This is a genomic window from Gemmatimonas sp. UBA7669 (assembly GCF_002483225.1).
GTDB lineage: Bacteria > Gemmatimonadota > Gemmatimonadetes > Gemmatimonadales > Gemmatimonadaceae > Gemmatimonas.
The window spans coordinates 1-57,671 of sequence record NZ_DLHL01000048.1 but is presented as its reverse complement, the minus strand read 5'-3'; the positions used below and the strand labels follow the sequence as shown (position 1 = coordinate 57,671).

The window sequence follows — 57,671 nt, the reverse complement described above, 5'->3', positions numbered from 1 at the left end:
CGGCAGATTGACCAGCACCGGAATGGGTCCGATGCGCGGCGCCGTATCAAGCAATTGCCGAACGGCCGGGTCACCACTGGCCTTCACGTTCCAATAGCCATGGGTGAGCCAGCCAGGCAGGTCGAGGCCAAATCCCGACAGCAGCGAATTGAAGTAGCCAGCCCAACCGATGGCCACGGCGACATTGCCGACGGCGTATTCGAGTATGAGGGCCCAGCCCACGATCCAGGCCACCACTTCACCGAGGGTGGCGTAGGAATACGCGTAAGCGCTGCCGGCCTGCGGAATCATGGAGGCCAGCTCGGCATAACACAGCGCCGCCAGACCGCACACGGCTCCAAGCAGCACAAAGGACAGCACGAGCGCGGGACCGGCGCCGTAGCGCACGATGGTGCCGTCAGCGAGCGTCTCGCCGGCAGCGGCGGTGCCCAGGGAGGAGAAGATACCGGCACCGATGACAGCACCGATGGCCAGCATGATGAGGTCACCGGCGCCAAGCGTGCGGCGCATGCCGTGCTCACTGTCCGTGACAGCGGCAATCGGCTTTCGAGCGAACAGCCCCATGTTGTCTACTGTGGGTGGGAGGAGGGGTAGGCGCAGCGGAAGCTACACTCGTGTACCCGCACTGCACCACTCACAGCGAGTAGGTAATCTCGGTCTTGGCGCGAATGGGGACGCCCTGCGCGTTGACCGCGGGGCGAAAGCGAATGGCGGCCAGCGCCTCGCGCAACTTGCGATTGTAATTGCCGTCTTTGGTGGGCGGGAATGAGAGGTCTATGACCTTGCCCGTGGAATCGACATCAAACACTACCACGATCGTGCCCTTGGCCTTGTTGGGCACGGGGAGCGGCGGCAAAAAGAGCTCAGTAGGAGCCGGCGGATAGACGGAACCCGTCCCGCCGCCGGTCCCCGGCCCAACGGCACTGCCACGGCCCGTGCCGATGCCGGAACCCACACCACCGCCACTGCCCGGGCCACTGCCCGAACTGCCGTCATTTCCGGAGCCGCCGCCGGTGCCCACGGTTTCGCTCTTCACCTCACCCGACGTGGCGGCAGCCGGCTGAGTGACCGCCGGCTGCGGGGTGGGCTGGGGCTCCGGCTTGGGCTGCGGCGGCGGGACCAGCGGCGGAATGACGGGCTTGACCTCGGGAGGCCGTTGGACCGGTGGCGGCGTGGGAGCCGGCGCTACGCGTACAAACTGCAGTCGCTCCTGCTTGACCTGTCCACCCGTGCCGCGATTGCCGCCTCCCCCACCACCTGCGGGCCCTGGTCCACCAGCACCCAGCACCGTGGCCAGCAGCTCAGGGGACGTGAAGGGCACAATGAGCAGCAGAATGATGAGCGCGTGCAGTACGGCGGCAAGCAGAAAGTTGGCCGCGCGTCGCTGACGGGAGAGTGGCAATCCGATCGGCGGACGATACCGGGGTCGGCCCTGTGCCTGCGTATCGTCGCCAGGTGGGCCACCAACCGGCAGCGGCAGGCCGCCTGGATCGGGAGTAAGTGAAGCCATGTCGTTCGAGCGGGGAGAAGGCGTCAGGTCCTGTCGAAACGGTGTACGGCAAAGTAATACGGCGGGCGCGCCCGAATGGGTTCGCCCGCCGTATCAAACACCGTTCGATGGCTCAGAGTGCCGTGTTTCGTGCACTTGGGCCGAAATGGTGTGCGTGGATCGCCTTACTTGGGCGCGACACCGATGACCTTGACGCCGGCACCGCGCGCCTGGTCCATGGCCCACACGACGTTCGCGTACGTCGTCATGGTGTCACCCTTGACGAAGATGATCTTCTCGGGGCGCGGGTCGTAGATGGACTTGAGGCGGTTGAAGAGCTGCGCCTTTTCCACCGGCTCCTTGTTGATGGCGTATTCGCCATCGGCCGTGATCTCGAGAACGATCTGATCCGGCGCCACGTTCGGCTGAGCCGGCTGCGGGTTCGGATCCGGCAACTGCGTGTCAATGGCCTTGCGGCTCATCGGCACGATGATCATGAAGATCACCAGCAGCACCAGGAGCACGTCGATCATGGGCGTCACGTTGATCTCGTTATTGAGACCGCCGCCGCCGCCACCTGCGGACATACCCATGGTCAGTTGCCTCCCGGACGGATACGATCGCTCTCGACGAGCGATTCGGTACCCGGTGCCTGTTCCGTGATGAGGGCCGCCACGCGCACACCGCCGCGCGACAACACATCCATCGCGTTGATGACCTTGAGGTACTGAAGGTCCTTGTGGGCCTTCACGTACATGATGTAGTCATCGCGTCCTTCCACGCCGTAGATCTCACGCACCGCGGCTTCGAGATCTTCGTTGCGGATGGGCTTCTTGTTCAGGTAGTACTGGCCCTGATCGTCAATGCCGAGTACCTGGTCCCCATCTTCTTCCGGATGCGGCTTGAGGTTCTGCCCTTCGGGCGGAACCGCCGTGAAGCCCGCGTTGATCTGCGGGATCGTGATCATGAAGATGATGAGGAGCACCAGCATCACGTCGATCATGGGCGTGACGTTGGGATCGGCCTTTACGCCGCCCCCGCCGCCTGCGCTCATACCCATGGCGTAACTCCTTGACTCTCGCCCGGCGTCCGCGCGCCCGGATGTGGGCGCGCGTCGCTGGACCGACGTTGGTTACTTCGAGATCGGCGTCTGGCCGGCCGTGTTGAACTCACGCGTGAAGCGCGAGCGACCGAACTCACCCGACACACCCTTGATGAGGTAGTCGATCATTTCCTTCGACGTGTACGTCATCTCGGCCGTGAGGTTGTCGATCTTCGTCTGGAAGAAGTTGAACGCCCACACCGCGGGAATGGCGACGCCGATACCGATGGCCGTCGTGATGAGGGCTTCGGCGATACCGGCCGCCATCGAGGAGATACCACCAGCGCCCGACGTGGACATGGCCGTGAAGGAGTTCACGATACCCATCGTCGTACCGACGAGACCGACGAACGGCGCCGTGGCACCAACCGTCGCGAGCACGCCGAGGCCGCGCTTGAGGTCGACGATCGTCATGAGCATCTCGCGCTCAACGGCACGCTCGGCCGAGTTGATGTCGGCCACCGTGACCGAGCCGTCCTGGATGAGCGGACGGATTTCGCCGAGCGCGCCACCGAGCACGCGGGCGACATGCGACTTCTTGTAGCCTTCGGCGAGCTTGATGGCTTCCGTGAGGTTGTCTTCCTCGAGGAACTGCGAGAACTCCGGGGCGAACTTGCGCGTCTCGCCCTGCGCCTTCCGCATCTGCCACCACTTCTGGATGATGATACCGGTCGAGTAGGCCGACATGATCAGCAGCGTCCAAACGATACCCTTGGCAAACCAACCCATCTCGTGCCAAAGGTCCATGATATCCATGCCCATCTGCCTATCTCCTGATGTGTGTTTGGTGACGGAACCGCTTAGCGGTTGAGCGAGAACTGGAACGGCTGCTGCACGAGCTGCTTCACCTTGCGACCACCCACTTCAGCGGGGAGGAAGCGCATGCGCTGCAGCGCATTCTTCACGGCGTTGGTGAACAAATCGTTGTCCGACTTGAGGGCCTTGAACGTGTTCATCTCGGCCCGACCCGTCGTGTCGACGACGAACTGCGCGAGTACGGTGCCCTCGATGCCCGCCGTGCGGAGCATGTCGGGATAGGCCGGACCCTGCGAGCCAGGCGCCATGACCACCGGCTTTTCCACCTGGAAGTCGAAGTAGGGCTGGTCCGCATTCTGAATGACGGGACCCTTGCCACCTTCGACACCCTTGGCGATACCACCAGCCACACCCTTGCCGGAGAAGTCCGCCTCATCCGTCACCTTCTTGGAGAGGTCGATTTCCGGGATAACGTTGGGAATTTCGATGGGCGCAGAAAGCACCTGGAAACCCTTCGGCGGCGGCGGGGCGGCCACAGCGTCAGGCGGCGGCGGGGCCTTCTCAGGCTCGGGCGGCTTCGGTTCGTCTTTCTTCACCTCGACGAACTCCACCTTCTCGACCTTCTCTTCCTCCATCACGGCGCCCGCGCCCTTCGTAACCGCGATGAGCGCGGCAACGACGGCGGTGTGCACCACGATGGACATGAAGGACCCGCCGGCGCGCTTCTGCTTCTTGGCCTGAGACTCGATCAGGTTGTTGAACATCTCGCTGGTCCGGGGTACGGGCTACGAACGTCGCGACCGGACGGGCTATCCGGAGCTGACAGGCCGAACCTACGTTCCGGACATGAGCGGGCAATGGAAGAAAGATTAGGATCGGATTAATCCGAGGTTAGTGTTCCGTGGAGATCAATCGGCTCATCCCGCAGGTTGACCACCGACTGATACTCGCCCGTCATTCCCGATCCCGGCGAACCGGCCAGAGGCAGCGTCAGCGTGAACGTGCTGCCCCGCCCCAGACGCGACTGGACTTCCAGGCGTCCGCTGTGCGCCTGGGCAATCCACTGCGAAATGGCGAGCCCCAGGCCGAATCCGCCACGTTCGCTGGCCCGCGAGCGCACCCGGTCCGCGCGCCAGAAGCGCTCGAACACATACGGCAGGTCGGCCGCGGCAATACCGATACCCGAGTCCCGCACGGACAGCGTCACCTCGGCCTCGCCACGCACGAGTGCGATCTCCACTTCCCCGCCCTTCGGCGTGTACTTGATGGCGTTCGAAACGAGATTGAGGAACAACTGCCGGAGCCGCACCACATCGCCGAGCACCTCGGCGTTGTCGAGCTGGGTGGCAATGATGCGCAGCTCGTTCTCCTCGCCCAGCAGACGTGCGGTCTCCACAACCTCCCGCACCAGCGGTGCGAGTTCGATGGGCTCGCGATAGACCTCGAAGCGCCCTTCGTCCGCGCGCGCGAGTGTGAGCAGCGAGTCCACCAGATCCGCCATGCGCGTGACCTGCTGCAGCGCCTCCTCGAGCGCCACGGCCCGCTCCTCCTCGCTTACCGTCGGCATCATGGACCGCTCCACGTCGGCCCGCATGACCGCCAACGGCGTCTTGAGTTCGTGGCTGGCATCAGCGGTGAAGCGACGCAGCGCGCCGAACGACAGGTCAATGCGCTCGATGAAGGCGTTGAGCGTGACCGACAGGCGCGCGAGTTCCTCGCCGGCCGCACCGATGACGAGGCGGCGATGCAGCGAGCGGCCGTCGGTGATGGCTTCCACCTGATCGATGATGCGATCGATGGGCCGGAAGGCACGACCGGCAATGACGTACGCAAAGCCCACGGAGAGCATGAGCAGGAAGGGCGCGATGGTGAGCATCGGCCCCACGAGTTCGGGCGGCGTGAGGTTGATGTCGCGCGTGGTCAGCGCGGCGTACACACGATAGCGGTCCTTGTCGCTCAGGCGGACATCGCGCGTGGCGAGCATGAGATCATCGCTGAACAACGCGACCCGCGGGCTGCCCGGCCCGGGACGCGAGGCGCGCGCCGCCGTGGAAAACCGATCACGGTCCGACGTGGACAGCGCGCGCACCGACGGCGAGGCGTAGATGTCGTAACCTGAGCTGTCCTGCACCAGCACATAGCCTTCAATGAGCGACAGGAAGGCGCTCATGCGCTGGCCGATGCTGGGACCGGCCAGCGGGTCGTTCTGCGCGAAGAGGGGCTCGGTTCCCGTGCGACGCGCCACATCAATGGCCAGTACCACCTGATCCGCACGCCGCTGCACGCGCAGCTCATGCTCCTCGAGCAGCAACTGGCGGCGCACCACCAGCAGCGTGCCGGCAAACACGACCAGCGTGGCCACCATGGCGGCGGTCCACGCGAGGGTGAGCTGCGCACGGATGGACGGCGTGCCGATGCGCAGCGTGGCCATTTACGCGCGAATCATGTAGCCCACCCCACGCACCGTGGTGATGAGCTTCTTTTCGTGTGGCGCATCGATCTTCTTGCGCAGGTGGTTGATGACCACGTCCACGATGTTGGTGCCGGGATCGAAGTGATAGCCCCAGGCGTACTCCGTGATGAGCGTGCGGCTCATGACCCGTCCGGCGTGACGCATGAGATACTCGAGCACCGCAAACTCCTTGGGCGTGAGCTCGATCTGCGTGCCGGCCCGATGCACCTCGCGCGTCCCAAGGTCCACCTCGAGGTCGCCGACCTTGAGCTGGGGACTGGCCATGGCACGCGGACGCCGCAGCAGGGCTTCGGCGCGCGCCAGCAGCTCCTCGAAGGCGAAGGGCTTGGTGACGTAGTCGTCGGCGCCGGCACGCAGGGTTTCCACCTTGGCGTCCACGGCGTCCTGCGCGGTGAGCACCAGCACCGGACGCTCGAAGCCACGCGTGCGCAGGGTGCGCAGCACGTCGAGTCCGTTGCGCCCGGGCAACCGCATGTCGAGGATGATGAGATCATAGGGCTGGCTCAAGGCCAGCCGTTCACCCTCGAGCCCGTTGTTGCACAGGTCCGCGTGCCAGCGCTGCTCTTCGAGCCCGCGGCGCACGAACTCGCCGACGGTCGGATCGTCCTCGATGACGAGAATCTTCATGATGTGGGAGGCACGCGATCAGATGCTGCGCCCACCCGGGCGCGCAAAGCCGTACTCGCGAATCTTGCGATAGAGGGTCTTGGGCGAAATGCCCAGCAGGTCCGCCGCGCGGCCCTGATGCCAGTTGGTGCGTTCGAGCACGTCGTGAATGTGGCGCTTTTCGAGCTCGCCCAGTGAAAGCACCTCGCCGGCGTTCGGCGCGGATGCCGTCATCGTACTCGTCATCGTGGTCGTCATCGTGGCCGCCATCGGCGCCGGCTCGGGAATACGGGCGGTCCCCTGCACCGGCGTGGGGCGCGCGGCCGCGCCCACATCGGTGCCAAGCGGCAGGTCGCCGGCCTGCACGGTGTCGTGCGTGGCCAGCAGCGCAGCCCGCTCCATCACGTTGCGCAGCTCGCGCACGTTGCCCGGCCAGCGGTAGCGCTCGAGCGCGGCCACCGCGTCGTCGGAGAGCCGCAGCGCCGGTCGGCCCTGTTCGGCGCGTGGAGCGAGGAGCTCGAGGAAGTGGCGAGCCAGGGGCGCGATGTCGGTGGCCCGATCGCGTAGCGGCGGCAGCGCAATGCGAATGGTGTTGATGCGATGCAGCAGGTCATCACGAAACGTCTCGGCCTGCACCATGCGACTGAGATCGCGCGTGGTGGAGGCGACCACGCGCACATCAACGGCCACCTGCTGGGTGCCCCCGACGCGGAAGAAGCTTCCGGTCTCGAGCGCCCGCAGCAGCTTGCCCTGCAGCTTGAGATCGAGGTCGCCGACGTTATCGAGGTAGAGCGTGCCGCCGGCCGCGAGTTCGAAGAGTCCGAGCTTGCGCTGCTCTGCGCCCGGATAGGCTCCCTTCTCCACACCAAAGAGTTCGAGCTCGAGTCGCGATTCCTCAAGGCCGGCGCAATTGATGGCAATGAACGGCCCCGACGGCCGGCCTCCCTCGGCGTGCAGGAGCCGCGCCACCAGGTCCTTGCCGGTGCCGGACTCGCCGGTGATGAGCACGGGTGAGGTACTGGCCGCCACCTTGGTGAGCATGTGTCGCACGGCCAGCAGGGGCGCAAACTGCGTGAGGAACACCGGCGCAGGCGCCTGGCGATCGAGCTGCGAGCGCAGCACCACATTGTCGCGCGCCAGCATGCGCTTTTCCCAGGCGCGCCGCACCAGCACTTCGATTTCCGCCATGCGATAGGGCTTGGACAGAAAATCGTAGGCCCCCAGCTTGAGCGCGGCGATGGCCGTTTCGATGGTGCCGTTGCCGGTAATGACAATGATCTCCGGCGGGAGCGGCTCCTCGCGCACCTGACGCAGCACCTCGAGCCCGTCGAGTTCCGGCATGACCACGTCGAGCAGCGCGACGTCAAAGGCTTCGGTGCGCAAACGCTCCAGCGCGGTGCGGCCATCACGCACGATGCTCACCTGAAAACCGCGCGCCAGAAGGAACTGCTCGAGAATGGTGCCGAGGTGTGTTTCGTCTTCGGCAATGAGCACGCGCACCGGCGACCCCAGCGCAGCGGGGGTCGGTTCAGGCGATGACGTGCTTGCGGACGGTGTGATCATGGTCATGCACGCAGTTCCCCCGCATCGGCCGAACGCAGCGGCAGGGACACACGGAACGTGGCCCCCTGCCCCTCGGGAGAGACCAGCGCCAGCGTCCCCCCATGGTCGGAAACGATGCCATAGCAGATGGCGAGACCCAGCCCAGTCCCCTGTCCCGGCGGCTTGGTCGTAAAGAATGGTTCGAACACCTTGGCCTGCAGCGCACGCGGCACCCCCGGCCCCTCGTCTTCGACGTCGAGCTGCGCCATGCGGCGCCCGGCGTCATCGTGGTCGGCGCGTGTGCGAATGGTGACGTGCCCCTGCTCGGGCGTGGCATCGAGCGCGTTCATGGCCAGTGCAATAAGCACCTGCACCAGCTGATCGCTGTCACCTTCCACCAGGAGCGGGACACTGGTCTCGAGGTCGGTGACCAGCTTGATGCGCTTGAAGCGCGGGTGATGCTGCAACAGGAAGAGCCCCTGCTGCACCACCGCATTGAGATCGAAGAGCTCCCGCCCAACCGCCTTGGGGCGCGAGAAATCGAGCAGGCCGTTCACGATTTTCTTGCAGCGCTGCACCTCGAGATCGATGATGCGCAGCAACTCGCCCGACGGCGGCGCCGCATCCCCCAGCTCCCCGGACAGCGACAGCGACTCGGCGCAGGCCGCAATGGTGGCCAAAGGGTTGTTGATCTCGTGCATGACGCCCGCTGCCAGTTGCCCCAGTGCTGCCAGCTTCTCGGCCTGGGCCGTGCGATCGAGCGCCGCCTTCCAATCGGTGATGTCCTCACCAATGGTGATGACGTGCGTCACCGCGCCGCCGCCCAGCCGCATGGGGATCTTGGAAATGCGGTAGGTGCGCATGTCGCCGAAAGCGTTGCTTTCCATCTGGAATTGCTGCAACTGGCCGTTGGCAAAGACCTCGTCGAACTCCCGCTTGAGCAGGCCGGCCGGCTGGCGGTGCAGAATCTCGAAAATGGAGCGACCCACGGCATCAATGCGCGAGACACCCTGCATGCCGGTCTCACGCTTGCGGTTCCAGGCGTGGATGCGGTAGTCGCGGTCTACCACATACAGCCCGTGCGGCAGCGAGTCCACGATGCACTCGATGAAGGCGCGCTGCTGCGCGACCTCGCGCATGCGATCGGACACCTGAGCCTCGAGATCACGGCGATGCGCCTCGCGGGCGAGGGCCACGGCGCACAAGTCGGCAACCGATTGCAGCAGCGTCTGCTCGTCGCTGTCGAACGGCCGCTCGCGATGGACCAGCAGGCTGGCCAAACCCTGGCCGGCGGCGGTCACCGCCAACTGCAGGGGTTGCGCGAGCGGCAGCGCCGCTGCGCCGGCGGCTGTCCTGGCACCGGCGCTGGCACCTGCGCTGGCACCTACGCTGGCACCTGCGCCCTCGGCACGCCACGCAATGTTCCGCGTACGTCCGTCGGCGAACTCCAACGCCACCCGTTCCGCCTCGAGGTCGCGCCCGAGCTGCGCCAGCATCTGCGCCAACCCTTCACTGACCTCGGTGGCATCGGCGAGGTGACGCAGGAGCTGGGGAACGGTCGCGGCGAGCAGCATGATGGCAAGCTACGCATCGGTATTGGACCGGACAAGCTGACCGAAAGTGATTGCGCCCTATCCATCACTATTTCCGGGAGTCCGAACCAAAGCAATTCGCCGCTCCGCCGATTCGACAGGCCAGGCGCCTGATTGGCAGCCGACACAAAACCTCGCTTGCCAATCCGACCCAGCAACGGTGGCACAGTGCCTGCCCCTCCTGACCATTGGCGACGCCGCCCAGGCGTCCAATCTCCAATCACAAATCTCCACGATCCACAACCATCAGAGGATCCCATGACCTACTACCGCATTCCCGCTGTGTCTCCCGCCCCGGTAACCGCCATCCGCCGCGAAATGGATCGCCTGTTCGAGGAGGTCTTTGCCGGCCGCCCGGCCGCGTCGTGGCAGCCAGCCGTACAGGCCCGCGAGGATCAACAGGGCTTTACGATCGCGCTCGATGTCCCCGGCATTCCCGCCGACCGCCTTGAGGTGCTGGCGGAAGACGGCGTGCTGACGGTGCGCGGTGAGCGAGCCGGCCGCGAGCGGGCGGAAGGTGAGCGTATGCTGATCAGCGAGACAACGCAGGGGCAGTTCGTCCGGCAGTTCCGCCTGCCCAAGACCGCCGACCTGCAGAGCATTCAGGCCGAGTATGACCTCGGCGTGCTGACCGTGCGGGTGGCCAAGCTGGCGCCCGCTCAGCCCCGCCGTGTACCGGTGAGTGTGCAGTCGCCCGCTGTGACAAGCGAGGCCAGCACCGAGACCGCGACGGCCTGATCGACGCGTTACCTCTCGGCAGTTGCAGCAACAGGAACGGGGTGTCGTGTTTATCCACGACACCCCGCTTTGTTCAGAAACGTGACTCACGGACGCGACGCACAGCTGCGTCCGTGGGATGTGGAAATCAACCGATCACGTTTTGAATTGCCGCGAGAATTTCCGCATTCTCTCGGCGCTGTCCCAGGGCCTCCTCGACATGCATCCAGCGAATGATGCCCTGCGCATCGATCAGGAAGTAGGCGCGCTCGGAGAAGAAGGTGTCCGGCCGCAGCACACCAAAGGCACGCGACGCCTCACGCTTGAAGTCCGACAGCAGCTCGACCTTCATCCCGTACTTGTTACGGAATTCCTTGAGACTCGGAACCGCATCTACCGAAATGGGAAGCACTTCCACGTTGGCGCCGACGAAGGCGTCGAAATCATCACCAAAGGCACACAGCTCGGTCGTGCAGGTGCTGGTGAAGGCCAGCGGGAAGAAGGCGAGCAGCACCGCCTTCTGGCCGCGGAAATTCGACAGGCTCACCGTCTGGCCCGAGGTGGACGACAACGCGAAGTCGGGGGCTTCGGTACCGACAGCCAGTGGGGTCGTAACGGGAGTGGGGGTGGCGGTAGACATCCGGTTCTGGGCTGAAAGATGAAAAATACGGGGTGGTCACAATTCATCGGGGGACTGGCGAATGTGGAAACAGAGCGTATCGTGGAGACGACGGCCCGATTCCCTGCTTCCTCCGCCCACCGCACCGTGCCTGACCACATCACGGCTGCACCGTCCGATCCTAGCAGACTGCACGTCCTGCTGGTAGACAACGACGCCGCCGACGCGCGCAGTTCCGTCAGCGCGCTGACCGAGCGGCTTGGTGCGCATGTGACCTGTCAGGTGGTCCACACGCTCGCCGAGGCCATTCGGCAGTTGCTGCAGGACCGTCCCGATGCGGTGTTGCTCGATCTCGCACTCAGCGACGCCAGTGGCATTGCCAGCCTGGCCGGCGTGCGTGGCGCGGCCCCCGGCGTGCCCGTGGTGGTGTTCAGCCGGCATCTGGACGATGCGCTCGCGCTGCGCGCCCTTCGGGCCGGCGCGCACGAATGCCTCGACAAGACCGACGCGGCGCCGGCCGCACTGGCCCGCGCGGTGGCCTTTGCCATCGAGCGCCAGCGCAAGCTCACTGCGCTGGAAGCGGCGCGCATCGAGGCGGCGCACCGCGCGACCCACGACCCGCTCACCGGGTTGGCCAATCGCGAGCTCTTCCTGGATCAACTCGAGCGCGCCCTGGCCTTCGGCGACCGCTACGTGCGCAAGACCGGCCTTCTCTTCGTGGACCTCGACGGCTTCAAGGCCATCAACGACACGCGTGGTCACGCCCTGGGCGACGCCTTGCTTCGTGCCGTGGCGGTGCGTCTGCAGGAGTGTGTACGCCGCTCCGACGCGGTGGCCCGCCTTGGCGGTGACGAGTTTGTCGTGCTCCTGCCGGATGTCACCAGCCGCCGCGACGTGGCCTTTGTGAAGGAGGCCATTCTCGACCGTCTTCGCGAGCCTGTGGAAACTTCCGTTGGCGACCCGCTTGTGATCCAGGCGAGTGTGGGCAGCGCCATGTCCCCACTCGACGGGTCCACGGCCAAGGAGCTGTTGGATGCCGCCGACTCGGACATGTACCGCGAGAAGTACCGCACCCGACGCGCCCGGGCGGCCCTCCTGCCCGGCGATTCGCTCATGGCAGCGCACGAGGTCGACCCGCCACCCGTTGTCGCGGCCTCGGTGACGCACAAGCGCGAGGCCCGCCTGCGGAACGCCATGCAGATAGGCGAACTGGAGGTGTACTACCAGCCCATCCACGATGTCGTGGCCGACCGCATCATTGCCGTGGAAGCCCTGCTGCGCTGGCGCGACCCCGAACATGGTCTGCAGGGACCACATGGTTTCCTGAGCCTCGCCGAGGACACCGGTCTCATCGTGCCCATCGGTGAACAGGTGCTGCGTGAGGCCTGCCGCGCCATCGTGCAGTGGCGCGCCCTCGGCACCAGCCATGACCTGCGCGTCGCCGTCAACCTCTCGGCCGTGCAGCTGCGCGAACACGGCTTTGACCGGCGCGTGGCGCAGATCATGTCGGAAACCGGCTGCCCGGCTCCGGCGCTCACCCTCGAACTCACCGAGAACAGCACGCTGATCGACGGCGAGACAGCCATGGGCACCCTGCGCGCGCTCAAGTCGCTGGGGCTTCGGCTGGTGGTGGACGACTTCGGTGTGGGTCACGCCTCGCTCACGTTCCTGCGCGAGGCGCCGGTGGACGGCATCAAGATCGACCGCCGGTTTGTATCCCAATTGCTGGCCGATGCACGCGACCAGGCCATTGTCTCCAGCATGGTTCGGCTGGCTCGCGGGCTGGGACTCGAGGTCGTGGCCGAGGGCGTGGAGAGTGCGGAGCAGGCCCGTCGCCTCGCGCGGCTGCAGTGCTTTGCGCAACAGGGTCGACACTACGGCGATGCACTACCGCTGGCCGCCATGAGTGCCCTGCTGGAGCAGCGGCATCGCATCGGGCCGCGGGACAACAGTTGGGGCACACGAGGGACCAGACTGCGATTTGGTTCAGATGTCAGTTGAAGTGCTGACACGTAAAAACCAATCGGCCAACATCTTGGTGATGTTGGCCGATTGCTTTTTCACTTGCCGTCTTCGCTTGCTGACGAGCCCATGAGCTTGCCGGCCAGCCCCTGAAGCAAGGCATCAGGCTTGATGCCGTACTGCGCCGAGGCCGCCTCGAGCAACTTGGTCATGGCCCCGAGCCGCTGCTGTGTAGCGGTCGCGGTGCCCTGCCCGTCTCCGCCATCCAGCACGACCAGGCGGTCGATCTTGATGTCGGTGGCGGCGCTGGCGAGCGTCTCGATCATGGCCGGGAGCTGCTGGAGATACAGCAGCATGAGGCCGGATTCGCCAGCCGCCATGATCTGCTGCTGCACCGCCTGCAGGGCCTTGGCCTGGGCCTCACCTTGCGCGATGACCGGTGCGGCTGCGGCCTCGGCCTCGGCACGCGCCGCTTCGGCACGGGCCCGGGCCGGCTCAACCTGCTCCACCTGCAGACGCACCCGCGTCACTTCCACGCGGGCCTCTTCCACTGCCTTTTCGGCCTTGGCCTGGGCCTCGTCGGCCGCGGCGCGCGCCGTGCGTTCGGCAATCTGCGCCAGGCGATCAAGCTCGGCCTGCTTCACGCGCAGCTCGTTCTGCGCTGCAGCGACCTGCATCTGCGACTGCGCCCGGGCCACGTCGGCCTCCTGCGTGGAGCGCGCCTGCTCCCGCTCGGTCTCGGCCTTGGTGCGGGCCTCGGCGATCTGCGCGTCACGCAGCACCTCGGCCGTGCGGATACGACCGTAGGCGCGCAGGTAGCCCGCGTCGTCGCTGATGTTCTGGATTTTCAGCATGTCGAGCTGGAGTCCGAGCTTCTGCAGGTCACGCGTGACCTCCTTCATGAGCTCCGTCTCGAACTTGACGCGATCCTCGTTGGCTTCTTCGGGCGTGAGCGTGGAGAGCACGCCACGCAGGTTGGCGGCGAGGGTCTCCTGCGCGAGGTCCGCCACCTGCTTTTCACTCCCCAGGATGCGTTCGACGGCATTGTTGAACACCTCCTCGGGCATGGAGGCGATCTTCACGTTGGCCACCGCCTGCACGTCGATGGGGATACCGCCACGCGCAATGGCGTTCCGCACACTGATGGTGAGCGGAATGGTATTGAGCGTCATCCACTGCGCCTGTTCGAGAATGGGAATGCGGATGGTGCGCCCGCCTCGAACCACGCGATAGCCGACCGAGGTGCCGTCGGTAAGCATGCGCCGCCGGCCGGTAATGACCGCCACCATGTTGGGCGGCACGATGATGAGCAGCTGCTTCACGGTGGCCACGAGCAACAGCAACATGACCACCACAAAGGCCACGCCGCCCAACGAAAACAGCGCCGTGCCGAACCCACCGTCGAGCAATTCGTTCATGCGTTCACTCCGAGGAAGAATGGATACGGTCCCATGACGTTCAGGCCGCTGGCGGCCTGCTCGCTATGGTGCCGTGGGTTGCACGATGGCCACGCCGTTCTCGATCCACCCGATGCGGCAGGTGGCGAAATGAGCGCTGGGGACGTCCTGCACATCGCTGGCCCGCCGGGCGGGCAGCTCGTGCACTTGGCCATGGGCGCGGAAACTGATCACGCCCAGTCCCTCGTCGTTGAATGGCAGCACCAGCTCCGCCACGGTGCCCACGGCCAGTGCGTCGAGCGCCTCCGAGGAGGCCTCACCGCGCTTGAGCATGCGGAAGAGCAGATGCACACCGAACAGCGTGCCAAAACCGGCCAGCAGGGCCGAGGCCCAGGTGGTGACGGGCCCGCGATGAGTGAGTTGCGCGAGGACGCCGATGCCACCGAAGGCGAAGCTGGCCCAGGTGAGATTGCGCAGCGAAAACACGGCAAACAGCCCGGCATCACCCATATGGTGATGCCCATCGGCGCCCAGGTCGCCACTCACGTCGTCGACGTCCGAGCCAAAAAGGCTCATGCCGATCATGATGCCGCCAAAGGCCAGCGCGGCCACGAACCACCAGATCATGCGCTCTGCACTCCCATCGTCGGTCCGGAAAAGGGGCCTCGGGAAGTTGACGCCGTGCATAGGAATGGAACAGCGCCAACTGTGTGATCCTACGCACTTTGTTGGTGATTAGTGACAAGCGGCGATGCATCCGGCCCCAATCGTACGGCGTAGCCGAGGTGTTCTATGCGCCCGGCGGCGTTGGCCGCAGCGCGCGTGCACTTCTTACCGTGCGGGCCACGGAGGGCTCATGCCGTTTTCATTGTCACCGATCGTTGTTCCCCAGGCGTTCGACCGGGGACTCTCGAGTGTTCGTCGGCTTTTGTTGCTGACCGGATGTGGCCTGTCTCTGGCCGCCTGCCAGGGCGACGTGGGCCCCACCGGCCCGGCCGGTGCGCCGGGTGCCCAGGGTCCGGCCGGCCCCGCAGGCCCAACGGGACCACAGGGACCCGCCGGCCCTCAGGGGCCAGTCGGTTCGGCCAACGGGCGCAGCATTTACGGTGTGGATGGCGCCAACTCGCTCATCGTGTTTGGCGCCATCCGTCCGGATATCGTGCTGCGCCGCGTGACGGTGAGCGGCCTGCAGAGCGGTGAGACCGTGCTGGGCATCGACTTCGGTCCGGTGGACGGCCGTCTCTATGCATTGGGCAGTTCGAGCCGCATTTACACACTCGACACCCTGAGCGGTGCGGCCACGGCGGTGAGCAGCACGGCCTTCACGCCTGCGCTGTCGGGCACGAGCTTTGGTTTTGATTTCAACCCCGTGCCCAATCGCATTCGTGTGCACAGCAGCGCGGCGCAGAATCTGCGATTGGTGCCACGTCTCGGTGGGGCCACCGATGGCACGGTGGCTGTCGTGGACGGCACCTTGAACTATCCGCTGGGCGATGCGGGCATGTTGCAGATGCCCATGATCGGCGGCACGGCGTACACCAACAGTGTGAGCGGCGCCGCATCGACGGTCATTTATGCCATCGATTTTGCTCGCGACGTGCTGGTCACCATGGCCGATCCGAACAACGGCGTCATGACCACGGTCGGCCCGCTGGGTGTGAACACGACGGCGGATGTGGGCTTCGACATTGCCGGCAACAACGGCTCGGCCTACGCCACCCTGACCGTGGGCGGCGGCTTCAGCGGCTCCACCCTCTATCAGATCAACCTGCTGACGGGCGCCGCCTTCCCGGTGGGTGGCGTGGCCAACCCGACGCCGCTGCGCGGCATTGCCATCGCGCCGTAACGGGCAAGCCGTAACGGCGGCGGCGCGTCGCCAGCCTGACGTACCTCAAGTGGTCCACAGTACGCCCGGCTGTGGACCACATATTTTTGTGACACCAGGCTTCACGTCTGGCGGCCAGCAGCCGACACTCGTTTGCATGCAGCGCCTCTCCACGCCCTCCAACCCCTGGCAGGACCTGCGTCCCCGGGACGTGGTGTCGTTTTGTTTTGAGGGAGCCACGGTGAAAGCCGAAGTGCTTCGTCTGGACGAAAAGGCCCACGTGGAATCGCCGTTGGGCGCGCCGTATCGCGTGTATGTGGTGTCGGCGGAACCGGGCAGCGGGTACGTCGAGGGGCGCGAGTATACCGTGCGCGCGGCCTGTCTGGTGCCCGATGGCGACGTGAGTGAACGGCCACTTCGCGATCCGAAGCCGGGGCCAACGGTGTCAGCTGGTCGGTCGATTGCTGGCGGTGGATCGGGTACCATCGCGGGCGCGTCGGCCGTGTCGGCGTCGCCGATGTTTCTGGTGGGATATCTGCGGGAAGGCGGGCAATTCCCGGTGCAAGGCGTGCTGCTGGTGCAGGCCGCCGGTCTGAATGAAGCCAATGCCCTGGCGACGCAAACCCTGCAGGCCGAGCTGGAGGCGGACCTTGCCGCCGGCCGCGAGCAGGAGGGGGCCATGGTGATGCTGGTGAATGCGGCGGAGGTGGACGCCACCGCTGCCGGGAGAGTGATTGGTCAGGTCAGTTGGTAGGAGTGGACTGGTAGCATTGCCGTGGTGGGTTTGCATTCGATGCAATGACGAACGCCGCCCGTGACCTGCTGATGGTCACGGGCGGCGTTTGTGTGTTGTACACCGGACACGCAGTCCCATGGATCGACTGGATCGCTGCTGGGTACCCCGAGCGACATGACCCTTTGTCTGAATTCCTCGCAGCGCGCGACGCGCGTAGTGGCGGCATTCCTGCTTCTCGCAGTGCCTTCCATTCCGGCCGAGTCGCAGCAGTCGTTGCCATCGCCAGCGCCGACCGACATGGGCCTTGCCGCCCGCGTCGATTCCATCGCCAGACACTTCCTGCGGGTCGAAGCGGTGTCGGGATTCACGCTTGGCGTACTGCGTGGGCGCGACACCATCGTTCTGCGCGGCTATGGGATGGCCGATCGTGAAGCGAATCGGGCAGCCAGTCCGAGTACGTCCTATCAGCTCGGATCCATAACGAAACAGTTTACCGCCGCGGCGGTGCTGCAACTGGTGGAGCAGAAGCGACTGTCCATCGATGACAGCGTGGGCGCCATTCTGCCGCAGTACCCCACATGGCGCGGCATCACCATTCGGCAGCTACTCAATCACACGTCTGGTATCGTGCCATTCAATACCAGCCCGCAGTGGCTCCCACGACGAATGGAGTCATTGCCGACAGACTCGGTGCTCGGCCTGGTGGCTGCACTTCCGCTGGCGTTCCCCTCGGGCACGCGATCTGCATACAGCAATACGGGCTACCTGCTGCTCGGCCGCGTGGTGCAGGAGCGATCAGGTCTGACGCTCGACGAGTACTATCGCACGCATTTCTTTGGTCCGCTCGGCATGTTGTCGGGGCGCTACTGTGGTAACACTCCGGTCAGTGTGCACGACGCACGCGGGTACACTCACTCGCCTGCCGGCTTTGTTGAACCCGAGCTGCTGGACATGGGGAGCTTTGGTGGCTCGGGGGCGCTGTGCATGTCGGTCCCGGATTTTCTGCGCTGGCAAGTCGCTCTCACGAGCGGACGGATTGTGTCGTCCTCGTGGTACTGGGAAATGCGCGGCGCGGATACTCTTTCCAATGGACGTACGACGCGCTACGGCTGGGGGCTGATCCCCTCAACAATCGAGGGGCACGACGTGGTGAGCCACGGTGGCGATACCTATGGGTTCGGCGCCGAGCAGCTCTGGTTTCCGGATGACTCGCTTCGTGTCGTCGTCTTCGCCAACACCTACGGCGTAGGATTGTCGAGTCAGCTCGCAGGAGACGTGGCGCGGACCGTTCTGGGCTTGAGTGCCCGTCCACCTGCCGCTGAGGTGGAGCCTTCCTTGCGGCAAGCCCTGGCAGGGCGTTATGCGCTGCAAATGCCGGGGGGCAGCACCGTCCACCTGGACATCTGGGAGGGCGGCGCGCGGCTCATGGCGAGACTGGAGGGACAGCAGCCCTTCGCACTCTCGCCACGGGAGAACGGCGAGTTCGGCAGCCCGATTGTCCCGTCCCTTCGCATCCGGGTTAACGTGGAAAACGGTCCTGGTCGTTCGGTGGAGCTTCGTCAAAACGGACTGACGTTGCGCGGGGCGAAGGTGGGGGCATCGCCTCCGTCTGCTCCCGACGTGCAGGCGCACCATCGGCAGCAGACGCCTGGTTTGGTCAGCGTCGAGTTGGCGAATTGAGTTTGACCTCGAGCTCGTTGCGCTGAGACTCGCGCAGCCGCTCGGCAAGGGCGAGCGCCTCATCGGTCGCTCCAGTCCAGATTGGGAGCGGCCCGCCGAGTTCCGACGTGGCCGTCGCGACACTAATCACGACGCCTTCCACCACAACAGCCACCTCTGATCCAGCACGTTGCCGCGTGGTCGCGCGCAACTTGTCGCGCGCGTCGGCGCGCACCACGGCACCAGCAACGGCCTCACCGTAATCGGTCTCGCTCACAAAGATTGAGTCCACATCGGCTAGCGTCAGGAAGGGCTCGGTAACGGTCACAGTCGAACTGTCGCCTTCTGTGCGGCGCGGAAGCACCAGCACGCCGTCTGCAGCTCCCTGAGGAGTGACCCAACGATACTCCAGTGGTGAGCCCGCCCTGTACACGGCCTTGGTTCGCGGTGTGGGTACTGCCGCGATCAAGATACATGCACCAACCATTCCCGCCGTCAGAGCGGCGATCATCGAACGTTTGTGTGGAGTCGGTCGTGTTGTCATTGCGTCAATCCTCTGTTTGAGTTGTGAAGCCCACGGGGAGAGTGGGGCGGCCAGCGACATCGTGACGCGTTGGCCACGAGGGATGCGTGACCGGTGATGCGACACGAGCAACAGGAGCTGCCCGTACACCTTGGGGTTCGGCTGAAAGCGCAGTACGCGTGCATCACAATCGATCTCGATGGCCAGCCGCAATCTGCGCCAGCTCCACCAAAGCACAGGGTGCCACGGCATCAGGACCAGAAGGCACAGCACGATAGTCAAGAGCGTCGGGTCGCGACTGGTCAAATGCTCTTGTTCATGCCGGATCACAAGAGACCGCAGCGATTCGTCAAGCGCCATGGCCCAGCGGGGCATCACGATGGCGGCTGGATTGCCGCCTACCGCAGAAGGGCCGATGTCTTCGGACACCAGGACAGCGGTTCCGCCAACCACCGCAGACTGAAGCCCGGTTCGCATCCGTCGCACCTCGGACATGGCATGCAGCAGTACGCCGAGGAAGAACGCAGAAGCAACAGCCCATATGGCCAGCAGGACTCCGTCGTATGGCGCTGTGTTGTCCCGTATACGGTCGAGACGCTCCCGCAAACGATTGGCTAGACTCTCTGACGCAGAACTGGCGGCAATCGCACCGCTATCCTTCGTAGGGATCTCGTTTGCCATGTCTTCGGGTGCTCTCACAGCATTGAGGGTCGCCACAGCCTGAGCCGCAGGTGTCGACGGTGCGCGCGGCACAAGCGCCGTCGCCGGCAGAAACACCATGGCCACCATGGCAGCCGCCCATACGAATCGGGTTGGTCCCTGCAACGCGCGCACTCCACGCTCGAACAGGACCGAGAAGACGCCCACTACGAGTCCAAGCACAACGGCGTACACCGCCACGGCTGCAATCATCGGTCGTCCTTCTCCAGCTCCGCCAAGCGGCCATTCAAGTGGGCGTGCAACGCCCGCAGCTCATCGGCGTTAAGCCCGTCGCTCTCGAGCAGATGGGCCACCACACTAACGGGCGAACCACCAAAGAACTTGGCGACCAGTCTGGAGACGGCGCTGTCCTTAACCACCTCTTGTGTGACAACGGGGAAGTATCGGAACAACCGCCCTTCCGCCTCGTGGTCCACGAGTCCCTTGGCTTCGAGATTCCGCAGGATGGTGAGCACGGTGTTGTAGGCCAGAGTGGCGGGCAGCCGCTCCTTTACCTCAGCGACCGTGCCCGGACCGGCCGTCCAGAGCACCGTCATCACGTCCAATTCCCGCTCGCCAAGCGACACCTGCTCCATATCAGCCTCAACTAAGTGGATAGTTGAGACTACAACCTAAACCAGACTCTGTCAACTATCAGGATAGTTTGGATCTCCGTAGTCCGCTGGGACTTCGTCAGCCAGCGTCGAAGTTACGGGCCGAGATTGCGCGATGGTGTTTGATGAGGAGGGTTGGCGCGCGATATGGCACAAAAACACGAACGCCGCCCGTGACCTGCTGATGGTCACGGGCGGCGTTTGTGTTGTGTAGCAGATGACAATGGAGCGTATCGGGTTCGAACCGATGACCCCCTGCTTGCAAAGCAGGTGCTCTCCCAGCTGAGCTAACGCCCCGTAAGCCCGCAATATGCGCAAACGGCGCCGGCAGGTGAAGGGCGCAACCAGCTCCGCCAGCCGGAATCGGCCTCCCTGGCCGGGAAGTCCCTGACTGCGCCAACCGCCGCTCCGGCCCAGTGTTACAGAGTCCCTACTGCGGAGACCTGCAATGCTTCAGCCACGACTGGCGGACCGGCTCGACGCCTTTGGCCGGGAGGACCTGGCCGAGGTCGGCGGAAAGAACGCCTCGCTCGGCGAAATGCGACAACACCTCGTGCCATTGGGCATCGCGGTCCCTGACGGCTTCGCGCTCACCACGTCGGCCTACCGGCGTTTCCTCGCGCATAACGCGCTGGACGAGGTGCTGGCCCGCGAGATCGCACGCCTGAACACCGGCACACCGTTGGCCGAAGTGGGGGAGGCCATTCGCACCGCCATGCTGCGGGGTGGCCTGCCGCGGGACGTCACGGAGGTCGTGCTCGGCGAATACGCGGCGCTGTCCCGCCGTCTCGAGCTCGCCGCGCCGCCGGTGGCCGTGCGGAGTTCAGCCACGGCGGAAGACCTGCCCGACGCCAGTTTTGCCGGGCAGCAGGAGTCGTTTCTCAATGTGCAGGGGGAGGCCGCGCTGCTCGAGGCCGTGCCCCGCTGCTTTGCCTCGCTCTACACCGACCGCGCCATTGCCTATCGCGCGCACCACGGTATTGCCCATGAGAGCGTGGCCCTGTCGGTGGGCGTGCAGCACATGGTGCGCAGCGACATCGGCGCGGCCGGGGTGGCGTTCACGCTCGACACCGAGACCGGCTTCCCGCATGTCATCATGATCACGGGGGCCTTCGGTTTGGGCGAGCCCGTGGTGAAGGGCTCGGTCAACCCCGATGAGTGGCGGGTGTTCACGCCGCTGCTTGCGAGCCCCGGATACATCCCCGTACTCGACGCGCAGACCGGCCTCAAGCAGATCAAGATGGTGCTCGATGACGAGGGCACGCCGCAGGTGGTGGAGACCACCGTCGAGGAAAGACTGCGTCGCTGTCTGGGCGAGGAAGAGGTGCTGCAGCTCGCGCGCTGGTGTGCACGCATTGCCGAGCACTACGGACGACCCATGGATATCGAATGGGCCAGGGATGGCGGCACGGGCGCGATGTACATCGTGCAGGCGCGGCCGGAAACGGTTCGTGCGCGCGAGACGGCGGGCGCCGTGAGTTCCTTCACACTTGAAGGATCTGGTCCGGTGCTGGTTTCCGGCGTCGCGGTGGGCAATCGCATTGCGAGCGGGCGCGCCATCGTGCTCTCGGGCATGCATGAGGCGCATGTGTTTGAAGACGGCGCCATTCTGGTGGCGCGACAAACCGACCCCGACTGGGTGCCGGTGATGAAGCGGGCATCGGCCATCGTGACCGACACCGGTGGACGCACCAGTCACGCCGCCATCGTGAGCCGCGAGTTGGGCATTGCCGCCATCGTGGGCGCAACGGGGGCGACGGCGCTGCTCAACGGGCGGCTGGTTACGGTGAGCTGCGCCGAGGGGCCGACGGGCACGGTGTATGACGGCGCCCTGCCCTACCGCGAGGATTCGCTCGATCTCAGCAATCTGCCCGAGACGCGCACGGCCATCATGCTGAATGTGGCCGACCCGGCCATGGCAATGCGCTGGTGGCGTCTGCCGGTGCGTGGCATCGGGCTTGCCCGACTGGAGTTCGTGATCGAGCACATGTGCCGCGCGCATCCCATGGCGCTGCTGCATCCGGCGCGTGTCCCCGAGAGCGAACGCGACGCCATTGCGCGGCTGACGGCCGGCCACGCCTCCCCGGCCGATTTCTTCGTGGACCGCCTTGCGTCGGGCATTGCGCAGATCGCCGCGTCGCAATGGCCTCATCCGGTCATCGTGCGCTTCAGCGACTTCAAGACCAACGAGTACGCCGGGCTGCTGGGTGGCGCGGCGTTCGAACCGCACGAAGAGAATCCGATGATCGGCTTTCGCGGAGCGTCGCGCTACTATGATCCGCGATACCGGGAGGGGTTCGCCCTCGAGTGCCGCGCCGTTCGCCGTGTGCGTGAGCAGATCGGACTCGGCAACGTGGTGGTGATGATCCCGTTCTGCCGCACCCTCGAGGAAGCCGATCGTGTGCTGAACGAAATGCAGGGTCAGGGACTCGTACGCGCCGAGCACGGACTTGCGGTGTACGTGATGGCGGAGATCCCGAGCAACGTGCTGCTGGCGCGTGAGTTTGGTGCCCGCTTTGACGGCTTCAGCATTGGCAGCAACGACCTCACGCAGCTCACACTGGGCGTGGACCGCGACAATGCCTTGCTGGCGTCGCTGTTCGACGAGCGCAACCCGGCCGTGCAGCGCTCCATCGAACGTCTCATTGTCGACGCGCACGCGGTGGGCTGCAAGGTGGGCATCTGCGGACAGGCCCCCAGTGATCACCCCGACTTCGCGGAGTTCCTCGTGGAGGCCGGCATTGACTCGATCTCACTCAACCCCGACAGCGTCGTGCCGGTGCTGATGCGCGTTGCGGAACTCGAGGCGCGACGCAGAGACGGCACGTAGCACGGTGTCAGAACGTGGCGCGCACACCGAACAGCAGTTGTCCATCGCGGTTGCTGAGCGCGCCGCGATCGCGCGCTTCGCTGTCGAGGCGTTCGCGGTGCGTCACGGTGAGCTCCAGGGCGGAGCGCAGCGGGACAGCGAGCGTGCTGGTGCTCTCCATGGTGTACCGCGCAGCGCGATCGATGGTGGGCTGATACAGCGTCAGATGACTGAAGCGCAGCGCCTCGCCTAGCCGTGTGCGATAACGCAGGCGCACCGACCAGCGATGGCGTGTGCCGCTTCCGGCAACCGGTGTGGTGTCATTGAGGCGCAGTCCGCGCGTCTGCTCACTGAGCAGCGCCAGACTGAGACTGGCATCCTCCTGAAAGCCGCCTCGCACCGAGTCGGGCCGCCATGCCGTGAACTTTGCGCCCGCACCAGCGGACACACGGGAGGCGAGGCGCTGCTGCAGACTGGTCTCGGCCAGCCCAAACGCAAATGGACTCCAGGTGGCGCGCGGCGTGAGATCGAGGCCAAAGGTCCCGCGTGTGTTGCGCACAATGACTCGGCGCTCACCGGTCACGAGATCAATGGCGTCGCCGTATCCGGTTTGCAGGTCGGCGCGAAGCTGTCGTGCTGCCGTTTCGCTGGACAGCGACATGAGGCCGTTGAGCACGCGCTGGCTGGCCGCGCCATAGAGGACCGTCCCGCTGGCCTCGACACTGCGACGCCAGGTGGACGGCGCCGATTGGGCGCCCGCCGCATGGCTCAACGACAGGGACAAGCCAAGCAGGAGCGCGGACGGTGTGGTCAGGAAAGAGCGGCGCATAGGCATGTTCGTGAACCGTACCCCACGGATGACGCCGTGAGCCCCCACATAGGTCCCGGTTGTACTCCACGATTCGTCCCGAGCGCACAGATTGATGAAGGACCCCTTTCTCGACGAGCCTCGCCATGACCGCGATAACTCCTGTTGGACGTTGGCTGCTTCCGGCCTCACTCCTGCTCCCCGGTCTGCTGTCCGCACAGGCCAGTCTCTCTGGCCGAGTGATGACGCCGGACAAGCGGCCCCTGTCCGGCGTGGAGGTAAGCATCGCGGCGCTCTCCCGCCGCACCCTCACCGATTCTGCCGGCATGTTTCGCCTCGACAGCCTGGCGCCCGGACGCTACCTGATCGCCGCGCGACGCCTGGGCTTCCGATCTTTCAGCTCCATGACGTCGGTGTTTGCCGGCGAAGGCCCCGAGTACGAGCTCACGCTGCAGCCCACCGTCAATGAACTGGCCAAGGTGGACGTGACGGCGAATCCGATGGAGACCCAGTTCGCGGACTTCGAAAAGCGGCGCCAGCTCAAGTTGGGGCGCTATCTCACCGCCGACGACTTTGCGAAGAACGACGGGCGGCCGGTGGCCGATGTAGTGGCCGGCATACCCGGAGTGGACATCGTGCGCGGTCGCCTCAACGAAGCCTGGTTCGGCAGTCGCCGTGGCGCAGAAACCATTCTGATGGATCGAAAGATTCGGGAAGACGACAAGCAGCGTGGAGCCAATCCGGGCAAGGGCATGTGCTACGCCACCGTCGTCCTGAATGGCCTGGTGGTGTACCGCGGAGATTCCGGCGAAGGACTTTTCGATCTCAACTCACTCAATGCGCGCGACATCAAGGGGGTCGAGGTGTACACCACCACCGCCAACGCGCCGCAGCAGTGGTTGACGGGCAACGGCAGCTGCGGTGTGATTGCGATCTGGACCAAGTAGACCGCGCAACGAAGGCTCGAAACACAACGGGCGGGAAGATCGCGATGATCTTCCCGCCCGTCTTGCTACTGTCGCCCTCGCGCTTACTCGTGCGCGGGCAGCGGTTCCATGGTCTTCACATCCACCGGCACCTGCACCTCGTCCTTGAACGGCGTGGTCATCATGAACACGCGCATGACGGGGAAGGCATCCATGAACTTGAAGTACGTGAACGCCCAGAGGCCGATGAAGCCGATCGTCGTGCCGATCTCCTGCAGACCGTACGGCAGCGACGTGGCCTCGCCGTAGATGCTGGGGTAGATCTCGATGTAGCGGTGCAGATACACACCGATGAGGCTGCACACCGCGAAGAGCACGAACGTGGGCAGGTACATCTTGGCGGCCTTGGAGATCAGGCCGAAGAACGGCAGCACGAAGCCGAAGATCGGAATCAGCGTCGTGAAGGTCTTCCACACGCCCGACAGACGCAGACGGTAGAAGTGTGTCTCTTCCGGCATGTTGCCGTACCAGATGACCAGGTACTGCGAGAAGCTGATGTAGCCCACGAAGGCCGTGAAGGCGAAGGCCAGCTTGCCGAGGTCCCACAGCTGGTCCATCGTGACGATGTCCTTGGCCTCGAGGTGGTTGCGCCACCACATGGTCAGCAGCGAGAGCAGCATGATCATGTTGACCCAGCCGGTCATGAACACGATCCACGCGTACATGGTCTGCTGGAAGTGCAGCGAGATGGTCATGGAGTAGTCCCACGCCATGAAGCACCAGCCCACCACGAAGGCGATGCAGACCGCCACGCCCAGCTTGCCCTGCGTGCTGTGCTGCGTGTGCAGCTCGCGACGCTCGTCACCGCTCCAGGCCGCACGCATCTTGGCCCGCAGACCCGCCGCCCACGACGCGCCCGACTCGGGGAGCACGGCCACATCCATCTTGACCGAGTTCCACACGAACAGGCCCTGCAGCACCGTGATGGCGCCGAAGAACAGCACACCGCGCAGCACGAAGTACGTGTTGTCGAGGTAGGCCGCCTTCTCGGCAATCGACACGGCCTCACGGCCGCGGAAGGTGAAGATGTGTTCGCCGCTGAAGAACAGAATGGCCAGCAAGATGACGAAGGCCACCGGCACGAAAGCGTAGAAGCCCTCGGCGAAGCGCACGATGGGGCGCGACCAGCGCGCCGTCACGATGCGCTGCACCGCAGCGAACGCCGTCCCAGCGGTGGAGATGACCGCGAAGTACAGCCAGTTGAAATGCACCGCCTGCCAGGCGCGATCGGCGTGCGTGAAGAGCCCGTAGGCGAACACGGCCACGCCGAGCAGGGTGGCAGCCAGCGCCGCGGTCTTCAGCGAGCCCGGAACGGACTTGCCGGAGAGGCGACGGGCGAACTCTTCCCGCGTCGGGTAGTGATAGTGCTGGCTCACTCGTGCTTCTCCTTGGCCTCACCGTGGGCCGCCGGCGGACCGACGTGCAACTTCCGCATGGTGTCGTGTTCGTTGTTGCCCTTGAACGTGGCCGCGTTGACGTTGGGCGACCCCGGGGTGGGCGTCTGCGTGGGCTTGACGAACGGCGCCGGGCGCGTGGGGGCCGTGAGAGACGGACCGGGCACCGTGGTGCCGTTCTGTCCCGGGTAGCCCGCCAGCGTGGTGTCCGCCGAGCCCGCCTGCAGCGCGCGCACGTAGTTCACCACGTCCCAGCGATCCTGCTCTTCGATGCGGTTGTAGTTGGGCATGGCACCGCGACCGTTGCGGATGATGCCGTACAGGTAACCGTCCGAGCGACCCTTGGCCGACTCCGTGAGGAGCGAGGGGCTGTAGCCATAGGCCGGGTTCACCTTCTTGAGACCACCGTTGCCGTCACCCGCCAGACCGTGGCACACCGAACAGTTGATCTGGTAGTTCAGGCGACCGTTGGCCAGCGAGGCCGGGGACACCGGCGTCGGGTTCGACAGCGAGGCCATGGAATCCGGCAGCGCCTTGTACGACACCTGGAAGGCCGACACCGCGGTGCCCTGCACCGGCACGCTGAACTGCGGCTGTCCACGCGGCGGCGTGAGCGAGTCGGCCGGATTCTGCGACGGCGACTCCCAGGGCTCGATGCGGGGCTGGTCCTTGAAGTCAGTGAACCAGGAGCACGCGCCGAAGGACAGCGGGAGCACCAGGGCCACCGACGAGCGCAACGCACGCTTCACGGAAGGAACCTGAAGGGAAAGGGGCTCACGCTTCACGCCGCACCTCCTCGGCGCCGGCATGGCGCAGGAGTTCTTCGGCTGCCGACGCCTTGGCGGCGTCACAGGCCACGAACACACCGAAGTGGCCCGCGGAGAAGCGATCGTCGTAGCCGACCGTGGTGGTCAGGCGGGGAATGCGCGAGTTGATGAACATGCCGGCCACCGTGGACAGCGCACCGACCAACACCATGACTTCGAAACCGATGATGGTGTAGGGAATCCACGACGCGATGGCCTTGCCGCCCGTGACGAGCGGCCAGTAGTCCGACGACCAAATGGCGATCCAGTAGCCGAAGCTCACGCCGAGCAGACCACCGATGAGCGTGAAGCGCCGCACCACGCTGTTGGGACCCGCGATGGCGTCATCCAGCTCATGCCGGATGGTGGGCGAGTACACCGTCACATCGCCCAGGCGCTTCTTCTTGAGTTCCTCGATGGCCGAGACGGTGGTATCGAGGTGATGGAAGACTCCAAGCACGCCCTGCATCAGTGATGCCCTCCACCGTGGCTGTTCTTGAACCGCGGCGTCACGATTTCCTTGAGCTCCATGATGGCCATGACCGGCATCTGCTTCACGAAGAGCAGGAACCACATGAAAAACCAGCCGAAGGAACCGACGAGGAACGCCATGTCGATCCAGCTGGGGGTGTAGCTACCCCACTGCCAGGGCTCGAACTCGTGGGAGAGCGACGGCACCACGATGACGAAGCGCTCGAACCACATGCCGAGGTTGATGAACAGCGAGAGAATGAACAGCCACGACGGATTGCGGCGGAGCTTCTGCGACCAGAGCGACATGGGCAGCGCCATGTTGCAGAGGAGCATGATCCAGGCCGCCCACCACCACTGACCGAACACGCGGTTCCAGAAGAACTCCTGCTCCGGACGCACGCCGCTGTACCAGGCGATGAAGAACTCGATCAGGTACGCGCAACCCACCACCATGGAGGTGAAGAGCACGACCTTGGCCGTGGCATCGAGGTGGTTGAGCGTGATGTAGTGCTCGAGCTTGAACCACTTGCGCATCGGGATGGCAATCGTCCACACCATCGCGAAGCCGGAGAAGATGGCACCGGCGACGAAGTACGGCGGGAAGATGGAGGCGTGCCAGCCCGGCGTGAGCGCCATGGCGAAGTCGAAAGAAACGACCGAGTGCACGGAGAGCACGAGCGGCGTCGAGAAGGCGGCCAGGAACAGGTAGGCCTTCGCGAAGTGACGCCATTCGCGATCGCTGTTGCGCCAGCCGAGCGAGAGGATCGAGTAGATCCGCTTGCGCAGCGGGTTGGTTTCCTTGTCGCGGAGCACCGCGAAGTCAGGAATGAGACCGATGAAAAGGAACGTGGTCGAGATGGTGAGGTACGTCGAGATGGCGAAGACGTCCCACACCAGCGGCGACTTGAAGTTCGGCCACAACAGGCGCCAGTTCGGATACGGAATGAGCCAGAAGAACTTCCACGGCCGGCCGATGTGAATGATCGGGAACAGACCGGCCGTCATGACGGCGAACACCGTCATGGCTTCGGCCGCTCGATAAATCGAGGTGCGGAAGCCGGCGCGGAAGAGGTACAGAATGGCGGAGATGAGCGTACCGGCGTGACCGATACCGACCCAGAAAACGAAGGTGATGATGTAGTTGCCCCACATCACCGGCGGTTCGTAGCCCGCCTGCCCCAGTCCCCAGTAGATCTGGTAGAGCCAGGCCGACGCGCCACAGAGCATGGCGACGATGGCGATGGCCAGACCGATGAACCACTTCTTGGTGAACCCGAGGGTCGCGATGATATCGCGATCGACCTGCTCGTAATCACGGACCGCGGGGAGCTGAACGTCGGCCGATGCGATGTTCGGCCCCCGAATGCCCTCGCGCACCGGATGTGCGACGGATGCCATGCGCGCTTCCCTCAGACCTGCGCCGGTGCAGCCGGCGCCGGATAGTTGACCTTCTTGAGATAGACCACGGCGGTGTACGCGTTCAGTTCTTCGAACACGTGGTACGCGCGGCGGTCATACGCGAGCTTCGCTACGGTCCAGTTTTCATCGGCCGCGTCGCCGAACACGATGGCGCGGGACGGGCAGGCCTGCGCGCAGGCCGTCGTGAACTCATCGGCACCCACTTCGCGGCCTTCGGCCTTCGCGCGATGCTCGGCTTCACGGATGCGCTGCACGCAGAACGTGCACTTCTCCATGACGCCCTTGCCACGCACAGTGACGTCGGGGTTGAGCGACCAGTGCATCGGCTCCGGCCACGCATACTGGCGACGCTCCGGCTCACCGTAGCCGAACCAGTTGAAGTAGCGGACCTTGTACGGGCAGTTGTTGCTGCAGTAGCGCGTGCCGACGCAGCGGTTGTACACCTGCACGTTGAGGCCGTCCGGCGAGTGGTACGTGGCGTACACCGGGCACACGGGCTCGCAGGGCGCGTTACCGCAGTGCTGGCACATCATGGGCACGAAGCGCGTGTCGAAATCCGGAGAGAACTCGTTCTCCGTGTTGTCGTTGCCTTCGTAGTAGCGCTCGAGACGGATCCAGGCCATCTCGCGGCCCTTGATGATGTTGGCGCCCGGGCGCTCGTCCCACTGCGTGGGGCTGAGCGCACGACCCTGATAGGGCGCACCCACCGTCGGGATGTTGTTTTCGCTGTAGCAGGCCGTGACGCAGGCCGAGCAGCCCGTGCAGCGCGCAAGGTCGATGGTCATCGCCCAACGGCGCGCCTCGGCCTTGCTCGAGTGGTTCGGGTCGTACATCCCCTTGTCCTTGGACTTGGGGTTGGCGTACTCACCCTGGGCATCGGCCGCGACCGGCGCCTTGAGGCCCGACATGAAGTCCTGCGACGGCAGGCCCGGAATGTCGTGGTGGCCGTGCTCCTCTTCGGCCTCCTGACCGAGCAGCGCGGCGAGCGTCATGGCCTGACCGATGCCACGACCGTGCTGACGCGCCGAACCTTCGGTGGTGACCAGCGGCGAGTTGTCGCTGCCCACCGTGACCTTGCCCATGAGGGCGCCGAGCGCGAGGCCACCGGCGCTGTCCCAGCCGCTCGACACGAGGTCGTAGGCATTGACACCGATGTTCTGCGCGAAACGGCCGTAGGCCGTGTGACCCTGACCGAGCGCGATGGCCACGGTGTCGGGGCGCACGCCCATGTAGATGTAGGCTGGCGCGGTGACCTTGCCCGCCGCCGTTTCGACGGTGAGGTGCGCCCCTTCCTTGATGCCCAACTTCTTGGCGGTCTGCGGATGCACTTCCACCCACGACTGCCACGCGATCTTGCTGACCGGGTCAGGCAGTTCCTGCAGCCAGGGCTTGTTCGCGCCCGCGCCGTCACCGAGCGTGGCCGACGGGAAGACGTGCACGAAGAAGTCGCCCGTGCCTGCCGCCGGCGCCTGCGCCGTGGCGCTCAGCGTGCGGCTGGACGTGGCAACCAGCGGCGAGGCCGTGGTCTGCGCCTTGGCGAGGGCCGCGGTGAACGCCGACGCGCCACCGGGGAACTTGCTGATGTACCAGCTGCGGTAGTCGGTCACGTTGTAGCGTGCGGCCAGCGCCTGATCCTTCTTGGCGAGGTCGATGAGCACATCGGCCGTGCTGCGCGTGTCGAACACCGGATCGAGCGTGGGCTGCTGCAGCGCGAGCGTACCGTTGACGGTGACCGCGTCGCCCCAGCTCTCGAGCCAGTGGTTGTCGGGCAGCACCAGGTCGCAGAGCTGCGTGGTCTCATCGGGCATGGCCGAGAAGGAGACCTTGAACGGCACCTTGGCAAAGGCGGCGGCAAAGCCGGCCGACTTGGGAATGGTGTGGGCCGGGTTGGCGCCGCGCACAAAGGCGAGCGGCACCGAGCCGGCATCCATGTTCTTCACGGCCGCGGCGAGATCGGCGTAGGACGCCAGACCCGCATAGCCACCGTGCGCGTTGGCGGGCTTGATGGTGGTGCCCACCGCGCCGGCCTTCTTGTTGATGTCGGCGATCATGACGGCGCATTCCACCGCATCGGCGCCCGTGACACCGCACAGGGCCATGACACCGTTGCCGGCGTCGGCGATGGCCTTGGCCAGCGCCTCGATGGTTGCGACCGGCACACCGGAGGCTTCCGCGGCGGCGGCAGCCGTGCCCGCGCCGTTCAGCGCGTTGCAGATGGCCATCTCGCTGCCGGGCTTGGCCGGAATCCACTGATCGGCGTTGAGGCCCGTCAGCGAACGGCGGGCGCCGATGTACACGAGACGCGGCGCGCCTTCGAGCTTGGCACGCGCATCGGACCAGCCGAGCTGCTGCGGCACCGACTGGCCCCAGCCGTCGAGGAAGTCGGCGCCAAAGCTGACCACCAGCTTGGCGGCACCGAAGTCGAGCTCAGGCCAGGCCACACCGTAGGCCTTCTGGTTGGCGGCAATGGTGGCCACCGGCGCCGTGCTGTCGAGCGACAGATGGGCCGGCATGCCGTTGGCCGACAGCCACTGATCGAGGAAGCCCGGGAAGGTGCCCGACTCGTGCTGGTTGAGGAACACGACGTTGCCGGCCTGCCCCTTGGACTTGACCTCGCCAAGCTTCTGCGCGAGCAGCTCGTAGGCCTTGTCCCAGGTGGTGGGCTTGAGGGCCGCGCCCTCGCGCACCATGGGCGAGCGGAATCGGTCGGGATTGTAGAGGCCCTGCACCGCCGACAGACCGGTGGCGCAGATGGCGCCCTTGTTCACGGCCGAGTCGGGATTGCCTTCGAGCTTGATGGGGCGGCCGTCACGCACCTCGGCCAGCACACCGCAGGCCGTGGCACACTCGCGGCAGGTGGTCGCGTAGTACTGCGACACGCCCGGCACGGTGTTGTCGGGACTGGTGACGTAGGGAATGAGCTTGCCCACCTTTTCGGAGGAGCAGCCCACCACGGCCGTCGTGGCGCCGGTGGCGCCAAGGATCTTGAGGAAATCGCGGCGCTTGACGCCGGTCCCCGCTTCTGTGCTCATCGTGATCGAGGGTCGCGGATGATCAGTAGTGGCAGACGGCGCAGTCGTAACGCGCCTTCTTCGGGGGCATGGCTTCGAGCTCCGGCGTCACCGTCTGACCGGCAAGACGCGCACCTTCGGCGGGCTTGTATCCCTGCACGTGGCAGTTGACGCACCAGCCCATGTTCAGCGAGTTGACCTGCTGGACCGGCACATAGTTGGTGTCCGGTCCCTGCTTGCCCTGGTTCTGGATCTGGCCATGGCAGCTCTGGCAGGTCACACCCGCGTTCACGTGACGCATGTGCGGGAACTGCACATAGTCGGGCACCTTGTGCACCCGGTTCCACGGAATGGGCTGACCCTTGGCGTAAGCCTCCGCCACCTTCTTGATCTCAGGCGAGGCGGTTTTGACGATCGTGTGGCAACCCATGCAGGTGGCCACCGAGGCGTTGCCCGGGTCGGGCGACTTGTTCGCGGCGCTATGGCAGTACAGGCAGTTCATGCCTGCCTTCTCCACGTGAGGCGCGTGGACGAACTTGACGGGTTGCGGGACATTGGCGCCCTGCGACGACGAAGCGCCGCTGTAGGCCGAGAGCAGCGTGGCCGCTGCCGCCAAAGCGAGGAACCCAGGGATCACCGTCCACTTCTTCTTGACCGTCATCGACTCGTGCCGGTAAGGGATGCCGAGTAGGGCGAGGTGATGGATCACACACGACATGCACGACGTCGAACCCGCCCTGCCGGTGTGCAAGGTGTGTCCGATGTCATGCGATCCGTGGACCACACGGTCCAGCCCGTTCGAGAAAACGAACGGAACAAACCGTGTAAGTCGGTGTCAACCAAATTTTTGCAAGCGCGAAGTATGCGGGGGGCCGTATTTGTACGCAAGTGCATGAGGTAGCTTCACGTAGATGCGTTTCTGCGACCCGCCGTCCGGTATGCAGCCGACAAAATGACCGCACCGTCCGCAAAGCTGGAACGAGGACCAGCCGGTGCCAGTTCCTCAGGTAGTAAATCCACCAGCGCCTGGGCCTGCTGGGTCAGCCGAAGCGGCCACCAACTGCTCCACACGAGGCGCTCGGGACCGATGCTGCGCACGAGATGCGCGAAGTGATCTTCGGGTGGTCCCCAGACCCAATGCCAGTCGTACCAGACGCGTTGCTGCTCGTCGGGGGTCAGGCCCCAGTGCACTTCTTCCACCAGGTCGCGACCGGCGCCTGACACCACCAAACAGGCCGTCGACCCGCTCAGCCGCGCCACGGCGCGAATGTGCGCCGCCGTGAGGTCGCCGGCCGTGTCGAGCGGGTGCCGCTGCCGGAGATCCTCGAAACGCACCGGCAACTGCAGCGCGAGTCCGGCCTCTCCAATCGCGTGCGCCAGGTCGTTGAGCGCCGAATGGCCCGGCGCGTACCCCCACTGCATGGGATAGGCGCGCACGGCCGGCGCGCCCTCGTTCACCGCGCGCTGGAGCTGCCGTTCCCAGCCGGGCCAATCCGGCCTGACGATGGGCACGGGATGCAGGGTGCGCCGATGTGGCGCCAGCGCGGCATACAGCGCGTCGTTGGACGCGGACGGATCGCGGTGAAAGGCACCGGCAAGAGAACCCACCCAGGCGCCGCCGAAGCCTTCGCGTTCCAGAACTCGGACCAGAATCGCGGGCTCGGGATGCGGGATCTCGCGGAAGGGGTAGCCGCCAATCCAGGCGCAGGTATCGATGGGACGGGGTGTCATCTCACTCATGAGTGAACGCCTCCCGGCATACCGAGCGCCCCGTCCCAGGGTGTGGTGAGTGCCGCCGGGAGGGTCGCCTGCCAGGGTACATCCAGCGCCGCGGTAAACGTGCCCTTGGGAAACAGGCGCTCGGCGTTGCGCCAGCGAATGTCGGCGAGCTCGTCTTCGGAGAGACCCACGTGAGCCAGTGCCCGCAGCTTGGTGAGGCCGGTGCAGAGGGTCAGGTCGGCCGCCCAGAGCAGTCGCTGCGGCCCAACCCAGCGCAGCACCTCGTCCATCATGCCGCGGTCAATGCCGCTGCCCGAGAGGTCCATGACGATGTTGGGCAGGTCAGCCACGGCGGGACCGGTGTGCGCCCAGTCGCCACCGCCGCCAATGTGCGCAAGCAGGAAGCGGGTGCGCGGATGGCGCGCCGCGAGCGCGGCGAGCTCGGCGCCATCGGAGGCATCCTGATTTGGCCAGTCGCGCCGGCGATGCTGCCAGATGTGCTGCAGAATGGGGACGTCATACGCGGCGGCCGCCTCCGCCACGGCATCGAGCACCGCGAAGTCGGTGGTGCGCCGCGCCGCCGCCAGTTTGATGCCCACCGCGCCACGTGCGAGCCCCTGCGCGATTTCGTCGAGCGCATGCTGACGGAAATTCGGATTGACGGCCACGAAGGCCTTCACGTAGGGCGCATGGTGTGTCGCGAGCGCCAACATGGCCGCGTTGGCCCGCGTCTGATCATCGGGCGAGGCGAAATACGTGGGCGAGGTATGCCCCCACGAGCCGAGAATGGACGCGACATGACAACGCACGCCCATGCGATGTCCGGCCTGCAAGCGCGACTGATTGTAGCGCTGCCAGTCGCCACGATTGGTCCACGGCGTGTGAAAGTGCGCGTGCGGATCGATGAGCGGCGCGGAGCCACCAAGGGGCGCGTTGATCATGGGGGCGAGTGGGGAAAGCGCGAGCGCGCGCGAGTCAGCAGATGCTCGGGAAAGGCTTCGAGTCGCGCGGCCAACGTGGCCAACGACTCCTCGTCGTGCGCCAGCGCGCCGAACTGATACGCGCCGCGCTTGAGCAGCACGCCGCAGTCGGCGGCGGCGGCCACCACCACGTCGAGGACTTCGGGATCAGGCGACTCGAGCCGCCACATGACATCGGGACCCAGCGCGCTGAGTGATGGGGCGGGCTGGGGCATGCTGCGATCGTCCTGCCAACGGGCGATGGCGCGCTGCAGCGCCGTGCTGACGATGTCGCGCATCGTGCGGCCGGCCTGTGCCATGCCGGCGCAGACATCCTGCGCGACGTGGCGCGCGATGACGGCCCGCGCCGCCGCCAGTCCCGTTGTTTCACTGGCGGCCGTGGAGGAAATCCAGGTCTGACGGGCCGCGTCCATGACGGCGCGCGGCCCGAGCACTGCCGAAAGCGGGAAGCCGTTGGCCAACGCCTTGCCGAGTGTGGTAAGGTCGGGCACTACGCCATGCAGCGATTGCACACCGGCCGTGCGCACGCGAAAGGCGGTCTTGACCTCGTCGAAGATGAGCAACGCGCCGTACTGCGTGGCCAGTTCTCTCGCCAACTTCAACCACTCGCGCGAGGCCATGTCGTGCACCAGTGGCTCAATCACGATGGCCGCCGGCGCCCTGCCCTGCTCGACTGCGTCATGCATGGCCTGCTGCAGTGCCGCGCCATCGTTGAACGGCACCCAGGTGACGAGGCGGCGCGCAGCGGCCGTCACGCCCGAGGCGTCGCTGTTCCAGTCGAGCCAACCGAAATAGCCGCAGGCCAGGATATGCTCGCGGCCCGTGATGGTACGTGCCAGTCGTACCGCGGCCGCGCCGGCTTCCGCTCCGGTGCGCAGAAATCGCAACTGCTCGCTGCCCGGAAACAACGCCACCACCTGCTCTGCCACCTCCACTTCGAGCGTGTGCGTGAGCGTGGAGACATTGCCCGCGGCCAACGCCTGCTGCACGGCCTGTGTAACGTCGGTGTCCGCGTAGCCAAGACCCACGGCGCCCAAGGCCATGCCGCAGTCGAGATACTCGCGGCCGTCGGCATCCCACACCCGACAGCCTGCGCTGCGAGTGAAGTGTGTGGGCAGTGCGGAGTCGGCAGCCAGTGCGCCATACAGCGCATCCGGACGCTTGCTGCCGGTGGACGCGCCACCCGGCAGGACGGCCCGAGCCCGCTCTGCCCAGTCGGTCACACGGCCTCGGTGTCCGGCTCGCGTGTCGTCACCTGGTCACCGGCCACCCCCGCGTCGGCCAATGCGCGCTGCACCGCACGTCGCGACTCGCGTTCGATGGTGCGCAGCACCTCGATGCTCGCGGTGCGCAGCATCAGCAGCTCGCGCCCGTCGGGGTTGGCGCGGAACACCAGCGACCGCATGGTGCGCATGATGAGCTCTTCGTTTCGCGTCTTGAAGTACGCGATGGCGTCGAGCGCATTGCGCATGTCGGAGAAAGTCTGCTCGTACATCTCCTTGGTGGGCGCACCCTTCGCGTGACGCGGGGCCTGCAGGCGCTTGGTCGAGTCTCCGGCCAGCAGATGCAGTTCGTAGAGCGCCAGCAGACAGGCCTGCGCCACGTTGAGCGAGAAATGCTCCGTGGTGGGAATGGTGCAGATGGCATGCACACGATCGAGGGCCTCGTTGGGCAGGCCATGATCTTCCCGTCCGAACATGATGGCCACGCGCCCCTGTTGCGCGTACTCCAGCAAGTCCACCGCCGCCGAACGCGGCGTGTGCCGCTGCCAGCGCGCCGCCTGCGGACGCCCGGAGAAACCGACCACATAGGCGCAATCGGCCAGCGCGTCGTCGATGGTGTCGAAATGCTGAATGCGCTCGACGAGATCGCGCGTGTCGTGCGCAATCTGTTCGATGCGATTGAGGTCGTAGCGACAGGGGCGGATGAGCCGCAGATCGCGCACACCCATGTTCTTCATGGCGCGGATGACGGCGCCGATGTTGATGGGGTCCTGCGACTCGTAGAGAACTACCGTGACTGCGTGAAGTACCGATTCGGCCATGCGCGGAAGATAGTGGAGAGCCGGGCTGACCGGTCAGGGCAGCGTCAGCGTCCAGGATTCGGACGGATCGAGCCGGTCACCGCGCAGATAGGCAAAGCCGGCAGTCCCACCCAGCACGAGCTGCCCACGGCGACGTTCGCGGTGCGGCGGCCGCTCGTTGACGGCCAGTCCGAGGCGCAGCGTGCGGCCCGCGGGAAACGCCGAGCGCGGCCAGCGCAGTTCGAGGTGCCAGCCCTCATCGTGCACCGCGGCACGCGCTGTCGGGAGGATGGTACCGGAAATCAGTGGAGTGAGACGGACGGCCACCGCCATGGTGGCAGCCGGCGAAGCGGCGACGGTACCGGCCGCCTGTGCCAGAGGCACAGCCAGCACGCCACCGAGCCAGACGGCAGGGGAAGCCAGGACGTGCTCTCCGACGTCGGAGTTTGCCTCCGTGATGGCCCAATGGCACTGCAGGCCATCGGCATTCACATCAGCGCGTTCGTTGTCGAGTGGATTGAATGGCATCTGCGCCGGATCGGCTCCGTCCACGACCACGGGATGTCCGCTGTGCATGTGCACCCGCACGAGCAGCAAGCCTTCGGTGCAGGCAAGCTCCACACGAGCCTCTGGTGCATTGTCGCCGCCCCAAGGCTCCTCCGTGCGTCGATACTGCGCGGCACCCAGCACCGTGGACAGTGCGCCGGTCAGCGTCTGCGTGACGTCGTGTGGAACGGTGTCGGCGGCACAAATCGGCAAACGCTGAACGGGTAAGCTGGCCGAGACGGCGTGACTGACGGATTGCCCGGACGCGTGCGATGCTTCGCGAAGCCCCTCGAGATCAATGCTGCTGCGCGCGCCGCCCGCTTCGAGGCCAATGTGCCATCCATGCGGCGCCGGGCCGTGCGCCGCAATCGTGCCGCAGGCCGTCTGCACCTTCGCCCACACCGCGTCTGCTGCTGCCGGAGTGAGGCTGACGTGTGTCGCCTGCGGGGGCTCGGCGGAACTCTCGGATGACCAGCTCCACACCCCCACCAGTCGCCCTCGTGCCGCTACGCCGTCCACAAACAGGCGCGTGACGTGGCCCTGCCCGGGCGCCGCTGGTGCCACGGCGCGCCAGGGCTGCATGTCGCAGTCGGCCGCATACCATGCCTGCATGTGGCGCGTGACCGGTCGCGCGGGTGTCGTGGCGTATTGTGCCCCTGCGGTCAGACGCAGCGCGACACCTGCAGCAATCGGCGGTGCCGTCTCAATACGCTGCAGATGATCAAAGCCATCTTCGGTGCCACCCGCCCCGTTTCGCACGCCCGCAGTCCATGCGGCGACGGCGCTGAGCGCGGCATTGGGCGCTTCGACCTCCAGTGAACTGGCGTTGACAGCCAGCGGCAGTGTGAGTGTGACGGTGGGGCTGCTCGTGTCCTCGCCCGCATCCGCGCGCGGTTCCCACTCGAGGACGTCCACGAGATAGCCGTCACACACGACCAGTGTGCGCGTCGCCGAGATGCCGGGGGCAAGCTCCGGTGCATGCTTGCGCACCCACCCCGCACCACCGCGGTCCTCCCACGCGGTCACCCACGCCACACCGCCCTGCTGCGACGCGCCGTTGATGAGCGGCGCATGGTGGGCGAGTGTGCTGCGATACCATTGCAGCGTGGGATCGACATAGGAGCCCGCCCCCGGATCGTCCAGCCAGCGCGCGGCCCCAGTCTGCAGGGTGAGCGCCAGTCGGTCGGGATGGCCGTGTCCTCCCGCCGATTCGCCGCCATCGAGAGCGGCGTACACCTGCCCCTGTTCGCGGCGCAACACGGCCAGCCCCTGTCGCGTCTGCAGCACGGAGGCCGGCTGCCACTGGTCCGACGGCACGGGCTGTTCTGCGCCCAGCAGCAGCGCACGCCACGAACAGGACGCACGCGAAAGCTGCATGGCGGGTTCATTTCGTTCGGCATCGGCCGAAGAGCGCGAGCGCGCCGTACTGACGCGCGCCGTGCGTCCGTCGTACAGACGCGTGAGCAAACCGGCGAGCCGCGAGTCGGCGCGATGGGCGTAGCCCAGCTCGCACCACTCGGCAAAGCGCCACTGTCTCGCCGACACCGCGTATTGCGAGTCGCGTCGGCTCGGGAGGGTGTCATCGGGCAGCAGGCCGGCAAAGGGCGCCACGAAGCCCTCGTGCCACTTTGCATCGAGCGCAGCGTCGAGGGGAGTACCGCGTGCCCTGAGCAATTGCACGCCGTACCACAGCCCTCTGTGCGCGAACTGATGGTAGTTCTCGCCCTCGTACCAGGTGCCATCCTCCTGCAGCCCCGTCCGGAAATGCATACGCAGGCCATCGGGCGCAGCGAGTCGCGCCGCAACCGCCTCATCGCGCCCAAGTAGCGTCCAGGCACTCAGCACCGCGACCTCGTTCCACACCTGACGGTTGGAGCGGCCCTCGTGATACGACGCGATGCGCTCGCTCGATGGCTGGAGCAACTGCTCACGCACTGTGGCACGCACCGACGTGGGCGCGGCGGCCTCCAGCAGATCCAGTGCGTGGCAGAGATTGAGCAGCCAGATGGATTCGAGGTAGGTGCTGAAGAACAATCGCGTGGGGCCGAGCACGTTGTCCTCGTCCGGCCACGTTGCGTAGCGCGCCGCGTAGGCGCTGAGGATGGACTCGGCCACGCCTCTGGCCGTGTCGTCACCGCGCAGCGCGGCCAGCGCCGCCGCATGCACGGCCCGCTCAGCCAGCCAGAGATGCGCGTTCATGGCCCACCAGCGATCATGATCCTGGCCCACGAAGCTGCCGTGTCCTACGGGACAGGGGTGCGTGTCAGGTCGCCAGAAATCGAAGTCGAGATAGCGTCCGCACTGCGGACAACGGCCACCTTGCCTTGTCAGTCGTGCCTTGTGCGCCGGGATTGGCGCGCCGTGCTGCAGCACGACCGCACACAGTGGCGCCAACTCCTCGTGCAAGGCATCGGCCAGTGCGGACCATGCGCCGCCCGGTTGCACAGCGGCGCGGCGCGCACCCAGATCAACCGGAAGCAAACGGAGGGACGTGAACGACGTTGAAGAAGAACTCATGGCGTACGATACCACTGTGACACAAAGGCGAGTTCGCCGCGCAAGTCCATTGTCACACCGCCAAGGCGCCTCGACAGGCCTTGCACGCCGCGCGCATGGTAGAGGAAGGCAACCGGCTGCTCGGCCATGAGAATGGAGTCCACGACCTGCCACGCGTTGCGCTGCGCATCGCCCTCCGTACGACGCGCCTCGCGGATGGCCGCCGTGAGTCCTGGCCGATGAAAGCCGCTATAGTCGAGGGCCCCGCCCGCCTGTTCGCCGTCGAACATGGCGACGAGATACCCGAGGCCGATGTCTCCAGGGATGCCCGTCAGCGCGAGATCAAATGTCTTGGTGCTGCCACGCACTGACGACAGAAACGTCGCCAGTTCCATGACGCGCAGTTCGAGACGCACGCCAATGGCCTGCAGGTCCGCCTGCACCAGTTGCTCAATGGCCATGTCGCCGCTGCCAACCGTGAGCAACTCCACACGTAGCGGCTGGCCATTGCGCTGACGGGGCTGACCCGGCGCCGAGCGACGCCACCCCGCGGCATCGAGCAACTGTTCGGCTTCCGCCCGACGCCGCGTGTCTGGGGCTTCGATCGCAGGCGGCGGTGCCATGGGCAATCCCGGTGGCAAGACGCTTGATGCCGGTGTGCCGAATCCCGCCACGGCCGCCTGCACGATGCGTGTGCGACCGAGAGCCAGCGAGAAGGCCCGACGCACCCGCACGTCATCGAAAGGCGCGCGTGTGGTGTTGAAGACGAGCGTGTTGCTGAACAGCACCGGCGGCGAGAGCAGACGCAGTGCAGAATCCCGCGCCACCAGCGAAGCCATGGCCGGGGACACGCCAGCCACGTCGAGATCGCCGCTCACGAGGCCGGCAAACTTGGTGGTGGCCTCGTCCACCACGGCAATGACCAGGCCGGCCATCTGCGGCGGTCCACCCATGGACGCGGGAAAGCCCGTATTGCGCACGAAGCGCCACTGCCGGCCCGTTACGCGTGCCTCAAAACGAAAGGGCCCGTTGCCAACGGGCCGCGTCGCGAACTGGCTTTGGCGCCAGCGATCGCGCGGCACGCTGTCCAGCAGGTGACGCGGGGCCAATGGCAGTTCGGCGAGCACCAGCGGCAGGCGCGGTTGCGGAGCGGCGAAGGTCAGTCGTACGTGGTGGCGGCCCAATGTGTCGACCGACTGCAGGGCCGAGAGATCCGCGCGACGCGGTGAAGCAACCGTGGAGTCCTGCACCGCACGCAGTGTGAAGACCACGTCGTCGGCCGTTGTGGGCACGCCGTCGTGCCACCGCAGCGTGGAGTCGAGTGACAAGGTGAGGGTCGTGCGATCAGCCGACCATTCCCATGAACGCGCAAAATACGGAACCGGCTGAAGCAGGGAGTCCAGCCGGACGAGCGTGACGAACAGCGCGTGCCGATGCAGCTGCCGTGTGAGCGGATGCACCGCGACCAGCGGATGCCCGGACTCGAGATCGCTGCCGGATGCCATGACAACCAGTGAATCGCGCGGGAGCTCGCCTGCCATGTCTGCTTTATCGGCGGGCGACTGACAGGCCACCGCCAGCACGGAACCGAACGGAGCCAGCAGCCCGGCCAGCGCCCGGCGCCCCAACGAGAGTCGGCGATGCGCCTTGAGGCTTTGTGTCGCGACGCGCATCATCTGCTGGTGCCCCATATCTCCCGGCGTCTGATCGACGCATGCATCCTGCTCTGGCTCGTCACCACGCTCACGTTTGCGCTGATTCATCTGGCGCCGGGTGATCCGGCGACTTTGTTGGTGGCGCCCACGGCGAGCGCCGAGGAAGCGGAGAGGCTGCGTCGCAGCCTTGGGCTCGACGCGCCGTGGCCGATGCAATATGCGCGCTGGTTGGGCAATGTGCTGCAGGGTGACCTGGGCATGAGTCTCACGCGCTCGAGGCCCGTGCGTGAGATCATCGCCGACGCCCTGCCCGTGTCGCTGTTCCTGGGCGGAGTGTCCTTGTTGTTCAGCTTTGTGGTCGGGACGGCGCTCGGGCTCTGGCAGGCGCTGCGCGCGCGGCCTGCACTGGACACGGCGCTCACCATGCTCAGCACCACACTGTATGCGGCACCCAGCTTCTGGCTGGCGCTGGCACTGGTGGCGTTGTTCACCACGGGCGCGGTGCAACTGGGCTTCCCCGAGTGGCTGCGATTGCCGGCTTTCGGCATGCAGAGCCCATCGCTCGACCCCACGGTGGCGCATTGGGGTGACCGCTGGCGGCACGCGGTGTTGCCGCTGCTGGTTCTGAGTCTCCCCGGCGCCGCGGGCGTGCTGCGTTTCGCCAGGCAGAGCACACGCGAGGCCGCCGCGCAGCCGCATGTCGTGTCGGCAGAGGCCCGCGGCCTTCCGGCGTCGCGCGTGGCGCTTGGGCATGTCCTGCGCAACGCCCTCACGCCACTGGTGGTGCTGGCTGGTCTCATGCTGCCCGGTGTCATTGCCGGATCGGTGTTCGTGGAACAGGTGTTCGCGTGGCCGGGTCTCGGGCGCACCATGCTTGAAGCCATTGCCTCACGTGACTATCCCGTGGTGCTCGGTCTGACGTTGGTGTACGCCGCAACGGTCATTGTTGCCAACCTGTTGGCTGACTTGCTGCTGTGGTGGCTCGATCCAAGGCGGCGGAGCACATGACGCGCTTCGGGGTGCGTCAGTTGTCTCTCGGGCTGACTCCGCGTCTTGGTCGGCGTATGGCGATGGCGACGCTCGGCGGCATGGTGTGTGCGGCGTTGATTGTGCCCTGGCTCGCTGCCGATGGCGCTCGCGAAATCGGCGACGTGCTCGCCACCAGACTCACGCCGCCGCTTTCTTCCGATGGCCTTGGGCAGTGGCACCTGCTCGGCACTGATGCCTTCGGACGCGACCTCGCGGTTCGCCTCTGGGAGGGCGCGCGCATTTCGCTGGGCGTTGGTGTGAGTGGCAGTCTGTTATCGGGAGCGCTGGGCATCGTGCTCGGCGCCGTGGCGGGCTGGTGGGGCGGTGTGGTGGACCGCATCGTGACGGCGCTCGGCGACGCGCTGCTGGCCATCCCGCGACTGGTCCTGCTGCTTGTGATTGCCGCCCTCTGGGGACCGGGTCTTGGCGTGGTCATTACGGTGCTCGCCCTCACGGGTTGGATGTCCGTGATGCGTCTGGTGCGCGCCGATGTGCTGGGCGTTCGTGTCCTGCCCTACGTGGAAGGGGCGCAGGCGCTCGGTGTGCCACCGCGGCGTGTGCTGGCGCGCCATGTGTTGCCCAATGCGCTGGGCAGTGCCGGAGTGGCCATCACGCTGGGTACGGGCAACGCCATTCTGCTGGAGAGTGGCCTGTCGTTTCTCGGTCTGGGCGTGCAGCCACCTGCGGCGAGTTGGGGCAACATGATTGCCGGGGGACGCGAGTGGTTGCTGGTGGCGCCGTGGATTGGGTTGCTTCCCGGCGCGCTGCTCATCGTGACCGTGGTGGCGGTTACGGTGTTGGGCGAGTCGTGGGGTGAGCAGCGCGGCGGACGCGCACCGTAAGGACTTCGCGCGGTCTTGCGTCGAGCGTGATCTGACCGTGACTGATGTACGCCTCACCCGTCGGCGTTTCATCGAGGCGGCAGGGCGTCACCAACCATGGCCCGGTATCCGGCAACTGCCACGCCCCCATGGCGTGGCGCGACGTGAGATTCACCGCACGCAGCACCACCGCTTCGGCGTCCTGTGCGGACAGCGTCACGGCGCTTTGTTCAAAGGCTTCGCCGGCCAATGCCATGCCCTTGACCTGCGCAGGTGAACGGCTGGCATCGAGATCCGGCCAGCTTTCGCCGGTGAGCGGCAGCAACACCTCATCGCAGGCGTCTCGAATGCGGGCGAGCGTGTCGTCGTTCACGGGGCCATGCAGCATGAGCGCCGCACGCGCCGCGAAGGGTCCCAAACACTGCGCCTCCGGAATGTCCACCGGCCAACCCGCATGCCCGGGTCGTTCCGGCAGATCCGACCGTGAGAGCGCACCGGTTCCTCGCACGAGCGTGAGCGCAAGGCAGGCGGGCTGCTCATCATGCAGACGCGCCTCCACTTCCGCCAGCCCATCCGCAAGGCAGGTGAGTCCCTGCATGGCATTGCTGACGGTCGCCCAACGGTGCATGGGCATACCCGGTGGAATGGATTCCATCAGGCTGGCATGGCGACCGCCGGATTCTGCTGGAGCGACGATGGTGCGACGCACCGGACCCAGTGCGGCGTCGGCCCACACCTCGGCTTGCATGACATCGCTGTTCAGGACGAGATGCAGACGCTGATCAGGACGCTGCACCTGCCCACGCAGCGACAGCTGCAGCAGCGTGGAGTCTGCGTCCACTGACAGGTCCACGTGCACCCGAATGTGCGGCGCGTGCGCGGTGCGATAGCCAAGGCGCAGTGTGGCGCGCAGTGGCCCGCGGGCGATAACCCGCACGGATGTGCACTGAAGTCGCTCCGGTGCACCACGCGGCGCCGGCGTGTAGCTGTCGCCGACATCGGCGCGTGTCTCCAGCCACAGCACATCGTCAATGCGCCGATCGTCCACCTGCCACGACACGCTGGCGCGCCCATCGGCGGTACGACACACGCGGCAGCGAGCGCGCGCATTGCCGATGGTGAACGCCGGTTCGGTGGCGGATGTTGCGTCACGTGCCGTGTGTGACCATACCGGGTCCGCTGGCTGCGACGCCGGCTCAGTCCGGTGGGCTCCGCCGTTCATGACCTGCAGGCCGTTGGCGGGCAGAGCCGGTACCCACAGCAGCGTCTCCTGCACTTCAGCCCAGTCGTTGTCCGGGTAGTGCTGCGGGGATTCCCGTCGCACGCGCTGGCGGCGCCGACGCAGGACCTGCCGAGTGGCGGTGTCACCCGGCAAGGCGGTGATGTCCAAATACGCCACATCGCGTGCGATGGCCGGCCCTGCACTGCCTGGTCCAACCGCCTCGTCGGCCACATGCCGTACGAGACGCACATGCGCCACGCCACCGCGAGCGCGCGGCGCCCTGTTGCGCAGCACCACATGTCGCCAATCGAAGTTGCGCTGTGCGCGCGCGGCGACCACATCGTGCTGCAGCAGCAGCTGCAACGCGGCCTGACGCAGCTCATGGCCCATCGCGGCGGCTTCATCCTGGCGCGCGTCCATCTGACGCGCCACCTCGTCCACGGAACAGCCACAGAGCGTGTCGTGTGGGTGCGTGCGAAGCACCGTTTCCCAGGCACGCGCCAAGACGGTGGGGAGCTGCGCCATGGAGAGCCGGGCATCGCGTGACACGCCCGCGCCAGGAGACGGCGACTGGAGGCGAAGCAGCGCCAACCAGGGCTCCACGTCACGCAGCAGTCCGCGTTCAATCCGCGCATTGCGGCGCTTCTGGTGGGCTCGCGTGGCGAGGGTGCCGCCGAGTGACCAGGTGTGGCCCGCGGAGTTGCGCAGTTCGCCCTCAACCGTGGGCAAGTGTGTGTCCCGCGCGGCCTGCGCAAAACGCTGCGCCCACTCGTGCAACCCCATGGCCTGCACATCCACGCCATCACCTATGGCCGCCTCACGCAGACACGCGAGGGCTTCGGGCAGATCCGGTTGCCGTGCGTGATGATCGGCGCCATTGGTGAGCAGCACCACTGCGGTCCGCGCCCGGGACAGCGCGTCCGCTTTGAGTTGCTGCCAGCGACGAAGCGCAGCATCGCGCTCAACCGGCAAGGCGCTGCCATACTCGTAGCCGTCACGCGGCAGATGCCAGACGAGCAGCGCCGTTCCATCGGGTCCCAACCAGCGAACACTGTCTCCCGCTGGATGCATCGGACCACCTAGCCCGCGCCACACCACACCTACCTCAAGCCCAAAGCCCCGCGCGATGGTGGGCATGGCGGCCGGGTGCCCGAAGCTGTCGGGGCACCAGGCCACGGGCGGTGCGCTGGCTCCCAAGGCAGCCAGGCGGCGGGTACCGGCCTCGAGATTGCGAATGATGGCTTCGCCGCTGACAATCAGATTGTCGGCCAGCACGTACCACGGCCCTGCCTCGACCTGACCCGTGCGCAGCGCCTCCCGTACGTCCTGCGCCCGTTCGGGGCGCCAGTCGAGATAGTCCTCGAGGACAATGGCCTGTCCATCGAGCAGGAAGGGCGCAGCCTCCCGTTGCCCGAGGACCGCGTCCACCAGCGCCAGCAGGCGCACCCGAAAGCGTGCCGCCGGGTGATACCATTCGCGGTCCCAGTGGGTGTGCGACACCACACAGAGCAGGCGACCGGGCGAGGAATGCGGGGAGACAGTCACAGCGCAAACCTCGCCCGCGGTTGACCCCGGCGGCAACCCCGTCGAGCTTTCCCGGGATCGTTCGTGCCGGTAACGGCGAGCAGCATCCCTGTCCCCGAGTCCCCCTTGGAATTCCTGTCCGAGTTGTTCGACAAGCTTCGCGACCTGCCGGCCCTCGTGCAGTGGGCGGGGTACGTCGGACTGACGCTCATCATCTTTGCCGAAACCGGTCTGCTGGTGGGCTTTTTTCTGCCCGGCGACTCCCTGCTCGTCACCGCCGGTCTGCTGGCCGCTGATCCGGCGTTTGGCCTCAACGTGTGGCTGCTGGGCGCAATTCTCACGGTTGCGGCGATCGTTGGCGACACCGTGGGGTACAGTGTGGGCAAGGCCACCGGCCCCCGCATCTTCACCCGCGAAGACTCCCTGTTCTTCCATCGGGATCATCTGCTGCGGGCCCATGCGTTCTATGAGAAGCATGGGGGCAAGACCATCATCATTGCCCGCTTCATGCCCATTGTGCGTACCTTCGCTCCGGTCGTGGCCGGTGTGGCCCGCATGGAGTATCGGGCGTTCATCACCTACAACGTGGTCGGCGGCGTGCTCTGGATCTGGAGCATGCTCATGACTGGCTGGGTGCTCGCGCGCACCGTGCCCGGCGTGGCGGCGCACGTGGAGAAGATCATTCTGCTCGTGATCTTCCTCAGCATTCTGCCCGGCATCATCGCCTGGTGGCGCGAGCGTCGCGCTCGCCCGACACAGGCCTGATGACGTTGGCCTGATACCTGTCCCTCTTGTTTCGTGCAGTTGCCTCACAACTTCCTCAATCCCGGAGACTGACTGATGGCTCATACGTTGCCACCGCTCCCGTACGCCCCCGAGGCGCTCGAGCCGCACATCGATGCGCAGACCATGAACATCCATCATGGCAAGCATCACCAGGCGTACGTCACCAATCTGAACGCCGCCATCGAAAAGGCCCCCGAGCTGGCCGGCTGGTCACTCGACGACCTGTGCCGCCGCATCAACGAAGTGCCTGAAGCCGTGCGCACCGCCGTGCGCAACAACGGCGGCGGTCACTGGAATCACTCCCTGTTCTGGCAGCTCATGGCGCCCAATGCGGGCGGTGAGCCCACTGGCGCGCTCGGCGAAGCCATCGTCGCGGCCTTTGGTTCGTTTGCGACGTTCAAGGAGCAGTTCCAGGCTGCCGGCATGGGCCGCTTTGGCTCTGGCTGGGCCTGGCTCGTGTCCGACCATGGCAAGCTGTCCATCGTCAGCACGCCCAACCAGGACAACCCGCTCATGGAAGGCAAGCACGCCATCCTCGGCGTGGATGTGTGGGAGCACGCCTACTACCTCAAGTACCAGAACCGCCGTGCCGACTACCTCGGAGCGTTCTGGAACGTCGTGAATTGGGCGGAAGTGGCGAAGCGGTACAACGGCTGATTCTGTATCAACCACTGACACAAAACTCGAACACAGAACTCGAAACTGATCAGTTTTGAGTTCTGTGTTCGGGTTTCGTGTTTTGAGTTGCTCGAACGCTGAACCAAATTCGGCCTAAGCCGAAACTGCATCCTCCGTCTTCCGCCTCGCCGCCAACAGCAGCGTGACCGCCGTGTACGCCACCACGATGGCCACCAGCCAGCGCAGCGCCGTCAGCGGCAGCGACTTCACGATGTAGGCCGCCACGAGCACGGCCGGAACACCGCCGATGATGTTGCCCACCACCGCGCGTGGGTCAACCTTGCCGAGGCGAATGAAGCGGTCACTGGCAAAAGGCATAAGGAAGGCGCACGAACCCATCATGATGGGAAAACCCGCCGCCGGATTCATGCCCAGCATGCTTACCAGCAGCAGACTGGGGCCGTAGAGCCCAATGCCGATGGTCATGAGCACACCAAGCACGAAATTGCCAAACAGGGCCACGCCGAGCTTCACACCCGACACCCCAATGGCCTCGCCGCCACCGGGCAGCGCGCCGGCCGCCTGTGCCACCGTGAGCAGCGCGGCGCCGGCCAGACAGAGGCCCATGCCCAGTTGGATGTAGCGCGTCGGCCAGTTGGACACGAGACCGGCGCCCACCCACGAACCCACGACTGCCGCGATAATCATGCCGATGAGCGTGACGGGCTCCACCTCCACCACCTGCGTGTAGATGAACGCCTGCGCCAGCGTGGCAAAGGTGTGCCCCGCGTTCAGCGTGCCCGGAATGAGCGCGTCCTTCACCCACTTGGTGGCCCGATAGATCGTCGTCGTCGTGGCGAACGAGCCAATGCCCAGCGTGTCAAAGAAGTCCGTGACAACGCCGGTGAGGATGAATCCCGGGGTCGGTTTCACCGAGCCAAGCTTGGGCAGGCCGCGTACCAGCGAAATGAGGTGGTACACGGCAACAATGCCGAGGCCGATCAGCAGCAGGAGCTTGGCGTCGAAGTTCATGGCGCGCGCAGAGGTGGGATGGGGCGGCCGCGGGTCAGAGCCCGCGCCGGAGGCAACCGCGGTACAACCTAGCCTGCGGACATGCAAAGCGCCCGGGGTCCGCCATAACGGACACCGGGCGCTTGCACATCATGTGGGCCGACGAGGGACGAACCGTCGGCCACAACCAGCGGTCAGGCGAGAGCCTGCGGGATGAGCTGGAAGGCCGTGGTGATGGCAAAGGCAATCAGCGCCGCGATGTAGCCGGTGCTGCGTTCCTTGCGCGACAGCACGGCGATGCCGATGGCGCAGATGAAAAACTGCCAGATGTTGAACACGTCGACCTGTGCGACGAGGCCCATGACCACCGCCGACATCTTGGTGGGATCCATGAATCGCGCCGGTCCGAGCGATGCGTCAAACAGCGAACGCACATTGCTGGTGTCGAGCACCGCGCCCTGCACCGCCATGGCGAGGAAGCCCAGCACACGCGGCACGGTGCTCAGCGTGGCCACCAGAGACGCCTGACCGAACGACATCGGCGCGCTCACCAGCTTGCCGGCCAGGAAAAGAATCAGGCCGAAGAGCACGGCCGTGGCCGGCACGTACAACGCGGAGAATCCCAGAAAGCCGTACGACGCGAACTTGCGGCCCGCCTCTACGGCCTCAGGCGGCATGGCCTGGCCCTTGGCCGCCGCCTGCTGCATCGTCAGATCGAAGTTGGCATCGATGTACGGCTGGATGAGTCCCTTGGTGGCAAACAGCACCGCCACCAGAATGCCGGACAGTACCAGCAGGTACATGCCAATCCCGTTCCCGCGTGCGCGGTCGAATACGGTGGCCGGTGCCCACAACACCTCGAGGATGTCCTCGAAGACACTGCCCTTCTTGCTGCTGGCGGTCGTCACTTCGCTCATCGTGCGGCCTCTCCCTCGAGATAGGTGTAGCCTTCCAGACCTGCCACGTAGTCGGCAATGAACGCGTTGGCCTCCTCGCGCGGCAAACCTGATGCTTGGTTCACCTTACGGCGGAATGTGGCCAGAAGTTGCGAGGCGCCGAACTGTACGTAATTGAGCACCTCGGTGACCGTATCGCCCTCCACCAGGTCGGTGATTTCGTACGCGCCCTGGTCGTTGAGCCGTACATGCACCGCGTTGGTGTCACCAAACAGGTTGTGCAGGTCGCCCAGGATCTCCTGGTAGGCACCCGTGAGGAAGATGCCGAGAATGTAGTCCTCGCCGTCGCGGAATTCGTGCATCTCCAGCGACGGCCGCCCGGCCTTGCCGCCCACGAATCGATCGATCTTGCCGTCGGAGTCGCAGGTCACGTCCTGCAACGTGCCGCGACGCACCGGCTCTTCGAGCAGTCGGTGAATGGGCATGATGGGGAAGAGCTGATCGATGGCCCAGCTGTCCGGCAACGACTGGAAGAGACTGAAGTTGCAGAAGTAGCGATCCACCAGCACCGCTTCCAACTCCGCCATGATGTCGCCGTAGGTGTTCGTGTCCGCCTTGGCGATGCGGTAGATCGCGTTCATGGTGGCCAGCCACAGCACTTCGGCCTTGGCCAGACCGCGCAGATTGAGCACGCCCGAGTTGAAGTACTGCCGCGCGCGATCCTTGTCGAAGGACGCGTCGTGGAAAACCTCGAGCACCTTGCGTGGGCGCGCCCCGCGCTCGGTGAGCGTACGCCAATCTTCGTACATCTCGTGCAGCAGCGAGTGATCATCGTCGTCGAGCGGCGGCACCGGCTGCTCGGCCTGCGACTCCACGTCGATGACCTTGAGCAGCAGCAGCGCGTGATGCGCCGTCAAGGCGCGCCCCGATTCGCTGATGATGTGCGGCATGGGCAGCTCCGCCTCACGGCACGCCTCGGCGATCGTGTAGATCACGTCGTTGGCGTACTCCTGCAGCGTGTAGTTCACGCTGGCATTGTTGGTGGAGTTGGTGCCGTCGTAGTCGATGCCGAGCCCGCCGCCCACATCAACGTGGGTGATGTCCACGCCCAGGTTGCGCAGCTCGAGATAGAAGCGCGCCACTTCCTGCAGTCCCGACTTGATGAAGCGGATGTCGGTGATCTGGCTGCCGAGATGGAAGTGAATGAGCTTGAGGATGTCGAGGCGACCCGCCGTCTCGAGCTTGTCAATGAGCTTGATGAGCTCGGCCGAGCTGAGGCCGAACTTGCTCTTCTCGCCACCGCTCTGCGCCCAGCGGCCGGCGCCTTCACTGGCCAGTTTGATGCGCACACCGCAGGTGGGCGTGACACCCAGCTCGTCTGCCACTTCCATGAGCACGTCGAGTTCACTGACCTGCTCGAGCACGATGAACACCTTGTGCCCGAGCCGCTGGCCCATGAGGGCCAGGCGCATGAACTCGTGATCCTTGTAGCCGTTGCAGACGATGAGGTGCTCCGTGGATTCCGAGAGCCCCAGCACCGCCTGCAGTTCCGGCTTGGAGCCACACTCGAGGCCCACGCCGTGCGTCTTGCCGAAGCGCACGATCTCTTCGACCACGTGGCGTTGCTGATTGACCTTGATCGGATACACGGTGGTGTAGTCGCCCGTGTACTCGAACTCCTTCATGGCCGCGTCAAAGCGCTCCGAAAGCGTTTCGATGCGCGAGCGCAGAATGTCAGAGAAGCGCAGCAGGACCGGCAGCTGCACACCCTGGCCTTCCAGGTCGGCCGCCAGGTCACGCAAATCGAGCGTGAGATGCGGACGCTGTGGATCGGGACGCACCACGACGTGGCCCCGCTCGTTGATGTCGAAATAGCCGGCGCCCCAGCCCTCCACGTTGTAGAGGGCGCGCGCGGATTCGAGTGACCAGGGCTCGGCAGGCGCCGGCTCGGCGGAAGGTTGGATGCGGGTGGCCATAGGGGGTCAAAACTAGACGGTTCGCGGCGGCGGAGGGAGCCGTCACCGCGAACCGTCAGAATTGTGACAGCGCGAAGCGCCGGCGTTCGGGAGTCGGCTATCGGTCGCCGTCGAGCAGTCCGCCGAGCCCACCGAGCACAGAACCCTCGCCACGGCGAGCGCCGCCGATGCTGGGTGCCGAGGCCACGATGCGGTCGGCGAGGCGGGAGAACGGCAGGGTCTGCAGAATCACCCGGCCGGGGCCGGTGAGCTGGACGAAGAACAATCCTTCGCCACCGAACAACGCCGTCTTGATACCCGGCACCCGCTGGATGTCGTAGTCCACCGTCGGCTGGAAGGCCACGAGACAGCCGGTGTCCACGCGCAGCTTTTCACCGGGTGCGAGGTCGATGGCATGCAGCGTGCCCGAGGCATGCAGGAAGGCCAGTCCGTCACCCTGCAGCTTCTGCAGAATGAAGCCCTCACCGCCGAAGAAGCCGGCGCCGATCTTGCGCGTGAATGCGACACTGATGTCGATGCCTCGCGCCGCCGCAAGGAAGCTGTCCTTCTGCGCCAGCACCGTGCCGCCCCAGTCCCGCAGGTTGAGCGGCACGATCTTGCCCGGGTATGGCGCGCCAAAGGCCACATCGGCGCGTCGCATGCCCTCGTTGCCAAAGAGCGTGACGAAGAACGAGTCGCCCGCCAGCACGCGCTTGCCCGCGCCGACCAGCTTGTCGAACAGGCCACCCGACCGTGCGTTCGGGTCGAGCGTCGTGGCCATCGTGATGCCTTCGCGCATGAACATCATGGCACCGGCTTCGGCAAAGACCGCCTCGCCCGGATCCAGCGTCACGATCACCGCCTGCAAGTCATCGCCGATGATCTGGTAATCGATTTCGTCAGCCGCCATCAGTTGTTCCCCTGCGGTGTGGTTGCGGACTTCACCTGATCGCGGCCCTTCTCCAGGAAGGGAATGCCGCGCACCATCCATGACGGCGGTTCGGCCCCCTGAAGTTTCACCGCGAAGAACTCCTGCATCTTGCGGTCGATGTCCTTCTGGTTGGCGCGCTTGGTCGGATTGTGCTCATCGCCGTTGTACACGACCATGTACGCTTCCTTCTGCAGGCGACGCATGGCCACCCAGAACTCGATGCCCTGGTACCAGGGTACCGCGCCGTCGTTGTCGTTGGCCATGAACAGCACCGGCGTCGTGACCTTGTCGAGACGGAAGAGCGGCGAGTTCTCGATGAAGCGCTCGGGATACTGCCAGAGCGAGCCGCCGATGCGGCTCTGCGTGTGCTCATACTGGAAGGCGCGCGCAAGGCCCGAGGCCCAGCGAATGCCACCATAGGCACTCGTCATGTTGACCACCGTGGCGTTAGGCACGGCGGCGGCGAACATGTTGCTGACGGTGATCAGATACGCCGTCTGGTAGCCACCCCAGGACTGCCCCGTAATACCGATGCGCTTGGGATCCACGAAGCCCTTCTGGATGAGCGACTGCACACCGGGAATGATGGCCTTGGCCGCGCTCGGGCCGGGCTCACCGTCCGTGTACACAATGTCCGGCATGAACACCAGATAGCCCAGCGAGTTGTAGACGAGCGGATTGACCGTGTTGCGTCCGCTCGGGGCCTGATAGTTGTGCAGGCCGTCGGTGAGCTTTTCGTAGTAATACACCACCATCGGGTACTGGCGCGATGCATCGAAGCCCTCGGGCTTGTACAGCAGACCACGCAGCGGCTTGCCGTCGGCATTGAGCCAGGACACCAGCTCCGCCGTGCCCCGCGGATATTCGCTGTCCTGCGGGTTGGCGTTGGAGATCTTCGTGGTCGACGCCAGCGACGGGCCCGTCCAGAGGTCGGGGAATTCGCGGTAGGTGCTCTGCGTAAGCAGGTACTGCTCGGCGTCGCGTGCCTTCTGCGGCGCACCAAAATTGCGGTCGGCCATCACGATGCGCTCGGCCGGTGCGTCGGCGCCCAGGCGCTCACGCCAGAAGCCGCTGGCCTTGGTGAGCGTGTCCACGGCGCGCAGCATGAGCGGCTGCGCGGGATCGAGGAACGGATCCTCGCGATCGAGATCGACCACGCGGAACGTGAGTCCCTCGCGACGCCCCTGGCCCTCTGTCACGTTGCGCGGCGCCGCCACGCCACTCGGATCGACTTCCCAGATGTCGAAGCGGTCGTACACCAGCACACGCTTGTCACCCGTCGTCCAGCCACCAAGTCCGTACGGCGGCGGCACATCGGGCGAGTCGAACTCTTCGTTGAGGAACTTGACCGGCAGCTTGTCGGTGAGCACGACCTTGCGGCCCGTCGCCGTGGCGTAGGACACCCACTGGCCGTTCTCGAACCAGGTGACGTAGTTGCCACCCGGCGAGAGCTGGGCCTGGCCATCGAGTTCCCGCGCGACGAGCGTGCGCGCGCCACTGAGCGGATCGATGAGATACACGTCCGTCGCGCCCTCACCCCAGAACTGTGGCGTGGCGTACTCGAGGCTGTTGAGCCCAAGCACCCGCTTGCCATCATTGCTGATGAGAACCCGCAGCGAGTCATTGGCCAGCTGCTTCCACGCATTGCGTGCGATCGTGTAGAGCGCCGTGTAGGTGCGATTGCGATCGCGGTTGGCGCTCAACTTCTGCTGCACCTGCGTCTGCGCGTCCTTCCAGTGCCAGAGGTCGTAGATCGCCTTGTCGGTCAGCGAATCGGCCGGAATGGAGTCCATGGGCGCATTGGCGAGCGAGAAGATCAGCCCGCTGCCATCACGCGTAAAGCCCACCTGCCCGCGTTCGGCCACCAGCAAGCCGCCCGGCACGTCAGCCGACGAGACGAGACGACGGGCGGACACGCTCTTGCCCTTGGCCGGCACCAGCGAGGCGTGGTACAGCGCAAAGCGCGGGCGGGACGTGCTGTCGCCCAGGTCGGATACAAACGCGACCTGCGTGCCGGCGCGATCGAAGCCGAAGCCGCGATACGTGGCCTGACCGGTGAGCAGCGGCGTCACCGCGCCGGTGGACAGCAGGCGCACAAACGCGCCATTGCCCGCGCCATCACGGGTGGTCACGGTGTACCCGAGGTACTTCTCGTTCTCGTCGAACGTGAACGAGGTGACGCCTTCGATGCGCGTCTCACTGCCGTTCGACAGATCGCGCAGCACCAGCGTGTTGCCATACTCGCGACGCGGGCCCGCCGGCTGCGCGGGCGCCTGCCCCGGCTGTGCCGCAGCGGAGGCCGCCCCGGCGCCATTCTGCGGACGCGCCGTGGTGTCGTCCACCTGATAGGCCAGAAAGCGGCCGCCGTTGCGCGCCAGTCGGAAGCTGCGCACGGCCGGCACACGCGTCACCGAGCCGTCGGCGAGCTGCATGATGCCCATGCTGTTGCGTGGGGCCGGCGCGCCGCGGCGGCCACGCGCACGCTCCACCTCCGCGCGCGACGGATAGATGGTGAACACCACCACGCGCGAGTCCGCGCTGACCTGCGCCGGCTGCGCACTGAACTGCGCCCCGCTGTCAGCCGACGGCATGAGCTGCGGCCGGCCCGTGAAGCCACGCGGCACCCGATACTCGGTGCTGCCGCTGGTGGACCGCACCACCAGTTCGCCCTCGCCCACGACGGGACTCTGCGTGTACACCGCCCACTTGCCATCGTTGGACAGCGACGAGCCGCTGATCGTGCGCCAGAGGTCGTAGACGTCCTGCGTGATGGGCTTCTTGCCGGCCGGAAGTGGTGGCGGCGTCCAGCGGGACACGGCCGTGAACGGATTGGCCGGCGCGGCGTCCTGCGCCAGCAGCGTGGCAGGGACGCCCGAGGTCAGCGCGGCCAGCGCGAGACCTAGGGGGCGCAGTGCGAGGCGGGAAGGCGATCGCATTGGTTCGGAGGTGCGAGATAGGAGGAACGGACTGGTCGCGGGCGGGATGGGGCCCCAACTTGCGCTGGGGACCACACGACGAAGGTTAACGGCGCGGCTTTGGCAGCGTGAGGAGTGGGATGCGACGGCTACTTGGTTTTTTCGCCCGGGGATTGGTGCTGCTGGCGCCCCTCGTGGTCACCGTCTGGATCTGCTGGCTGGTCTTCACCAGCGTGGACGGGTGGCTCGGCCTCCCCATCCCGGGCGCGGGCTTTGCCGCCACCATCGTGCTTATCACGCTGGTGGGCTTTTTCGGCTCCAATCTCCTCACGCGATCGGCGGTCAGCGCACTCGAGTCGCTGATGAACCGCCTTCCCTTCGTCCGCCTGCTGTACGGCTCCACCAAGGATCTGCTCAACGCCTTCGTGGGCGAGAAGCGGCGCTTCGACAAGCCGGTGCTCGTGTCGCTCACGGCCGATGGCAGCATGCAGGTCATGGGCTTTCTCACGCAGGAGTCGCTGGCCCATCTGGGTCTTGGCGGACGCGTGGCCGTGTACTGCCCCCACTCCTACAACTTCTCCGGCCAGCTCTACGTGGTGCCCGCAGACCAGGTGCAGCCGCTCGACGTGGCCAGTGCCGATGCCATGGCCTTCGTGGTGTCCGGAGGCGTGGCCGGCATCGTTCCCGCCGCGCAATCCACCGGTGAGTATGCCGCGGTGGTATCACGTCGACCCGACCGAACCCTGTCCTGACCCATCGGCCATGCTCCGCCAATCGCTGTCTACCATTGTTGGCCTCGCGCTCGCGGCCGCGATCCTCACCAGCCAGGCCGCCGCGCAGAACAGCCGTTCGGCCACACCGACACCCAAACGCACGCTGCTGGTGCCCGACGCGGTCTTTGATGGCAGCAGCGATCAGCTGCACCGTGGTTGGGGCGTGCTCGTGGCCGGCAATCGCATCGAGGCCGCCGGGCCGGTGGGCAGCCTGCCCTCCGGCGGAGACATCGAGCGCATCGCGTTACCCGGCACCACGTTGCTGCCCGGACTCAGTGACCTGCACAGCCACGTGCTGCTGCATCCCTACGACGAGACGCCGTGGAACGATCAGGTGCTGCGCGAGTCGTGGTCGCTGCGCACGGCGCGTGCCGTGAATCACCTCAAGGCCACGCTCGATGCCGGCTTTACCGTCCTGCGTGACCTGGGCACGGAAGGCGCCGGCTACGCCGACGTGGGCCTCAAGGACGCCGTCAATCAGGGCATCATCCCGGGACCGCGTCTCTTCGTGACCACCAAGGCCATCGTGGCGACGGGCTCGTACGGCCCCAAGGGGTTTGGCAGTGAGATCGGCGTGCCGCAGGGTGCCGAGGAAGCGGATGGCGTGGAGGGGCTGACGCGTGTGGTGCGCGACCAGATCGGCCACGGCGCCGACTGGATCAAGATCTACGCCGACTACCGTTACGGTCCGCGCGGTGAGGCGCGTCCCACATTCACGCAGGCAGAGTGGCAGGCCATCGTGAGCACGGCCAGCGCCGCCGCGCGTCCGGTGGTGGCGCACGCCAGCACGGCCGAAGGCATGAAGCTTGCCATTTTGGCCGGCGTGGAAACCATCGAGCACGGCGACGAAGCCAACGCCGAGGTGTTCGCGATGATGAAGCAGCGCGGCGTGGCCTTCTGCCCCACGCTGTCGGCTACAGAAAGCACCTCGCGCTATCGCGGATGGCGCAAGGGCGTGGACGCCGATCCGGCAGCCGTGCAGCGCAAGAAGGTCATGTTCCGCGAGGCGCTCGCCGCGGGCGTGACCATCTGCAATGGCTCCGACGTGGGCGTGTTCGCGCACGGCCAGAACGCGCTCGAGCTCGAACTCATGGTGGAGTACGGCATGTCGCCGCTGGCCGCGCTCAAGGCCGCCACCAGTGTCAACGCGCGCATCATGCACGCCGAACAGGACTTCGGGCGCATTGCGCCGGGCCTGCTGGCCGACCTCGTGGCCGTGTCGGGTGATCCGACACAAAACATTGCCGCACTCCGCGCCGTGCGCTTCGTCATGAAAGACGGACGGGTGGTTCGTCGCTAGACAGGTGACCGTTCGGAGACAATAGACGAAGTCCTGAAAAACCACTGATCCGACGACGACAGACTCTTGTTCGCACGCAATCGCGACGCTGCATGACGCACTGCTCCCGGGTTCGACGAAGGACCAACGGGTCGCTCTTGGCTCTTGACAGAAAATGAAGGTCACACAATAATGACCGCGCACATGATGTTGTAATCTTGAAAACACTTGCTTTCGGAGATGGAACGATGTCGTTACGATCGGCGCGAAATCCTTTCGCTTTGCTTGGGTGCTTCTCTGTAGTCCCCCTCCTCTTGGCGCTCTCTGGCTGTCTTGAAAGAGACACGGTAGACATTACGAGCTCCGCTCGGCAGCTCGCGTCATCTCCCGCATCGTCCCGAGCAACCTTTACTGCGGTGCAATACGGGCCTGGTGGGACCACTCGCGAGATTAGCAGGATGCTGAAAAAGCTGG

At 65.7% G+C, this 57,671-nt stretch carries 47 protein-coding genes and 1 tRNA gene (1 of these 48 running past the window's edge); 13 read left to right on the top strand and 35 right to left on the bottom strand.

Annotated elements, in window-relative coordinates:
- The 10 genes from B2747_RS13660 to B2747_RS13615 form a co-directional block, all read right to left on the bottom strand.
- Window positions 1–510: the start of an amino acid permease gene (locus tag B2747_RS13660; RefSeq protein ID WP_291161954.1), read on the bottom strand. The gene continues 927 nt to the left of window position 1, outside the view; 510 of the gene's 1,437 nt are visible here — the first part of the coding sequence; it begins with the start codon at window positions 508–510; its stop codon lies beyond the left edge, outside the window.
- Window positions 511–634: 124 nt separating this feature from the next.
- Window positions 635–1,510 (bottom strand): hypothetical protein, encoded by an 876-nt coding sequence (locus tag B2747_RS13655; protein ID WP_291161951.1) that lies wholly within the window; start codon window positions 1,508–1,510, stop codon window positions 635–637.
- A gap of 164 nt (window positions 1,511–1,674) precedes the next feature.
- Window positions 1,675–2,082 carry a biopolymer transporter ExbD gene (locus B2747_RS13650; protein ID WP_291161948.1) on the bottom strand — a complete coding sequence of 136 codons (408 nt, stop codon included), beginning with the start codon at window positions 2,080–2,082 and terminating at the stop codon, window positions 1,675–1,677.
- Window positions 2,083–2,084: 2 nt separating this feature from the next.
- Window positions 2,085–2,549: a biopolymer transporter ExbD gene (locus B2747_RS13645; protein WP_291161946.1), complete on the bottom strand. Its 465-nt coding sequence runs from the start codon at window positions 2,547–2,549 to the stop codon at window positions 2,085–2,087.
- A gap of 72 nt (window positions 2,550–2,621) precedes the next feature.
- Window positions 2,622–3,347: a MotA/TolQ/ExbB proton channel family protein gene (locus B2747_RS13640; RefSeq protein ID WP_291161944.1), complete on the bottom strand. Its 726-nt coding sequence runs from the start codon at window positions 3,345–3,347 to the stop codon at window positions 2,622–2,624.
- A 44-nt stretch (window positions 3,348–3,391) separates the two neighbouring features.
- The gene (locus B2747_RS13635) at window positions 3,392–4,111 is read right to left on the bottom strand and encodes an energy transducer TonB (protein ID WP_291161941.1); all 720 of its coding nucleotides are present in this window, start codon (window positions 4,109–4,111) and stop codon (window positions 3,392–3,394) included.
- A 116-nt stretch (window positions 4,112–4,227) separates the two neighbouring features.
- Entirely contained in the window at window positions 4,228–5,778 is a 1,551-nt protein-coding gene (locus tag B2747_RS13630; protein ID WP_291161938.1) for a sensor histidine kinase, read from the bottom strand.
- The gene (locus tag B2747_RS13625; protein WP_291161935.1) at window positions 5,779–6,447 is read right to left on the bottom strand and encodes a response regulator transcription factor; all 669 of its coding nucleotides are present in this window, start codon (window positions 6,445–6,447) and stop codon (window positions 5,779–5,781) included.
- Between the two features lie 18 nt (window positions 6,448–6,465).
- Window positions 6,466–7,989: a sigma-54-dependent transcriptional regulator gene (locus B2747_RS13620; protein WP_291161932.1), complete on the bottom strand. Its 1,524-nt coding sequence runs from the start codon at window positions 7,987–7,989 to the stop codon at window positions 6,466–6,468.
- Between the two features lie 2 nt (window positions 7,990–7,991).
- Window positions 7,992–9,542: a two-component system sensor histidine kinase NtrB gene (locus B2747_RS13615; RefSeq protein ID WP_291161930.1), complete on the bottom strand. Its 1,551-nt coding sequence runs from the start codon at window positions 9,540–9,542 to the stop codon at window positions 7,992–7,994.
- A 276-nt stretch (window positions 9,543–9,818) separates the two neighbouring features.
- Between B2747_RS13615 and B2747_RS13610 the strand changes: the two genes are divergently transcribed.
- The gene (locus tag B2747_RS13610) at window positions 9,819–10,298 is read left to right on the top strand and encodes an HSP20 family small heat-shock protein (RefSeq protein WP_291161928.1); all 480 of its coding nucleotides are present in this window, start codon (window positions 9,819–9,821) and stop codon (window positions 10,296–10,298) included.
- A gap of 127 nt (window positions 10,299–10,425) precedes the next feature.
- On the opposite strand, the gene B2747_RS13605 is transcribed toward B2747_RS13610, so the two are convergent.
- Complete coding sequence (locus B2747_RS13605) at window positions 10,426–10,917, bottom strand: redoxin domain-containing protein (protein WP_291161925.1); 492 nt, start codon at window positions 10,915–10,917, stop codon at window positions 10,426–10,428.
- Between the two features lie 126 nt (window positions 10,918–11,043).
- Here B2747_RS13605 and B2747_RS13600 point away from each other — a divergent pair, with 126 nt between their 5' ends.
- Window positions 11,044–12,897, top strand: coding sequence for a putative bifunctional diguanylate cyclase/phosphodiesterase (locus tag B2747_RS13600; protein WP_291161923.1), 1,854 nt, complete (start codon window positions 11,044–11,046; stop codon window positions 12,895–12,897).
- A gap of 59 nt (window positions 12,898–12,956) precedes the next feature.
- Here the strand turns inward: B2747_RS13600 and B2747_RS13595 are convergent, their stop codons facing one another.
- Together B2747_RS13595 and B2747_RS13590 are read right to left on the bottom strand one after the other, a co-directional pair.
- A complete protein-coding gene (locus B2747_RS13595) occupies window positions 12,957–14,276 on the bottom strand; it encodes a flotillin family protein (protein ID WP_291161921.1) in 1,320 nt (439 codons plus the stop codon).
- Window positions 14,277–14,339: 63 nt separating this feature from the next.
- A complete protein-coding gene (locus B2747_RS13590) occupies window positions 14,340–14,882 on the bottom strand; it encodes a hypothetical protein (RefSeq protein ID WP_291161919.1) in 543 nt (180 codons plus the stop codon).
- 229 nt (window positions 14,883–15,111) lie between these two features.
- Between B2747_RS13590 and B2747_RS13585 the strand changes: the two genes are divergently transcribed.
- The 3 genes from B2747_RS13585 to B2747_RS13575 all read left to right on the top strand — a co-directional run bounded on the left by B2747_RS13585 (window position 15,112) and on the right by B2747_RS13575 (window position 18,496).
- Complete coding sequence (locus B2747_RS13585; RefSeq protein WP_291161917.1) at window positions 15,112–16,101, top strand: DUF4394 domain-containing protein; 990 nt, start codon at window positions 15,112–15,114, stop codon at window positions 16,099–16,101.
- 136 nt (window positions 16,102–16,237) lie between these two features.
- The gene (locus B2747_RS13580; RefSeq protein ID WP_291161914.1) at window positions 16,238–16,834 is read left to right on the top strand and encodes a hypothetical protein; all 597 of its coding nucleotides are present in this window, start codon (window positions 16,238–16,240) and stop codon (window positions 16,832–16,834) included.
- A gap of 222 nt (window positions 16,835–17,056) precedes the next feature.
- Window positions 17,057–18,496 carry a serine hydrolase domain-containing protein gene (locus B2747_RS13575; protein ID WP_291161911.1) on the top strand — a complete coding sequence of 480 codons (1,440 nt, stop codon included), beginning with the start codon at window positions 17,057–17,059 and terminating at the stop codon, window positions 18,494–18,496.
- Here the strand turns inward: B2747_RS13575 and B2747_RS13570 are convergent.
- From B2747_RS13570 to B2747_RS13560, 3 genes are all read right to left on the bottom strand, one after another.
- Window positions 18,474–19,910 (bottom strand): M56 family metallopeptidase, encoded by a 1,437-nt coding sequence (locus B2747_RS13570; protein ID WP_291161909.1) that lies wholly within the window; start codon window positions 19,908–19,910, stop codon window positions 18,474–18,476. The genes B2747_RS13575 and B2747_RS13570 overlap by 23 nt on opposite strands.
- Window positions 19,907–20,293, bottom strand: a complete 387-nt coding sequence (locus tag B2747_RS13565; RefSeq protein WP_291161906.1) for a BlaI/MecI/CopY family transcriptional regulator — start codon at window positions 20,291–20,293, stop codon at window positions 19,907–19,909. The genes B2747_RS13570 and B2747_RS13565 overlap by 4 nt, the downstream gene beginning before the upstream one ends.
- A gap of 242 nt (window positions 20,294–20,535) precedes the next feature.
- A tRNA-Ala gene (locus B2747_RS13560) sits at window positions 20,536–20,608 on the bottom strand.
- Between the two features lie 151 nt (window positions 20,609–20,759).
- Between B2747_RS13560 and ppsA the strand changes: the two genes are divergently transcribed.
- A complete protein-coding gene (gene ppsA, locus B2747_RS13555) occupies window positions 20,760–23,141 on the top strand; it encodes a phosphoenolpyruvate synthase (protein WP_291161903.1) in 2,382 nt (793 codons plus the stop codon).
- Between the two features lie 7 nt (window positions 23,142–23,148).
- On the opposite strand, the gene B2747_RS13550 is transcribed toward ppsA, so the two are convergent.
- Complete coding sequence (locus B2747_RS13550; RefSeq protein WP_291161900.1) at window positions 23,149–23,949, bottom strand: DUF481 domain-containing protein; 801 nt, start codon at window positions 23,947–23,949, stop codon at window positions 23,149–23,151.
- Between the two features lie 125 nt (window positions 23,950–24,074).
- Between B2747_RS13550 and B2747_RS13545 the strand changes: the two genes are divergently transcribed.
- Window positions 24,075–24,875 carry a TonB-dependent receptor gene (locus tag B2747_RS13545; RefSeq protein ID WP_291161898.1) on the top strand — a complete coding sequence of 267 codons (801 nt, stop codon included), beginning with the start codon at window positions 24,075–24,077 and terminating at the stop codon, window positions 24,873–24,875.
- An 83-nt stretch (window positions 24,876–24,958) separates the two neighbouring features.
- Here the strand turns inward: B2747_RS13545 and B2747_RS13540 are convergent, their stop codons facing one another.
- From B2747_RS13540 to B2747_RS13485, 12 genes are all read right to left on the bottom strand, one after another.
- Entirely contained in the window at window positions 24,959–26,290 is a 1,332-nt protein-coding gene (locus tag B2747_RS13540; RefSeq protein WP_291161895.1) for a hypothetical protein, read from the bottom strand.
- The gene (locus B2747_RS13535) at window positions 26,287–27,057 is read right to left on the bottom strand and encodes a c-type cytochrome (RefSeq protein ID WP_291161892.1); all 771 of its coding nucleotides are present in this window, start codon (window positions 27,055–27,057) and stop codon (window positions 26,287–26,289) included. Before B2747_RS13535 ends, B2747_RS13540 begins: the two co-directional genes overlap by 4 nt.
- A gap of 25 nt (window positions 27,058–27,082) precedes the next feature.
- The gene (locus B2747_RS13530) at window positions 27,083–27,583 is read right to left on the bottom strand and encodes a DUF3341 domain-containing protein (protein WP_291161890.1); all 501 of its coding nucleotides are present in this window, start codon (window positions 27,581–27,583) and stop codon (window positions 27,083–27,085) included.
- Entirely contained in the window at window positions 27,583–28,986 is a 1,404-nt protein-coding gene (gene nrfD, locus B2747_RS13525) for an NrfD/PsrC family molybdoenzyme membrane anchor subunit (protein ID WP_291161887.1), read from the bottom strand. The genes B2747_RS13530 and nrfD overlap by 1 nt, the downstream gene beginning before the upstream one ends.
- A gap of 11 nt (window positions 28,987–28,997) precedes the next feature.
- Window positions 28,998–32,039, bottom strand: coding sequence for a molybdopterin-dependent oxidoreductase (locus B2747_RS13520; RefSeq protein ID WP_291161884.1), 3,042 nt, complete (start codon window positions 32,037–32,039; stop codon window positions 28,998–29,000).
- 22 nt (window positions 32,040–32,061) lie between these two features.
- Window positions 32,062–32,679 carry a cytochrome c3 family protein gene (locus tag B2747_RS13515; RefSeq protein ID WP_291161881.1) on the bottom strand — a complete coding sequence of 206 codons (618 nt, stop codon included), beginning with the start codon at window positions 32,677–32,679 and terminating at the stop codon, window positions 32,062–32,064.
- Window positions 32,680–32,921: 242 nt separating this feature from the next.
- A complete protein-coding gene (locus B2747_RS13510) occupies window positions 32,922–33,758 on the bottom strand; it encodes a hypothetical protein (protein ID WP_291161878.1) in 837 nt (278 codons plus the stop codon).
- On the bottom strand, window positions 33,755–34,678 hold the full coding sequence (locus B2747_RS13505; protein ID WP_291161875.1) for an amidohydrolase family protein: 924 nt from the start codon (window positions 34,676–34,678) through the stop codon (window positions 33,755–33,757). The genes B2747_RS13510 and B2747_RS13505 overlap by 4 nt, the downstream gene beginning before the upstream one ends.
- Window positions 34,675–35,940, bottom strand: a complete 1,266-nt coding sequence (locus B2747_RS13500) for an aminotransferase class III-fold pyridoxal phosphate-dependent enzyme (RefSeq protein ID WP_291161872.1) — start codon at window positions 35,938–35,940, stop codon at window positions 34,675–34,677. The genes B2747_RS13505 and B2747_RS13500 overlap by 4 nt, the downstream gene beginning before the upstream one ends.
- The gene (locus B2747_RS13495) at window positions 35,937–36,761 is read right to left on the bottom strand and encodes an RNA methyltransferase (protein WP_291161870.1); all 825 of its coding nucleotides are present in this window, start codon (window positions 36,759–36,761) and stop codon (window positions 35,937–35,939) included. The genes B2747_RS13500 and B2747_RS13495 overlap by 4 nt, the downstream gene beginning before the upstream one ends.
- A gap of 33 nt (window positions 36,762–36,794) precedes the next feature.
- Complete coding sequence (locus B2747_RS13490; RefSeq protein WP_291161867.1) at window positions 36,795–39,803, bottom strand: heparinase II/III domain-containing protein; 3,009 nt, start codon at window positions 39,801–39,803, stop codon at window positions 36,795–36,797.
- On the bottom strand, window positions 39,800–41,458 hold the full coding sequence (locus B2747_RS13485; RefSeq protein WP_291161864.1) for an ABC transporter substrate-binding protein: 1,659 nt from the start codon (window positions 41,456–41,458) through the stop codon (window positions 39,800–39,802). Before B2747_RS13485 ends, B2747_RS13490 begins: the two co-directional genes overlap by 4 nt.
- 6 nt (window positions 41,459–41,464) lie before the next feature.
- On the opposite strand from B2747_RS13485, the gene B2747_RS13480 reads away from it, so the two are divergent.
- Window positions 41,465–42,445, top strand: a complete 981-nt coding sequence (locus tag B2747_RS13480; protein WP_291161861.1) for an ABC transporter permease — start codon at window positions 41,465–41,467, stop codon at window positions 42,443–42,445.
- Window positions 42,415–43,308: an ABC transporter permease gene (locus tag B2747_RS13475; RefSeq protein WP_291161858.1), complete on the top strand. Its 894-nt coding sequence runs from the start codon at window positions 42,415–42,417 to the stop codon at window positions 43,306–43,308. Before B2747_RS13480 ends, B2747_RS13475 begins: the two co-directional genes overlap by 31 nt.
- On the opposite strand, the gene B2747_RS13470 is transcribed toward B2747_RS13475, so the two are convergent.
- Window positions 43,256–46,054, bottom strand: coding sequence for a hypothetical protein (locus tag B2747_RS13470; protein WP_291161856.1), 2,799 nt, complete (start codon window positions 46,052–46,054; stop codon window positions 43,256–43,258). The two genes, B2747_RS13475 and B2747_RS13470, sit on opposite strands and share 53 nt — an antisense overlap.
- Before the next feature lie 105 nt (window positions 46,055–46,159).
- Between B2747_RS13470 and B2747_RS13465 the strand changes: the two genes are divergently transcribed.
- Window positions 46,160–46,798, top strand: a complete 639-nt coding sequence (locus B2747_RS13465; RefSeq protein WP_291161853.1) for a VTT domain-containing protein — start codon at window positions 46,160–46,162, stop codon at window positions 46,796–46,798.
- 75 nt (window positions 46,799–46,873) lie between these two features.
- Window positions 46,874–47,476, top strand: a complete 603-nt coding sequence (locus tag B2747_RS13460; RefSeq protein ID WP_291161850.1) for a superoxide dismutase — start codon at window positions 46,874–46,876, stop codon at window positions 47,474–47,476.
- A gap of 114 nt (window positions 47,477–47,590) precedes the next feature.
- Here the strand turns inward: B2747_RS13460 and B2747_RS13455 are convergent, their stop codons facing one another.
- The 5 genes from B2747_RS13455 to B2747_RS13435 form a co-directional block, all read right to left on the bottom strand.
- Window positions 47,591–48,469 (bottom strand): sulfite exporter TauE/SafE family protein, encoded by an 879-nt coding sequence (locus B2747_RS13455; RefSeq protein ID WP_291161847.1) that lies wholly within the window; start codon window positions 48,467–48,469, stop codon window positions 47,591–47,593.
- Between the two features lie 173 nt (window positions 48,470–48,642).
- Entirely contained in the window at window positions 48,643–49,365 is a 723-nt protein-coding gene (locus tag B2747_RS13450; protein WP_291161845.1) for a hypothetical protein, read from the bottom strand.
- The gene (speA, locus tag B2747_RS13445) at window positions 49,362–51,320 is read right to left on the bottom strand and encodes a biosynthetic arginine decarboxylase (protein ID WP_291161842.1); all 1,959 of its coding nucleotides are present in this window, start codon (window positions 51,318–51,320) and stop codon (window positions 49,362–49,364) included. The genes B2747_RS13450 and speA overlap by 4 nt, the downstream gene beginning before the upstream one ends.
- Before the next feature lie 97 nt (window positions 51,321–51,417).
- Complete coding sequence (locus B2747_RS13440) at window positions 51,418–52,209, bottom strand: TIGR00266 family protein (RefSeq protein WP_291161839.1); 792 nt, start codon at window positions 52,207–52,209, stop codon at window positions 51,418–51,420.
- Window positions 52,209–55,166, bottom strand: coding sequence for an alpha/beta hydrolase family protein (locus B2747_RS13435; protein ID WP_291161837.1), 2,958 nt, complete (start codon window positions 55,164–55,166; stop codon window positions 52,209–52,211). Before B2747_RS13435 ends, B2747_RS13440 begins: the two co-directional genes overlap by 1 nt.
- 119 nt (window positions 55,167–55,285) lie before the next feature.
- Here B2747_RS13435 and B2747_RS13430 point away from each other — a divergent pair, with 119 nt between their 5' ends.
- Complete coding sequence (locus B2747_RS13430; RefSeq protein ID WP_291161834.1) at window positions 55,286–55,897, top strand: DUF502 domain-containing protein; 612 nt, start codon at window positions 55,286–55,288, stop codon at window positions 55,895–55,897.
- A gap of 10 nt (window positions 55,898–55,907) precedes the next feature.
- A complete protein-coding gene (locus B2747_RS13425) occupies window positions 55,908–57,218 on the top strand; it encodes an amidohydrolase family protein (RefSeq protein ID WP_291161831.1) in 1,311 nt (436 codons plus the stop codon).
- Window positions 57,219–57,671: the final 453 nt, after the last annotated feature.

Bases quoted from the DNA above. Each gene is read 5' to 3' on its own strand.
- B2747_RS13635 (WP_291161941.1), bottom strand. From the start codon at position 4,111: ATGTTCAACAACCTGATCGAGTCTCAGGCCAAGAAGCAGAAGCGCGCC.
- B2747_RS13630 (WP_291161938.1), bottom strand. From the start codon at position 5,778: ATGGCCACGCTGCGCATCGGCACGCCGTCCATCCGTGCGCAGCTCACC.
- B2747_RS13440 (WP_291161839.1), bottom strand. From the start codon at position 52,209: ATGGCGGCTGACGAAATCGATTACCAGATCATCGGCGATGACTTGCAG.
- B2747_RS13605 (WP_291161925.1), bottom strand. From the start codon at position 10,917: ATGTCTACCGCCACCCCCACTCCCGTTACGACCCCACTGGCTGTCGGT.
- B2747_RS13515 (WP_291161881.1), bottom strand. From the start codon at position 32,679: ATGACGGTCAAGAAGAAGTGGACGGTGATCCCTGGGTTCCTCGCTTTG.
- B2747_RS13585 (WP_291161917.1), top strand. From the start codon at position 15,112: ATGCCGTTTTCATTGTCACCGATCGTTGTTCCCCAGGCGTTCGACCGG.
- B2747_RS13655 (WP_291161951.1), bottom strand. From the start codon at position 1,510: ATGGCTTCACTTACTCCCGATCCAGGCGGCCTGCCGCTGCCGGTTGGT.
- B2747_RS13455 (WP_291161847.1), bottom strand. From the start codon at position 48,469: ATGAACTTCGACGCCAAGCTCCTGCTGCTGATCGGCCTCGGCATTGTT.
- B2747_RS13620 (WP_291161932.1), bottom strand. From the start codon at position 7,989: ATGATCACACCGTCCGCAAGCACGTCATCGCCTGAACCGACCCCCGCT.
- B2747_RS13595 (WP_291161921.1), bottom strand. From the start codon at position 14,276: ATGAACGAATTGCTCGACGGTGGGTTCGGCACGGCGCTGTTTTCGTTG.
- B2747_RS13490 (WP_291161867.1), bottom strand. From the start codon at position 39,803: ATGAGTTCTTCTTCAACGTCGTTCACGTCCCTCCGTTTGCTTCCGGTT.
- B2747_RS13570 (WP_291161909.1), bottom strand. From the start codon at position 19,910: ATGATTGCAGCCGTGGCGGTGTACGCCGTTGTGCTTGGACTCGTAGTG.
- B2747_RS13430 (WP_291161834.1), top strand. From the start codon at position 55,286: ATGCGACGGCTACTTGGTTTTTTCGCCCGGGGATTGGTGCTGCTGGCG.
- B2747_RS13450 (WP_291161845.1), bottom strand. From the start codon at position 49,365: ATGAGCGAAGTGACGACCGCCAGCAGCAAGAAGGGCAGTGTCTTCGAG.
- B2747_RS13645 (WP_291161946.1), bottom strand. From the start codon at position 2,549: ATGGGTATGAGCGCAGGCGGCGGGGGCGGCGTAAAGGCCGATCCCAAC.
- B2747_RS13610 (WP_291161928.1), top strand. From the start codon at position 9,819: ATGACCTACTACCGCATTCCCGCTGTGTCTCCCGCCCCGGTAACCGCC.
- B2747_RS13590 (WP_291161919.1), bottom strand. From the start codon at position 14,882: ATGATCTGGTGGTTCGTGGCCGCGCTGGCCTTTGGCGGCATCATGATC.
- B2747_RS13505 (WP_291161875.1), bottom strand. From the start codon at position 34,678: ATGATCAACGCGCCCCTTGGTGGCTCCGCGCCGCTCATCGATCCGCAC.
- B2747_RS13545 (WP_291161898.1), top strand. From the start codon at position 24,075: ATGACCGCGATAACTCCTGTTGGACGTTGGCTGCTTCCGGCCTCACTC.
- ppsA (WP_291161903.1), top strand. From the start codon at position 20,760: ATGCTTCAGCCACGACTGGCGGACCGGCTCGACGCCTTTGGCCGGGAG.
- B2747_RS13625 (WP_291161935.1), bottom strand. From the start codon at position 6,447: ATGAAGATTCTCGTCATCGAGGACGATCCGACCGTCGGCGAGTTCGTG.
- nrfD (WP_291161887.1), bottom strand. From the start codon at position 28,986: ATGGCATCCGTCGCACATCCGGTGCGCGAGGGCATTCGGGGGCCGAAC.
- B2747_RS13460 (WP_291161850.1), top strand. From the start codon at position 46,874: ATGGCTCATACGTTGCCACCGCTCCCGTACGCCCCCGAGGCGCTCGAG.
- B2747_RS13615 (WP_291161930.1), bottom strand. From the start codon at position 9,542: ATGCTGCTCGCCGCGACCGTTCCCCAGCTCCTGCGTCACCTCGCCGAT.
- B2747_RS13425 (WP_291161831.1), top strand. From the start codon at position 55,908: ATGCTCCGCCAATCGCTGTCTACCATTGTTGGCCTCGCGCTCGCGGCC.
- B2747_RS13495 (WP_291161870.1), bottom strand. From the start codon at position 36,761: ATGGCCGAATCGGTACTTCACGCAGTCACGGTAGTTCTCTACGAGTCG.
- B2747_RS13520 (WP_291161884.1), bottom strand. From the start codon at position 32,039: ATGAGCACAGAAGCGGGGACCGGCGTCAAGCGCCGCGATTTCCTCAAG.
- speA (WP_291161842.1), bottom strand. From the start codon at position 51,320: ATGGCCACCCGCATCCAACCTTCCGCCGAGCCGGCGCCTGCCGAGCCC.
- B2747_RS13510 (WP_291161878.1), bottom strand. From the start codon at position 33,758: ATGAGTGAGATGACACCCCGTCCCATCGATACCTGCGCCTGGATTGGC.
- B2747_RS13580 (WP_291161914.1), top strand. From the start codon at position 16,238: ATGCAGCGCCTCTCCACGCCCTCCAACCCCTGGCAGGACCTGCGTCCC.
- B2747_RS13650 (WP_291161948.1), bottom strand. From the start codon at position 2,082: ATGGGTATGTCCGCAGGTGGCGGCGGCGGCGGTCTCAATAACGAGATC.
- B2747_RS13550 (WP_291161900.1), bottom strand. From the start codon at position 23,949: ATGCGCCGCTCTTTCCTGACCACACCGTCCGCGCTCCTGCTTGGCTTG.
- B2747_RS13485 (WP_291161864.1), bottom strand. From the start codon at position 41,458: ATGATGCGCGTCGCGACACAAAGCCTCAAGGCGCATCGCCGACTCTCG.
- B2747_RS13565 (WP_291161906.1), bottom strand. From the start codon at position 20,293: ATGGAGCAGGTGTCGCTTGGCGAGCGGGAATTGGACGTGATGACGGTG.
- B2747_RS13435 (WP_291161837.1), bottom strand. From the start codon at position 55,166: ATGCGATCGCCTTCCCGCCTCGCACTGCGCCCCCTAGGTCTCGCGCTG.
- B2747_RS13640 (WP_291161944.1), bottom strand. From the start codon at position 3,347: ATGGATATCATGGACCTTTGGCACGAGATGGGTTGGTTTGCCAAGGGT.
- B2747_RS13530 (WP_291161890.1), bottom strand. From the start codon at position 27,583: ATGCAGGGCGTGCTTGGAGTCTTCCATCACCTCGATACCACCGTCTCG.